The organism is Crocosphaera sp. XPORK-15E (assembly GCF_034931425.1).
In the GTDB taxonomy this organism is placed as follows: domain Bacteria; phylum Cyanobacteriota; class Cyanobacteriia; order Cyanobacteriales; family Microcystaceae; genus UHCC-0190.
Genome location: NZ_JAYGHQ010000014.1, coordinates 57,672 through 115,342 on the forward strand (window position 1 = coordinate 57,672; position 57,671 = coordinate 115,342).

Consider the following 57,671-nt stretch of genomic DNA (forward strand, 5'->3'; position numbering starts at 1 on the left):
CAAAGTTTGGCGAGAATATCGGCATCTCACCCAAGAACAACTAGCTGAAGCCATCGGCAGTATATCCAAAGACTATATCTCAGAACTTGAAAGTGGAAAAAAAGCAGGTTCAATCAAAGTCCTTAAAGCTATTGCTGCTGTTCTTGATGTTGATGTCGATATGATTACTACTTAAAAAGTGTTAAGAAAGTAGGGGCTTAATAATATTAAGATCCTTGATCAAACCAAACAATAAGTGATAGAGAAGTAGAAATTTGACGACCACTATGAACATTTCCTAATCCCATCGCTTGCTGTTCCATACACTCAATTAATAATGACTTATCAAAGATTTCTAATTCATCAATTGAGGATTGTTTAACCATCTCGATTAACTGAGTTAAATTCTGTCTTAAACCTCTCCCATATACTTCATTAAAACTCGCTTTAATCCGTCTTGTCCGAATAGCTTCAGGTAAAATTCCTTTCATCGCTTCTTGTAACAAAGGTTTAGCAATTCCAGGGACTTCTCGTATTTCCCTGGGGAGACTAAAACTATAACTAATTAAACGCGGATCAAGAAAAGGGTAACTAATTTGTATTCCTTGGGGACTCGCTAAATACCAATTAGCCCAATTTCCCACTGCTGCTTGTCTTCCCAGACGATTAAAAGCCCCCTCAATGGGATATTGACTCAATTGATCGATCTGGGCTAATATCTGCGGCCAGAGTCCATATTCTTTGGCAAATTCTTGTTTGATCCAAGGGGCGATCGCAAATTCTGTTAAATTAGGCCAAACTCCGTAACCTCCTCGCAATAGGGTAGGAATGCCTTGTCGCAACCAAGGGGGGGTTAAAGGTGCGATCGCCCATTCCCAAATCACCGACCCCAGATTTTGATGCTTTGCGATCGCCCATTGACGGGCCTGTTTGCAAACCAGATCCCAGTTTCCTTGACGCATTAAATCAGCTAAATAATAGTGATTACCTTCTACTAACATTTCTGCCCCATTACCACTCAAAATAGTTTGTATATTAAGGGGAGAAGCAACATTAATCAGGGCTTTTTCTAGGGCGAAATGAAATAAACCGGAATAGGGTTCATCATGGTCAGGAATTTGGTCTTGAAACCACTGAAAATCTAAGGCTTGATCTCCCTGAATATAATTAGGTACAACCCCCTTATTTTGTTGCAGAATTAAGTTAATATAATCTGTTTCTTTAACAAGACTTGCCATCTGATAAACGAGAGATAAGGTAAGTAATGGGGAATTTTTGTCTAAATTTCTAGCCAAGCAAACGATAGAAGAACTATCCATTCCTCCTGATAAATGGGCTGCAAACGAATAATTTTTAATTCGTTCTTGGATAGCTTTTTCTAAGATCTCTCTAAACCTTAAACCTGCTGCTTGGGGGGAAATTTTCTCAATGGGTGTAATGGTTTTATTCCAGTCCCAAGACCAAAGTTTTTTAATAGTCTGATCGCTGCTAAATTCTAATAAGTTACCTGGTAAAATTCGCTGAATATTTTGAAAAGCTGTTTGTTCTGTGGGTAATTCAACACAGGCAAAAGGAAAGGCTAAAAATGCAGCAATAAACTCTTGATTAATAATACTATTTCGAGATTTTGCTAATAGTTTAAGATTGCTACTAATAATAATTTTTTGTTGATAACAAGTCTCATAAAGAGGATAAGTTCCTAAAGAATCACGATAAGCTAAAATACGGTGTTTTTTGTGATCAATAATGACGTAAGAAAATTCCCCTTCCAATTGTATTAAAGCTTCTATTCCCCCTTGTTTAAATAATTCTAAAATGAGGTCAGCATCTGATAATAAATCTTGTTTTAATTGTTCAGTTAAGGAAGCTTGGAAGGAATTCTTATAATAAATTTTTCCTATTAAAATTACTGTTGCTATCCCAGAATTTAGAGCAACCTTAATCAAAGATTCAACAGGAGAAACTAATTGAAAATCGATAGTTTTATTGGGGTTTAAAGTAACAATAAATCCTGGTCGCATAATTTAAAAATAACTTGATTTTTTGTTACTCATTGTTGTTAAGTGTCACTGTTACTTCTCGCTTTTGTGTTAAACACATAGCAATGCTTTTTTCATAATAAGCTGATTCATTAATAAAGACGGGATAAACTGTAGTATTTCCTTCATAATTAATTGTTTCTCCATCAAAGGTAATAAATAAGGGATCACCAGGATTAAGAGGTTGATAATCTTTAAATTGAAGTGTGGGATGAATCATAGCTGTTATCTCTTGATGATTACGGGGATAATCAATTGTTTTAAATACTTCATAATAAGTTAATTTTCTGGGCAAATCTTCTATTTTTTCTTGATTATAGTTATCTAAATAATCTAATAAACTATAAATAAGTTGTTCTGTTTGACTAAATAATTTAGCATCTAAAATTCCTTGAGCAACTGGCCCAACTTCAATAGTAAGTCCTAACTCGGTACTACTTCTTAATAAAAGGTTTTCTCGTTCTGAACGATAATATAAAACCTTAAGTTCAGGATAAATTGAACTTAAATAACTGACTAAACATAAATGAAAAGAATTAGTATCAGAGAGAATAATACTTAGTCCCATTTGGGAAGTTGTGCTATGTAAATCAATGAGAAATTGAATCTGATTTTTGGTCAGTTTTTGATAAATTGTTTTCGCTAAAAGTTGCTCATACAGGGCATTATCTAAATTGTCAATATCTCGCTGATCAAAACATCTATTTAAGTCGGTATCAACATATCTTACACTTAAATCAATGGCTTTAGGATTGGCTAATGATGGGAAAATGTCAAAAGTTGATCGCTCAATTAAATGAGGATTTTTGAGAAACTTTTTAATTAAATAGATTCCGGTCATTTCGTTGCCATGAGTGCCACCAAAAATGGCTACTTTCTTAATTTTTTTGCTCATTCTTTAGATTGGGTGGGCATTTCCCACCCCGACTAATCACTTATTTTTGTTGCGATTTACCCCTAACCCAATTGCCCCACTAATACCGAAAAGAAGCAAGGATAAGACAGGGGAAGACTCAGGGGTACTAACAGAGATAAACACATTCTCCTGAAGGTTTGTAATGCTAGTATTGCGTTGGATAATTCTGGATAGGGTAGTGTTATTAAAGTCAGGATCGAATAACAAAATATCCGCGAATTCATTGGGATTTTGATAGAAAAAGCGATCACCATCCCGCAGTCTCTCAAATTGATCTTTGATAATCTCAAAGAAAGTTTGCCCGACCAAACCCCCATTAAAATGGGTTTCCCCTAGTCCCCCCATCCAAAGATCAACTTCATCAATTGACCCATAAATTGCCGCAAAGGCATTAGCTAAGTCTACATCTCCTCCTGTTAACGCTAAAAAGCTGTCATAGGGTAATAAACCAAGGGCTAAACGAACGGTATTAATATCAGGAATACCATGATCTCGTCCCCGTTGTATATTCAAAGCAACTAAATCAAACCCTCCCATTCCAGGCTGTCCAAATAGGAAATTTCGCACATCATCGATGATCAGGGTATCCACTTCTTGGGCGTTACCCGAAGCTAACCCCAATAATAAGGAGTCTGCCCCAAATTGTTTTAGTTGATCTGGGTTATTAAAAGCATTCAGTAGGGCGATATTTCCCTCAGCAGCGACAGTTCTATCATTGTTAAGTCGTAATAAAGTAGGAGAGAGTAGAGTGTGGCCAACTCGAAAAGCGGCCGTTGAAAATTCGTTACTAATGCTCGGATCAACCAGAGCGTTATAACCTGTGAAGGATGATAAGGCGTTCGGCCCTAATAAGATGGGCAGATATTCTTCATAGGTGATTTTTTGCATTTCGGCTCCTAGGACTTTCCTCGCTGCTTCATAGAGAAAGTCATCCTCAGTCAACCCCGAATCATTAAACTCATTAACTAAGGCAGTTTCACCGTCATCTAGACGCTGTTTGATGCTTCCCACCAGTCGATTATGTTCTCGATTAAATAGGGAATGAGTGGCGGTTAAGGCGATTTGTTCATTAGCCCTGATATCACCAGAGATGAAATTTTGGTTGGCATCTAGCATTAAGAGGCCTTCCCCATTATCGGCCGTACTCATCATCAGTGTGCCATTGCTATCCCTCAGTTCGTTGGCCCTAGTTGCATCGGAAGCATAAATATTAGAAGCGTCAATAAAAGAGGTAATCTGGTTAATTTGTTGGCGAGGATTACTATTATTATCAAAAATAGAGCGTTCAAAGCCAATTACTTGGTTTCCGGTACTATTAGGATCAAAAAAAGGATCACCTGTGGGGACGGGAATATTAAATATTTCTGGTGAGGTAGTATTAGCCGGGGTCAAATCAAGATCATGATCGATAAATTGTCCCCATTGCCAAATCCAATTACTCACCTTCAAACTATTAGGGATTAAACTTGATTGTGCCGCTATTCCATTACTAATTGCGCGAGGATTTGGTAGGGTACTATTATTGGCATCTCCTCCTCCCCTCGGTTCTGACATTCCATCTTGATACTGCGGCGAGGCTAGACGTAGCAGTTGGGTATTTGCTGCACCTAAGTCTAAGGGATTGTTATTTGTCCCCTCAATGGTGCGGAATTCAGCAGCCACACTGGGAAGAGATGTTAAGAGACTACCCAGAGTCCCTAAAAAGAAACTAATTCGCTTGACGCTTATAGAATTGATCATGGAAGGTAAAACTGTGGAAATTACTTAGTTTTATACTTTAATTCTAAGTTGCCTATTCTAATAGAATAGCTCAGGAAAAATTCTAAGTCAATACTAAATTATAAAAAATATATTTAGATTTATGGTTCTAGGATTGAGGGATAATCTATTGTGGTAATTGTCCTTTTAAAGACTCCAAAGAAGACCAGCGACTATCAATTATCGGTGGTTTTTCATCTGGTTTTGTCCTTGGGGCTTGACAATCTTTTCCACACAATTGTCTGAGGGGAATAGCTAAGGATAATTGTTCATATAGCCAACTATTGGGGTCAAAATGTCCTTCGGGGGAAAGGGTTTCTGATAAATCTTCCCAGGCAATTTCTCTCTCTTGGGGAAAGTTTTGAGGAAGATCAGCATTTTTATCTAGCCAAATAATTTCTGACGTATCAAGGGTTAGACGGTGATTATACTGTTGTAAACAGCGATCGCAACTTAAGGTCATAATGGTTTCTACCCTGAGTCCAATCTCCAGAAACGTGCCACCATGTCTAATTAACATTTTCCCACGAACTGGGGTTAAGGTGTCTAAGCCAGAGACAAAATCATCTAAGAGAAGGGTTTGGGTTCTATTAGGGATTTGCAGTAAATGGGGAATATAGATAGCTTGCATGGTATCACGTCTCCTATCCGTGGCGATAACTGACTAGATCAATTGTAACAAGAGAATTGCCCAAAATTGGGCCATTAGTTACCTCTAGGGGAATCATTACAATTTTTGCCTAAAAATTTATATTTATTCATAAAAAAAAGTAAATTATCTGAAATTTTTTAGGGGATTTTACCAGTAAGTTAATCAATCTCAAATCTAGGTACATTATGAATAGTTATTGATGCAGGTTATATCCTTGTCGCTTAGGAAAAAATCGGGTTTTCAACATCTGAGTAAATAGATTTTTATTCACTTAGTAAAACTTCCCAAAATTTAGGGAAACCTCCGGTAAAATTCTCCGTTGCTGTCAAAATTGCCTGACGATCGAATTTTTCACCATAAAGCAGTTGAATAGTTAAATAAGCGGGTGGTAAATAGGGCAACTTTTCGGGCCATTCAATCACCGTAATTCCTGGAACAACATCTTCCCCTTCCCAATACTGCTCTAAATATAACCCTTCCACCTCTTGCGGTTGCAAACGGTACAAGTCCAGATGATACAAGGGTAAACGCCCTTGAGGGTACTCATTAACTAAAGTAAATGTCGGACTAATGATCGGATCTGAAATATCTAACCCTTGTCCTATTCCTTGGACTAAGGTAGTTTTTCCAGCACCTAAGGCCCCTTTAAGCAATAAAACAGTACCCGAAGACAAACTTTCCCCTAATTGCTTCCCTAGTGCCTGAGTTGCCTCCGCATCTTGCAAAATAATGGTTATAGACTTCATCTTTCACTATACCAGCGTAATAAAATCCTTGCTAGGCGTTGAGGTTGATGACGTACCTTTCCCGTCTTAGAATCTTCTTCCATCACATTCGCTAAGATGATACGACAACCCAATTTAACCACATCTTCTCGATCTAAATAGACAGGATGACAGTTTTCTTGAGCATAACGTTTTAAGGCATAAGGAGAAGGGGGAATTCGCTGCACTAACACCGCATCAATTAAACCTTGACCACAAATGCGCTCAATAGCTTCAATATGATTAGCCACAGTATACCCTTCCGTTTCCCCAGGTTGGGTCATAATATTACAAACATAGATACGAGGCACTTTAACCTTCATCAATGCTTCCTTAATCTCAGGAACCAGCAAATTAGGAATGAGGCTAGTATATAAACTACCTGGGCCAATAACGATATATTCTGCTTCTTTAATAGCTTGTAAAGCTGCGGGTAAAGCAGGAGGGTTAGCAGGAAGACAACCCAGATGACGAATTTTTCCCCCTGCTTCTGTAATATGGGACTCCCCTTCAATTAAGCGGCCATCATCTAATTCCGCCCAAAGACGAACATCACTGAGGGTTGCGGGTAATACCTTACCCCGAATGGCCAAAACTTTAGAACTCGCAGCGATCGCCTTTTCAAAATCTCCTCCCATAACCTCTGTCATCGCGGTTAGGAATAAATTACCAAAACTGTGGCCCGTCAGGCCATCCCCTGCTTGAAAGCGATATTGAAACAATTCCGTTAACAATTTTTCTTCATCGGCCAAAGCGGCCACACAGTTACGAATATCCCCAGGAGGTAAAACCCCAATTTCATCTCTCAGTCGTCCTGATGATCCCCCATCATCGGCCACTGTAACAATGGCGGTAATATTAGCACTATACTGCTTTAAACCCCGTAATAGGGTTGATAGTCCCGTTCCACCACCAATGGCCGCAATTTTGGGGCCACGATTTAAGCGACGATGGGCCAACAGGCGATCGACTAATTCTTCATCCCCTTCTGGGAAAGCTTCGGTAATGGAACCCACTGTGCGACTTTGGCCCCACAATAACAAAAAGAGTCCTAAAATCAGGGCTAAAGGGCCGGAAATATAACTGGGAACATAATTGGAGATAGCTTGTAGGAGTTGAGAAATTAACTCTAAGAGACGGTTGACTGGGGTTAGTTTTACCCAGATAGCGAGTCCGAGGAGGGTTAATAATAGGCCAGTTGCACTAATCAGTAACCAACGTTTGACAAAGAGGCCAGGGGATAACCATTTAAACCAACGGTTAACTTGTTTGGGGGTTCGTTGACCAACGGTTGCCCATTTTCGCTGTTCTGTTTTTAGTTTGCGTATCGCTTGTTTGAAGGGACTGATAGACATAGATCATGATCGCCTGATAAATTTTAGGGGAGAAACTTTAAAATAAGGGGTTTAAGGAAATTAGCATAAAAAGTCAGATTTTAAAACCGAGTTACGTCAAGATACAGATAATCGGATTTGGGTTTATTGTATGTCAGATGTTGGAAAAGATGCCAGGCACTAGGTACTTGACAAGGGTGCTAAAATGGTTTCTTAAATAAAATAAAGTAAGTCAGCCTAGTTTCTCGTTGCCTTAATTGGGGCTTGAGAAAGCGGGGGAACCAACCTTGGGGCGTATTTCTAGGGGATCGCAAACTAGAAAGGGATAACTCTCAATCCTAGCCCGTCAGCTAACCTCGTAGGCAGTGGGAGAAGACTGAAGAATCAGCATTTTTAATAGAATGCCTTGATTTCATTCAGTGACTCTGAGTTTGACGCTACTTTGACTTAGATTGTTGTTTGGAATTTGAGGTAGAAGGTATGAAATTGACATAAAAGTGAGCAAAATTTGAACAATTTGAGGATAAAAGACTCCTTAGCTTTTTTATAAACATTTTTAAAATCGCTAAGCTTCTCCCTATATCTGTTTAGCAACATTACTCAAGTAGAGGCGAACGGCCGTTCGCCCCTACGGAATAAGGCTGTGGTTTTTAGAACTTATGAGTAGGGTTTTTGCCGAGCAATGATTAATTAATAGCTAAAACTGATTGATTATGGATTGATAAATAGATGAACTTACGATTTTCTCAGGATATAGAAACCTTGCTTCATCGTTTGCTGGTTCATCCCCTAACCCTCAGAGAAATTCTCTCAGAAACGGCGGAACGGGGCTTTTGCCTCACCATTAGTTTACTGGTGTTACCCTTTCTGTTTCCCATGCCTCCTGGCTTTTCCAGCATTTTAGGGGCAGGATGTCTGCTTTTAGCCTTACAAATGGCCCTAGGACGAAAAACCCCCTGGTTGCCAAAAAGAGTAGCTAGATTCCAGTTTCCTCGCCAATTTAGTGAAATATTGCTGAAAAATGTACAGAAAGTCACTAAATTACTCGAAAAAATCTGTCGTCCCCGTCTTTTTACCATTGCCAAACATCCCTTAATTTGGCGAGGGAATGGACTGTGTATTGCCTGGTTAACGGTTTTGTTGATGTTACCCATTCCATTCACTAACCCGGTTCCTACCGTCGGTATTTTAGTCTTAGCCGTCGCTACCCTAGAAGCGGATGGACTGCTGATGTGTTTGGGTTATCTCATTACCGTGATTAATACGCTGTTTTTTGGTTTCATGGGCTATTTAGCCTGGCAAACCCCCCAATTCTTACCATAAATATTCAAATAGATCCCTTAATTCTGCTCCTATGACCTTTCCCACCACTTCTAACCAAGTTACCCCTGCTTTTCCTGAAATCGGTTCCCCTTGGCAAACCCTTTCTGCCCAAGCATCCCTAGAAAAATTCCAAAGTGATCCAGAAAAGGGTTTAACCCAAGAACAGATTAACCAAAGGCAGCAATATTTTGGCCCCAATGAACTTAAAGACACTGGAGGCCGTTCCCCTCTGACTATTTTATGGGAACAGTTCACCAATATTATGCTGGTGATGCTAATGGCCGTAGCGGTTATTTCTGCCGTCTTAGATGTGCGAAAAGGAGCATTTCCCAAGGATGCCGTCGCTATCTTTTCCATTGTCGTTTTAAATGGATTATTAGGATATTTACAGGAAAGTAAGGCAGAAAAAGCCCTTGCAGCCCTTAAAAACCTTTCTTCCCCTAAAGTACGAGTAATTCGTCAAGGAATCGTACAAGAGATCTCCGCTAAGGAATTAGTGCCAGGGGATATCATGTTACTAGAAGCAGGGGTACAACTGGCGGCAGATGGTCGCTTACTGGAAGCCCAAAACCTCCAAATCCGAGAATCTGCCTTGACTGGAGAAGCAGAGACGGTTAACAAGCAAGCAGATATCATCTTAGGGGAAGATGCTCCCTTGGGCGATCGCTTAAATTTGGTGTTTCAAGGGACAGAAGTAGTACAGGGACGGGCCAAAGTCCTCGTTACCAGTATTGGTATGGAGACGGAAATTGGCCGCATTGCGACTCTTATTCAAGGGGTAGAAACGGAAGATACTCCCCTACAACAAAGAATGTCCCAATTAGGGAATGTTTTAGTTAGTAGTTCCCTGGGATTAGTGGTATTAGTGGTTATTGTGGGGGTTTTACGGTCAGGATGGCAGAATTTTGAGGAATTATTAGAAGTTTCTTTGAGTATGGCGGTGGCCGTAGTTCCTGAAGGGTTGCCGGCCGTGGTAACGGTAACTTTGGCTATTGGAACTCAGCGCATGGTACGTCGTCACGCCTTAATTCGTAAATTGCCGGCAGTGGAAACTTTGGGGTCAGTAACGACCATTTGTTCTGATAAAACGGGAACTTTGACCCAAAATAAGATGGTTGTTCAGAAGGTACAAACAGGCAGTTATGCTTATGAGGTGACAGGGGAAGGATATGCACCCCAAGGAGATCTCATTGCTCAAGATAGCGATGAATACGAGATTAATGGGGAAATTAAACAACTTTTAACGGCTTGTGTCCTTTGTAATGATGCTTTATTGCAGAAAAAAGGCAAAAATTGGGAAATTATCGGCGATCCCACCGAAGGGGCCTTATTAACCCTGGCTGGGAAAGGGGGACTCTATCGGGAAGACTTATGGTTAGAGATGCCCCGTGTCGCTGAAATTCCTTTTTCTTCTGAACGGAAACGGATGTCAGTTATTATCAAGGTTTTCCCAGAAGCAGATAAGGTGGTGAACCTTCACTCCTATTTGATGTTTACCAAAGGTTCCCCAGAGATTGTTTTAGAGGGATGTACGGCGGTTTATCAAGGTAATCAGGCTGTTCACCTTAGTGATGACCAACGAAAGCAGATTTTAGCCCAAAATGACCGCTGGGCAGCTAAAGGGTTGCGGGTGTTAGGATTTGCTTCTAAACCTTTGTCTGACATTCCCGAACATGATAGGGGAGAAATGGCAGAAACCGAGTTAATTTGGTTAGGATTGGTCGGAATGCTCGATGCTCCAAGAAAAGAGGTCAAAGGCGCGGTTTTACGCTGTCGAGAGGCGGGAATTCGCCCGATTATGATTACAGGAGATCATCAATTAACCGCTAAGGCGATCGCCACTGAGTTAGGCATTGCTCACCCTGATGATCCTATTCTCACCGGACGAGATTTACAACAAATTACCCCCACAGAATTAGGGAAACTTGTCTCGGAAGTGAGCGTTTATGCCCGTGTTTCCCCAGAACATAAGCTACAAATTGTCCAAGCTTTGCAAAAACGAGGGGAATTTGTGGCCATGACGGGAGATGGGGTCAATGATGCCCCGGCACTGAAACAAGCAGATATCGGCATTGCGATGGGAATTACAGGCACTGATGTTAGTAAGGAAGCCAGTGATGCCATTCTCTTAGATGATAATTTTGCCACCATTGTTGCGGCAACGGAGGAGGGACGGGTCGTTTATGACAATATTCGTCGCTTTATCAAGTACATTTTAGGCAGTAATATTGGGGAAGTTTTTGTCATTGCGGCAGCCCCCCTCATTGGCTTAGGAGGTGTTCCCCTATCCCCTTTACAAATTCTCTGGATGAACCTGGTAACAGATGGTTTACCAGCTTTAGCCTTGGCCATGGAACCGGCCGAACCAAATGTGATGCAACGTCCCCCCTATAGTCCCCGTGAAAGTATTTTTTCTAGAGGTTTGGGGTTATATATGGTGAGAATTGGGATAATTTTCGCTATTTTAACCATTATTTTAATGGTTTGGGCCTATAATTACGTCAAAACACCAGGCTTAGCTGGTGATCCCGAACGCTGGAAAACTATGGTGTTTACTACCCTTTGTTTAGCACAGATGGGCCATGCTTTAGCTGTACGATCTGATAGTCAGTTAACCATAGAACTTAATCCTTTTTCTAATCCCTATGTTTTAGGAGCAGTAACATTGACGACATTACTACAAATTTTGTTGATTTATGTTCCCCCTTTACAGAGCTTTTTTGGCACTCATTCTCTTAGTGCCACTGAACTTTTGGTCTGTGTTGGTTTTAGTGCCTTAATGTTTGTTTGGATTGAATTAGAGAAGCTTGTTTCTCGTTGGTTTTTGCTCAAAAAACAGTAATCAAAAGTTAATTTTAGTTCACAGTTAGTTAGTTGAAATTATGCAGATTCTGTTAACCATTGGTGTCATCATTATTGCTTTTATTTGCTTTGTTTTTGAATGGCTTCCCGCCGATTTAACGGCGATTTCAGTGGCTATTACTTTGATGCTTTTAAAATTAGTTAGTCCAGAGGAAGGGATTTCAGGATTTGCTAATAATGCCACCATAACCGTGATGGCGATGTTTATTCTTAGTGCTGGAATTACTCGAACAGGAGTGATCCAAATTGTACGAGATTTATTGATGAAATGGGGTGGCAAAAATGCCAGTCAGCAAATTTTAGTCATGGGCTTAATTATCGGCCCTATCAGTGCTTTTATTAACAATACGGCTGTTGTTGCTATTTGTCTTCCCATTGTTGAGGCTTGGTGTAAACAAAGAAAAATCTCGGTTTCCAAACTTTTTATTCCCCTATCCTATGTCACAATTTTAGGAGGAATGCTTACCCTCATTGGCACATCAACTAATATTTTAGCCAGTGGAATTTCTAAACAATTAGGATATGGAGAATTTAGCTTATTTCAGTTTACAGGATTAGGACTAATTACGTTTTGTTTAGGATTAGCTTATCTCATGATTGCTGCTCCAAGATTATTACCGGAAAGAATACCAGCTAAGAGCAAGTTAATGAGTGATAACTATGAATTAAAAGATTATGTCACAGAATTAATTATTCTGCCTAATTCTAGTTTAGTAAATCAAACATTAAGACAAAGTGCCATTCAAAGAAAATTTGATGTTGATGTCCTAGAATTGATCCATAATGATACCCATTTTTCTCAACCTCTTGCTGACAAAATTTTATCTGTTGGGGATATTCTTTTAGTGAGAGGAAGTCGGGATGGTTTACTGCAAATTAAAGATGAAAGAGGAGTAGAAATTTTAGCTGATTTTAAATTTGGTAATTTAGAACAGGAAATGAATGAAACTGAGGAAAAAGTTGCTGAAGTTCTAGTTTTATCTAACTCCCGTTTAATTGGTTCTACCCTCAAAGATTTACGCTTTCGACAACGTTATAACGCAACAGTTTTAGCCGTTCGTCGGGGGGAAGAATTAGTCAGAGAAAGACTGGGAAAAGTAGCCATACGTTTCGGTGATTTACTATTAATACAAGCCCCAAAAGAGAGTTTTATCGGGTTACAAACTACAAGAGAGTTATTGGTTTTAGAAGAACGAGAATTAGAAACCTTGAGAACTGATAAAGCTTGGGTTGCTTTAGGAATTGTTTTGGGAGTAATTCTCATAGCAGCATTTAATATCTTACCCATTTTAGTTAGTAGTTTATTGGGGGTAATTTTAATGGTCATTACAGGATGTTTAAAACCAGGGGAAATTTATGGGACAGTTCGCTGGGATATTATCTTTCTTTTAGCTGGTTTAATTCCCCTAGGTATTGCTATGGAAAATTCGGGAACTACTGAATGGTTAGCCAAATTTTTAGTCAGTTTAGGAGGCAATTTATCGGGTTATTGGATTTTAACATTTTTCTATATTATTACTTCTTTAATGACTGAAGTTCTCTCAAATAATGCCAGTGTTGTTTTAATGATTCCCGTAGCCGCAGAAGTTGCTAAATCCCTTAGTTTAAACCCCATGGCGTTTATTTTTGCTGTCACTTTTGCCGCTTCTAATAGCTTTTTAACTCCCATTGGATACCAGACAAATACTATGGTTTATGCCCCAGGAGGTTATAAATTTAGCGACTTTGTTAGAATCGGTTTATGGCTCAATTTATTGTTTATGATTGTTACTCCTGCGTTAATTGTTTTAATCTATGGGCTTTGATCCTAAATTTCTAAAAGAGTAACAGAGACTTTGAATACCCATAGGTTCAATTCATGAATTGACCCGACCAAAACACTCAATATTTAGAGACGTTGCGTAAGTCCTATATTATCTATCAACTATCAACTATCAACTACCATGATGAATTTACCTGCAATCATTTCTATTTCTAGCTTTATCGGTGTAATGTTCTTTATTATGACTGAAAGATTACACCTAACAACGGCTGCTTTTTTAGGGGCATTAATTTTAGTATTTACCCATGTAATGACTCTACAAGAAGCAGTTGAGTATATTAGCAAAAGTCATGGAACTTTAGGCCTCTTTTTTGGAGTAATGATCTTAGTTAGAGCCTTTGAACCTACTAAGATTTTTGAATATTTAGCAACCCAAATGGTGTTAATGGCTAAAGGAAGTGGCAAGCTTTTAGTCTTGGGAGTTATTGCAATTACAACCCCAATATGTGCGGTTTTACCGAATGCCACAACGGTCATGCTTTTAGCACCATTAATTCCTCCCATTGCTCAAGAAATTGGGGTAGATTTTGTTCCTTTACTCATTTTAATGGTGTTTGTTGCTAACAGTGCAGGACTGTTAACTTTGGTAGGTGATCCTGCTACATTTATTGTAGGGGATTCTATTAATTTGAGCTTTACTGACTATCTATCTCGATTAAGTTTAGGAGGAGTCCTTGCTGTTGTTACAATTTTAGCTATATCGCCCTTCCTATTTTCTAAAATTTGGAACACAAAATTTACCCATTTAGATGAGTTACCTCACCCCAAAATCAACCATCCTAAAGTGTTAATGGTTGGAGGGATAATCATTGCTTTTGTATTGTTGTTTTTTGTGATTGGTGAGTCTTTGCCTATTCCTATTGCTCCCGCATCAGTTGCTTTATTGGGGGCAGCCTTGGCTTTGATTTTAGCCAACCAAACTAAAATTGATACGGTCAATAATATCTTGAAAGATTTAGATTGGAGTACCTTAGTCTTTTTTATGTCTACTTTTGTTTTAATTGGAGGATTAGAAAAAACAGGTGTCACCAGTTATTTATCAAGTCTTCTTGCCTTACTAATTGGCAAAAATATCATTTTAGGGTCTTTGGTTCTATTATTTTTAGTGGGAATTTTATCTAGTATTGTTCCTAATATTCCTCTAGTTGTGGCAATGGTTCCCTTACTTAAGGAATATATTGTTAATATTGGTATGGCTAGTCCTGATATCCTAAATCCTGATTTTTCTGGTCAGCTTCCTCCCGAAGTTTTGCCCTTATTTTATGCCATGATGTTTGGGGCAACATTAGGGGGGAATGGAACCTTATTAGGTGCATCTTCTAATATCGTCGCTGCGGGGGTTTCTGAACAACATGGTAGACCAATTTCCTTTAAAACCTTTCTAAAATATGGCTTACCAGTCATGGGAATGCAATTAGTTGTCTCTACTTTATATGTGGTGATTTTCTTTCTGAGATAATTGTCACGATATAATTTGATTGAAGGAGGCAGGAGGCAGAGGGCAGAAGGCGGTCTTCGGTTAGAGGGGGATTCAGACCCACCTCTAATCGAAGAACGCCAAATCACAGATCTTGGCAGGGGTCTTAAACCCAGTTGGGCGAGGCAAAAAGGCTTTATTTTCTCTCTAGAAATTTTCCCTCCTGCGCGGATACCTCCTACCTCCTGCCTCGCCCGAAGGGCAGATCAACATTGTTCCGTAATCTAACAGGTAATATGGAAAATTTTCTCTCCCTTTTTCGTAATAATCCATTGGTTTCTTTTACCATTATTCTCTTGGTTATTTTAACCTTACCGCCTATTTTTGAGCGGTTGCGTCTACCTGGTTTAGTCGGACTGTTATTTGCCGGGGTTGTCTTAGGTAAAGATGGTTTAAATCTTTTAGATCATGACTCAGAAAGTATCAAACTTCTAGCAGACATTGGCAAAATTTATCTAATGTTTGTGGCAGGATTAGAAATTGATATGGTAGAGTTTCGCAAAACTAAAAATCGTTCTATTGGTTTTGGAATACTAACTTTTTCCGTTCCCCTAATTGCGGGGCTAATGGTGGGGAGATATTTTGATTTTAGCTGGAACACTTCTATTCTGATTGGTTCACTTTTAGCTTCTCACACACTCTTAGGTTATCCTATTGTGCAACGCTTAGGAGTGGTGAGAAATGAAGCTGTTATGGTGACTATTGGGGCTACAATTTTTACGGATATTTCTGCTTTATTAGTTTTAGCAATTTGTGTTTCCATTCATGGGGGCGATTTTTCTGCTACCAGCTTAGTTATTCAATTAATCTCTTTGGCTATCTATTCATTGATAGTTTTGTTTGGATTTGATTGGTTAGGAAAAGAATATTTCCGTCGGACTGGAGACGAAGAAAGTAATCAATTTTTATTCGTTTTATTGGCTTTATTTCTCGCCGCAGTAGGGGCCCAAGCGATTAATGTTGATAAAATTGTTGGTGCATTTTTAGCGGGGTTAGCAGTTAATGATGTGGTAGGAGAAGGGCCAGTTAAAGAAAAGGTAGAGTTTGTGGGAGGAACCTTGTTTATTCCTTTCTTTTTTGTGGGGATGGGTTTATTATTAGATATTCCTGCCTTTCTGAACACAATTCAATTTGAATTTTATCTAGTAATTGGAATTGTTGGAGCATTAATTGCTTCCAAATTTATAGCTGCATTCATGGCTAAAGGAATCTATCGTTATACTTGGCAAGAAGGACTGACGATGGGATCATTATCATTACCTCAAGTAGCAGCAACTTTAGCAGCAGCTTTAGTAGCTTATGAAGCGAAAAATGCTTTAGGAGATAGGTTAATTAATGAGGCAGTTTTTAATAGTGTCATTGTTTTAATGTTAGTCACTTCAATTTTAGGCCCAGTTTTAACAGCACAATTTGCCCGAAAATTATCCATTCCTAAAGTTCAAAAAGACGGAGAAGCAGAGATTTCAGATACCATCTTAGAGGAATGGTTGCCCCAACTTCAATCAGAAACATCTTCTTTTTCCTCTCCTTTTACTGTTGTTATTCCCATTTATAATCCTAATACCCAACGAGATTTAATTGCGATGGGAGCATTATTAGCGAAACGAGAATCTGGTATTATTATTCCTGTTTCTATTGCGATCGCTCATGTTCACATGGATGATGAGCAATTAAATAGTAAATTAAAAAATAGTCAACTTTTACTAAATCAAGCGTTAAGTATTAGCGAAGAATTTGAAGTAAAAACACAACAGATTATCCGCATTGATGATGATGTAGCCAGAGGAATTAGTCGAGCAGCTAAAGAAAAAGATGCTAACTTAATTATTATGGGATGGGGTCGCAATACGGGGTTACGCGCTCGACTATTTGGTAATGTCATTGATAGTGTTTTTTGGTCTTCCCATTGTCCTGTTGCTGTGATGAGATTATTAGATCATCCTGTTAATTTGAATCGCATTTTAGTCCCTATTAAAAATCTGACACCTGCTACCATTGACACGGTTCGTTTTGCCCAATTATGTGCTGATGCAAATCAGGGATCGATTACATTATTAAATATCTGTGATCGCAAAACTTCACCTCAACAAATTACAGATTTCAAACAAGAGTTATTTCAAATTATCGCCCAAAGTCCCTTTGCAGTGAAAACTAAAATTAAAATTATTACCCATGAAGATGCGCCAAAAGTCATTATTCGTACGTCTCAAAATTTTGATTTAGTAGTATTAAGATCATTTCGTCGTCGTACCGCAGGGGGTTTAGCTGTAAGTGATGTGACAACAGAATTATTGAAAAAGCTAACCTGTTCTTTAGTCTTATTTGGGGAACCTCATTCTTAAGGTAAAACAGAGAAATTAGACGAGATTCTACCGTACAAAGCTGAAAAAGCTGAACGGTCGGTTCGTAAAGTAAATCCAGCAGGAACTTCTCAACATTGTGCAATGTGTTTGAACAGGGTTCCAAAAGAATTGGGAGATAGATGGCATCATTGTTCTTGTGGTGCATCAATGCTCCGCGCCTTAATTCTGGAATCTTGAACAAAAAAATGGGGCTGGGTGTCTCCCTCACTATAAAACGCGAAGGTCGAAAGACTGGAGAAGCCGACGCTCATCTGAGTACAGATAGAGCGCCGGGAGTACATCACGTTCCATAGCAATTTTTGTGAAGACTGTTAAGTTTATGCGATAATTTGTAACATAGTTTTTAATATTTGCTTACTTCAAGCAATGACTGAACGACCTACAGAAAAAACCCTGGCTGAGCTTGCACCAGCCGACTACGAATGCCGTCTCTGCGGCTATGTTTACGAACCTAGCAAGGGAGACGGTAAAGGAAATGTTTCACCTGGAACCCTCTTTGAAGAATTGCCCAGTGACTGGCGATGTCCAGTCTGTGGGGCCCGTACCAATCAATTTTCGAGTATTGGGGCGAGTAAAGCACCCTCTGGGTTTCAAGAAAACCTAAACTACGGGTTTGGGGTTAACAACCTCACTCCCGGCCAAAAAAACCTGCTCATCTTTGGGGGACTGGCCTTAGGGTTTCTCTTTTTCCTGAGTTTATACGGGTTAAATTAAGTTTCAGGCGGTGGCTCATCTAAAGGCGATCGCCCACTGACGGAATAATTAACCCCATCCTCATTCTATCTGACTCGATTAGCTGATTTTCCAATGTTTATGAATGTCTTAATGAGAAAACTGAAACAATTTGTAATATTAATAGCCATTTCCTTATTTTGCATTAGTTGCAGTAACGTCCCTTCCACCCTCAATAACCCTTGGAAGACAATCTCCTTAGAGACAGATGCTACCTTTGCGGATATTGCCTTTACTGATAACCCTCAACATGGCTGGTTAGTGGGAACCAAAGCAACTCTATTTGAAACCACTGACGGGGGAGACTCCTGGCAAACACGCCAACTTGATCTCGGTGACGAAAAAATCAGCTTTACTGCTGTCAGTTTCAACGGGGAAGAAGGATGGGTCACGGGTAAACCCGCCATTTTACTTCATACTGAAGATGGTGGAGAAAATTGGTCACGCATTCCCTTAAGCGAAAAACTCCCTGGTGCGCCTGATGGTATTGTTGCCCTTGGCCCCGAAACTGCTGAAATGGTGACTGATTTAGGGGCTATTTACAAAACTACCAATGGCGGTAAAAATTGGACAGCCCTAGTCGAAGGTGCTGTGGGCGTGGCTCGTAGTATCACGCGATCTCCTGATGGCCGCTATGTGGCAGTATCAGCACGGGGTAACTTCTATTCCACCTGGGAACCTGGGCAAAGCGAATGGACACCCCACAACCGCAACTCTTCTCGCCGACTCCAAAAAATGGGTTACAGTGAAAAGGGAAACCTCTGGTTATTAGCCAGGGGTGGACGACTTCAATTCAGTTCCCCAGAGGATTTGGAAGATTGGCAAGAAGTGGTCTATCCTGAACCATCTACCAGTTGGGGACTACTAGACTTGGCTTATCGCACCCCCGAAGAACTTTGGGTGGCTGGCGGTAGTGGCAACTTACTGGTTAGCTCTGATAACGGGGAAAGTTGGCGGAAGGATAGAAGTGTTGAAAATGTGCCATCCAACCTCTATAAAATCGTTTTTGTTAATCCTGAAAAGGGATTTATTTTGGGACAAGACGGTGTCTTACTCAAATATGAACCTTCCGCAGAAGCGGCTTAAGTATGTGACATAATATGTCGCGTTGTATCAGTTTTATGCAGCAGTAAGTAAGACTGTTTCAGAATCGTAGTAGACTAGATTTTGCCATTTGTAATTGATTCAACAGGAGAAACTTAAATGTCAGGTACTACCGGAGAGCGTCCATTTACAGATATTGTTACCAGTATCCGTTACTGGGTAATTCACAGCATCACCATTCCTATGTTATTTATTGCTGGTTGGCTGTTTGTTAGCACAGGTTTAGCTTATGATGCTTTTGGGACTCCCCGTCCTAATGAGTATTTTACTGCGGATCGTCAAGAATTACCGATTATTACAGACCGCTATGAGGCTGGCCAAGAAATCGAACAGTTTAATAAGTAATTAGTCTAGAAAGAGGTTTAACACCATGACCAGTAACAATCCCAATCAACCCGTATCTTATCCCATTTTTACCGTAAGATGGCTCTCCATTCATGCGTTAGCCGTTCCTACAGTGTTCTTTGTCGGTGCGATCGCCGCTATGCAGTTTATTCAACGATAGGAGTCATTCATGGACAGAAGTAAAAACCCCAACCGTCAACCTGTTGAACTGAACCGTACATCCCTATATTTAGGGTTACTTTTAGTTGCAGTTCTTGGTATTCTATTTTCCAGCTATTTCTTTAACTAATCTGTGTTTTTTAGACATTATTTAGGAGGTAAATCATGTTTGCAGAAGGAAGAATTCCCCTTTGGCTTGTCGGTCTAATTGCTGGTATCGGAGCTATTTCCGTACTTGGACTGTTCTTTTACGGTGCCTATGCTGGTTTAGGTTCTTCAATGTAGAATGCTCAGCATTAAATGCTTATTAATCATCCTGGAGATGTTTAATAAGATAACCGCCTGTTGATGAAAATAGGCGGTCTTTTTTATGTTTACTGAGATCCTGCACCCAGCTTGAAAACCCCGATTTTTTACCAAATAGTAACGAAGTCATGCTTGGTTTGCTGTCTTTAAAAATCGGGGTTTTGTGATCTTATGTTTACTGAATCATAGTTTCTGCCACTAATTGATCTAATTCTTGCTGCATAGTGGCCACAATTAAATCGTAACAAGCATCCACATAAATCCGATCATTAGCTGCTTCTCTCCCATATTTTTCAAAGCAAATAGGGGGACAAACACGGGTGTGTATTGGTATAGGAAGGGGAAAATTAGGCAGAGGGCCAATACCTAGACCCCAAGGCAACCCTAAATAAATAGGAAACACCTCTGGATCAATATCATATAACCAAGGGATTCCCCATTGATGCAATTGTTTAGCCTGTTCGTAAAAATCTCCTAAAATAAATAAGGTTTCATGGGCCCCGATAGAAATTAAGGGAATAATCGTTACTTTTTCCCTTAAAGCAAGTTTAATAAAGCCTTTACGCCCTGCCAATTCAATTTTGTGTCGTTGAGTGTAAGGACGAAACACATCTTGCGCCCCCCCAGGATAAACTAAGACACCAGCATCTTGTTTTAAAGCGGCGATCGCCATTTTGGGATGGGCCCGCACGGCCCCAGTTTTAGCGGCTAAACGAGATAAGAGAGAGTTCATTGCCCACGCAGACTGGTGCATTAACCCATAGGCAGGCCGTTCTGTGCCAAAGTGACAAAACCAATCATACATCATCATCGAGGTATCTGGAGAAGCAAGTCCCCCATTATGGGAACCCACCAGTAAAACTGGCCCTTGGGAGGGAATATGATGCCAACCACTGGTTTTAACACGAAAATAATGACGATAAAACCATTCCCAATAAGGCATCATCGTTTCAATAAATTGGGGATCACGTTCGTTTAGCGACCAACCTTGTTCGGGGTGAAAAGTTTTATGATGCTTCATTTAACCTATGGTGATGATTAGACATATAAACAAAACTTATAACTATCATAATAAAACGTTTTGTTAATTTCCTTTACAAAACGTGATAAATTGTTTATTATGATAGTGTCAATACATCGTACCTTGACAAATCAATAAGGAATTATACCCAAATGACTACCACCTTACAACAACGCGAAAGCGTTTCCGTCTGGGAACAGTTTTGCCAGTGGGTCACAAGCACCAACAACCGCATTTATGTCGGTTGGTTCGGTACTCTGATGATCCCCACCCTCTTAACTGCTACCACTTGTTTCATCATCGCTTTCATCGCTGCTCCTCCTGTGGACATTGATGGAATCCGCGAACCCGTAGCTGGTTCTTTACTTTACGGAAACAACATCATCTCTGGTGCTGTTGTTCCTTCTTCCAACGCAATTGGTCTTCACTTCTATCCCATCTGGGAAGCCGCATCTTTAGATGAATGGCTTTACAATGGCGGCCCTTACCAGTTAGTAATCTTCCACTTCTTAATTGGAATCTTTTGCTACTTAGGTCGTCAGTGGGAACTTTCCTACCGTTTAGGAATGCGCCCTTGGATCTGTGTTGCTTACTCTGCACCTGTATCTGCTGCGACTGCTGTTTTCTTAATCTACCCCATCGGACAAGGTTCTTTCTCTGATGGTATGCCTTTAGGAATCAGTGGAACCTTCAACTTCATGTTCGTGTTCCAAGCAGAACACAACATCTTAATGCACCCCTTCCATATGTTGGGAGTTGCTGGTGTATTTGGTGGTTCTTTGTTCTCCGCAATGCACGGTTCTTTAGTAACATCTTCCTTAGTTCGTGAAACCACTGAAGTAGAATCTCAGAACTACGGTTACAAGTTCGGACAAGAAGAAGAAACCTACAACATCGTAGCTGCACACGGTTACTTTGGTCGTTTAATCTTCCAATATGCTTCCTTCAACAACAGTCGTGCATTGCACTTCTTCTTAGGAGCATGGCCTGTAATTGGTATCTGGTTCACCGCAATGGGTGTATCTACCATGGCTTTCAACTTAAACGGATTTAACTTCAACCAATCCATTCTAGACTCACAAGGTCGTGTAATCGGAACCTGGGCTGATGTATTAAACCGCGCTGGAATCGGTATGGAAGTAATGCACGAGCGCAACGCTCACAACTTCCCCTTAGACTTAGCTTCTGCTGAGCCTATTTCCGCTCCTGCTATCAATGGTTAATTCCTTGATTACAACTAAATAAATAACAAAAAGCACTCTCTAATTTTAGGGGGTGCTTTTTGTATGGATAGTACAACGACTAGCAATTTTTGTTCTGATTCAGGGCATACTGTCAACAAAGATCAAACTTTACAAACTTAGTCAGTATTTAGCAGATCGTAAGATAATGACAATTACAGAAGATTTCGATTTTGAAGCGGTAGTAAAAAATGCTCTTAATCAGGCTTTGAAAGAATGTGGCCATGTGAATATTTTAATTGCTGGACGTACTGGTGTTGGTAAAAGTACCCTAATCAACGCCATTTTTCAAGGAAATTTTGCAACAACGGGTCAAGGTCGTCCTGTTACTCAAAATACAAGAGAAATCAAAAAAGAAGGAATTCCACTGTCTATTTTTGATACTCGTGGACTTGAAATGGCTGATTTCACTGAAACACTGGATGCTGTGAGGTCATTCGTCAATGAACGTGCGCGACAAAGTGACCCTAATCAACATATCCACGTTGCTTGGATAAGTTTAGCTTATCACTCCTAAAGGTAATACTAATGTTAAAGCACTTTACAAACTGTTACAAATTGTCTATGATAGTATCATCATACAAAAGGCAAACTGCTGAAAGGCAAAAAGCCAAAGTTATCGTACCTTGAAAAATCAATAAGGAATTATACCCAAATGACTACTACCTTACAACAACGCGAAAGCGTTTCCGTCTGGGAACAGTTTTGCCAGTGGGTCACAAGCACCAACAACCGCATTTATGTCGGTTGGTTCGGTACTCTGATGATCCCCACCCTCTTAACTGCTACCACTTGTTTCATCATCGCTTTCATCGCTGCTCCTCCTGTGGACATTGATGGAATCCGCGAACCCGTAGCTGGTTCTTTACTTTACGGAAACAACATCATCTCTGGTGCTGTTGTTCCTTCTTCCAACGCAATTGGTCTTCACTTCTATCCCATCTGGGAAGCCGCATCTTTAGATGAATGGCTTTACAATGGCGGCCCTTACCAGTTAGTAATCTTCCACTTCTTAATTGGAATCTTTTGCTACTTAGGTCGTCAGTGGGAACTTTCCTACCGTTTAGGAATGCGCCCTTGGATCTGTGTTGCTTACTCTGCACCTGTATCTGCTGCGACTGCTGTTTTCTTAATCTACCCCATCGGACAAGGTTCTTTCTCTGATGGTATGCCTTTAGGAATCAGTGGAACCTTCAACTTCATGTTCGTGTTCCAAGCAGAACACAACATCTTAATGCACCCCTTCCATATGTTGGGAGTTGCTGGTGTATTTGGTGGTTCTTTGTTCTCCGCAATGCACGGTTCTTTAGTAACATCTTCCTTAGTTCGTGAAACCACTGAAGTAGAATCTCAGAACTACGGTTACAAGTTCGGACAAGAAGAAGAAACCTACAACATCGTAGCTGCACACGGTTACTTTGGTCGTTTAATCTTCCAATATGCTTCCTTCAACAACAGTCGTGCATTGCACTTCTTCTTAGGAGCATGGCCTGTAATTGGTATCTGGTTCACCGCAATGGGTGTATCTACCATGGCTTTCAACTTAAACGGATTTAACTTCAACCAATCCATTCTAGACTCACAAGGTCGTGTAATCGGAACCTGGGCTGATGTATTAAACCGCGCTGGAATCGGTATGGAAGTAATGCACGAGCGCAACGCTCACAACTTCCCCTTAGACTTAGCTTCTGCTGAGCCTATTTCCGCTCCCGCTATCAATGGTTAATTCCTTGATTGAATAAAACTGAATAGTTAACAAAAAGCACTCTCTATAAAGGGGGTGCTTTTTGCTGTGTATGTTTTGTGTTTATCGATAGAATAGAATGATAAACTCTTGACTTTGGGAGAGGTAAAATAATGACTTTACAGGAAATGATTAAATCTTTTCAAAGTTTATCAGATGATGAACAAGATTTGTTATTGGAAATTCTGCATCAACACAGGTTCAAGGCAAGAGAAAAGGAAATTTTGGCTAATTTTCAGGAATTAAAAGAAGCGATCGCTGAGGGGACAGCTAAAAGAGGAACAGTGGAAGATTTAATTGCTGATTTGAATGAGGATTAATAATGGATCTGATATGGAGTGAAGGGTTTAAGCGTTCGTTTAAGAAGCTAATTAAGAAAAATCCTCAGTTAAAAACTAAAATTTTTGATGTACTTAGAAAACTAGCAGAAGACCCATTTACACCGTCTTTAAAAACCCATAAGTTAAGTGGCAATTTAGAAGCATTATGGTCTTGTTCGGTAACTTATGATTGCCGAATTATTTTTAATTTTTCGGAAGATGGGGAATGTTTAGAAATCATCATTTTGCTAATTGATATTGGTAGTCATGATCAAGTGTATAGAAAATAGACTGATTTTCCTGTTTTATGAGTTGCTATAATAATTATAATTAAGTATATCCAAGGGGTGTTTTGTGAAAATCATTAATATTAATCAAGCTAAGGATGAAATCGAGCAGTTGGTCAATCAAACTAATGATAATCATCAACCGATTCTTTTATCGGGTACACAAGGAAATGCCGTTTTAATTGCAGAAGAAGATTGGAATTCGATTCAAGAAACACTTTATTTACATTCTATTCCTGGTATGGTTGAGTCCATCATTGAAGGGGGAAATACACCGATTGAAGATTGTATAAATGAAGCGGCAATTAGAGACATTTTAAATGGATAATTGGCAATTAGTTTTTACTAAACAAGCTGAAAAAGATACGAGAAAGCTTGTGAGTGCTGGCTTAGTAAAACAAGTAACTAAGTTGTTAGATATCTTAAAAGACAATCCTTATCAATCTTATCCAAGCTATGAAAAACTTAGTGGTGACTTAGCTGGTTATTATTCTAGACGGATTAATATTCAACACCGTCTAGTTTATCAGGTTTTTCCAGAGAAAAAAGTTGTGAAAATTATACGGATGTGGAGTCATTATGAATAAAATACATTGAGAGAAACTTTAGAATAAAGATCATGAGGGAACTGGTTTTAACCCCTACAAAATATCAGTTAAGTCCAAAATAAACCCAGGTAAAACATCTTCTCCTGATAGAGTTTGAGGATGATTTAAAATCTCTATTTCTGCTCCAAATCTATATATTTCTATTGTTTTAATTGATGGTTCAATTAACCAACCCAGTTGAACCCCATTATCTAAATATTCTTGCATCTTTGCTTGTAAATCAGAGTATCTTTGATTCTTAATATCACTAGGACTAACTAACTCAATAACAAAATCAGGAGCAAGAGGAGGAAAACCATCTTGTTGTGCTGTAGTCAATTGATTCCACCGATTTAACTTAATCCAACTGACATCAGGACTTCTTCTAGCACCATTAGGTAAGACAAAAACTGTAGAAGAATCAAAGACTTCTCCTGTTCTATCTATATCTGCCCAATTTCTAAGTTGTTGAGTTAAACGGCTGTTTTTTCTTCCGGCTGTGCCACCAGTAGGACTCATAATAATTAATTCTCCATCTTTAGTTAACTCCATTCTTGTTAATTGTTCCGCTTGTGCAAGCTGCTCGAATTGTTCTGGAGTTATTCTAAATCCTTTGGGAATGGTAATGGTTTTCATTTCTTTTGTTTTAACCGGTCTATTTAATTACTATAATACCCAATAAATTAAAAATTGAGGTAGCGATCGCAGATATTTATAATAAGATGTAAATAATAGCACACCCATCTTGCGTGTCTAAAGGCTAGAAGCCTATGTTACTATGGTTTATGTATTGTTTAAATATAGGATGGATTTTAAAGTGCGATCGCTTGTCTATTGGCACTTTGTCCACTAAACCTCGTCGCATTAATGATTTAATTGCTTGTAAAAATTCTGATTTAGATAATTCGCTGTTAGTAGGTTTTTGGGCAATGTTTACTCTTTCATTTTGACTAGCTAACCAGTTAATAAGCTTTTTTTCTGATGCTGATAAACGTTGTAAATGAGATTCTATTATAGGTTCTAAATCACCTAAATAAATATTATTTTCCTGATCTTCTAAAAATAGTTCAACATCCCCATCAAATAGTTCTAAAATAGTTGATGTTATGATATTTAACCAGCTAGGATGACCTTGATAAAGGTTAATTAATTGATTCCACATTTCTTGATTTTTTAAGTCTTTATGTCTTAATATCTCTTTTGCATCTTCCCCTAAACCTTGTAAACTTAATATCTGTGTATATTGATGATCCTGTTCTAATATTTCTAGATCTGGAGGAAGTTCCCAACTAATCAAAATCAAACAACTTTGATGAGATAGGGTAGCAATTTGTTTAAAGAATTTACCATAATTTTTATATTCTGTTAAATATTGACCTGATAATTCACCTATTTTAAAAATGTTTTCTAAATCATCTAGAATAATTAAACAACGATAGGATCTTAAATAATCGATAATATCAGATAATAGGTTTGATTGAGATGTAAAAAAAAACTGTTTGAAGTCATCTTTGATATCAATTAATTGGGGAATATTATCAAGACTGCGATAAATAATATAATCAAATTCTGTTTTTATTTCTTCGATTAATTTAAGAGTTAAAGCTGTTTTACCGATTCCACTTAAACCATAAATTGTTATTAATTGTGTTTGGTTTTCTATCCATTTTTTTAAGGTAGATATTTCTAAAGTGCGTCCATAATTACACCTTAATTGAGGTGCTTTTTTTAAGTCAATTATGGGGAATTTACTATCATTATTTTGACCATTGGAAAACTTGTTAAATTCATTCTCTAAAGATTGAGAATTTTCTCGACGTAAATGCGTCTAAGCTTACTAATGTAGCTGGTGTAGCTGGTGTAGCTGGTGTATTTGGTGTTCTTTGTTCTCCGCAATGGGTGTATCTACCATGGCTTTCAAACTAAATATTAGCAAAAAGCACTCTCTAAGTTTTAGAGGGTGCTTTTTGCTGCTTATATCTAGAATTTCCAAGGGGCATAATATTATTATGCAATTATTCAGCCAACGTTTCTATTTTTCTGACTTAATTGATAAAACTAAATCTAATTGACTGGTGGTTTTATTGGGAAACGTCACCGTCATTCCTAACCCTTGGATAGACTCAATAATAGCTTGACTTTCTGGATCAACTGGACTACCAGAAAAAGCCTTGAATTGAGTATAAACTTGGTTAATATCGACATAAAAATACCCTAAATTATTATTAGGTAAAAGGGCTGTAGTGCTTTGAAAATTAGGGTTATTTTGTAAAGTTTGCTGTTCTTTTTGGGTTTTAATTGTTTCCAAAGATGTTCCTAATGACATCATTAAATTTTGATTATTTAACCAACTATAGGAAAATATTACACCTTGTTGGGGAACTGTCCATTCTGTCACTTCAATATTATTAATATTACGTTGATTTAAGCTAATAGAAGGATTCTGTTGAGCGAGTTTATTTAATTTCTCTAAGGTTTGTTGTCCTGTGCTGCGATCGCTAGTTTCTAACAACATCATTCCTCCCAGTCCAAAATTAGCAATACCCCCTCGCCCTAAGTTGATTATTCCTAAGCCAAATTCCCCATCCAACCAACCAAAAACTTCACGATCAGCATCCAAATTCATCTGACTAAAACCTTGCCTAATTTCGTTGATAAAAGCTTCTCCATCGGGATCTTTAGACCCTTCTGTTAACAGTTTTGACCAACCTTTATCAATTCCTTTGCCATTCATAAATATCAAAGTTGATCCTGGAAATTCAGCCAAGACTTTACCCGCACTTGATGAGGGAATATCATCAAGAGTTTCTGGGGTAATATTAGCGATAACTTGTAAATGTAACCCCTCTTTTTCTGCTCCAATTCCTAGAAAAATAGACTCAATTTTTTCTAATTGTTTTAAGGTAGTTTCTGGCAGATCTTGAGGAGTATTAGCGAGAACTTGTGTCATCATTTCTCCATAATTGGGAATGGAGATCTGGAGGAAAGAATTTTTGAGGGTAAGGGAATCAGAAAAACTCTCTTTGACCCCTGGTTTTTCAGCATAAGAGGGGTTTCCTTTAAAGGTATCAATGGCATATTTAATCGTATCAGTTTCCTCAGCTAAAATGAGTCTATCTCCCAAAACCGCCCAACTAAAGTTATCCCCATTTGATTGTGTCGTTTCAATAATCTTAATATCTTGATATTTTTGTTCTTTGGACATCATTCCTGGTTGTTGTTCCAGTTTTTTGCCAAATTGAGCCGCTTTAATTTTATTATTAATACCTACCACCACTAAAATTTTAATATTATCATCAATTTTTGCTGTTTTCGGGGCAGCTAAAAAAGCAAATGTCACCCCATCTATCCAAGGTTGAATATCCTGTTCAAAGTTAATATTTTTATCAGAAAAACTATCAGTTTTCCACTGCTCAATATTTTTTTGCATCTTTTGTTGTGCGTCAGGAGTGCCATATTGAGAGACATTTTTCCAACTTTGGGCATTGGTAGAAAGATAACCACTTGCAAAAGCCGATTCAGGAACCACTTCTACTGCTTCTAAAGGACTCATCCCCTGATTTGGTAGAAAGGGTAATTCGCCTTGCAAATAATAGTAAGCTCCGGCACTTCCCGCTAAGATAGCAGTGATACCGATTACAGGAATAAAACCGCAACCGGACTTATTTTTAATTGACATAAAATTGCCCCTAAAGATTTCTTCTATTATAATCTTGTTTTCTAATGGCTTCTAACACCTGTTGATGAATTGTCCCATTGGTGGCGAGAATTCCCCGATTATTACTGAGTTTGGCCCCCAGGGAAAAATCCAAACATTTCCCATCTAAATCGGTGACAATGCCTCCAGCTTCTTCAACAATAATTACCCCTGGGCCATGATCCCAAATATTTTCTTTTTTGTCTTTAAATTGAGGTAAAGGAATTCTTGTATAAAGATGAGCATCACCCCTAGCGATCGCCCCATATTTAGCCAAAGAATCCATCTGTTTTGCGGGAGATTTTAACCCTAAACACCGATCTAACGTCGTTTGGAAAGCGCGATCGCTATGCACAGATTCCACACTTTCAATCCGACATAATTCGCTCAAATTTGCGGAATTATCAACTTTGATGGCTTTGGGGGTTCCTCCCTTAAGGGGAATTTCGACAGATCCTTGACCCCGAATTGCCAAAAATATCAGCCCTGTTGTGCCATTTTCGAGGGGAAAGGCCGGACAGGCTAAAATCCCTAATTTAAGCTCTCCTTCCTCAACTAAAGCTAAGGCGATCGCATATTGATCTCCCCGAATAAAGCCTTTTGTGCCATCAATGGGATCTAATGTCCAATAACGGGGGGCCACCGTGCCATTCCCGTGATTAATCCAGTCAATCACATTTTGGGGGGAGGCAGTGGGCAAAATCTTTTGAACTTGCTGAATAATTTGAGTCCTGACCCCAACTAATTCCGGTTGTCCTAACATTGCCGCATCTTCTTCCCCAATCACAGGATCATCAGGAAAAGCCTCAGCTAAAGCTTGACAGATAACCGCTTGGGCCCCAAAATCAGCCACCGTCACCGGACTGGTATCCGCTTTATTTAAGGTTTGGGCCCCTTTCTCCCCTTGTACCCGTTGACAAAGCTGGGCCGCAGCAGTAACAGCAGCTAGAGCGACTTTTTTTTCTTCTGTATAGTTCATGTGTGTTTATTAAGTAATTAGGTAGCACAGCCTTCTAGGCTGTTGCTCAACCCGATATTAACTCAGTTGTTGACGTAATTTTTCCACCACCCGGTTTAAACCGACGGAATTTGAGGCCTTAAATAAAAGGCGATCGCCTGGTTTAATCACTTCCATTAACCGTTGTACCAAATCTTCCTGAGTAGGGATACATTCTACGATTTTATCTGTGACTCCCTCCGCTATGGCTTGAGCTTCTGGATCATCGACCAAAATATAAAGACGATCAATCCCTAAATTTTGAGCCGTTTCCCCCACTTGGCGGTGTAATTGAGGGGACTTGTCTCCTAATTCCTTCATAGTTCCCAAAACTGCAAGATGTCGCTGCCCTGGGGTATCTTTTAAGAGGTGTAGGGCCGCTTTCATGGACTCAAACCCCGCATTATAAGTTTCATCCAAGAGCAAGATATCATCCGGTAATTGATATTGTTGCGATCGCCCTTTCGGTAGTTCGACAGAAACCCCTTGAGTCAGGGGAGTCAAATCTAAGTTTAACTGCCTCACCACCGCCAAAGCAGCTAGATAATTTAAGGCATTGTGACGGCCTGGCAAGGGTAAAGGAAAATCTTGACCTTCCAGCCGTAATCTTTGATTATCAAGCAATTCTCCAGTAATATCACCCCCTTCCAACCCATAGGTTATGGTTTTACCTTGCCACCTTGTAGCTGCTGTTTCGATTAAACGCTTATTATCATAGTTAAGGATAGCGACCTGATCTTGAGCCATTTCAGCCAATAACTCACATTTTGCCTCAGCGATCGCCTGTTCTGATCCCAGTCTCCCAATATGGGCCGTTCCCACATTAGTAATGACTCCTAGGGTGGGACGGGCAATTTGAGTCAGTAAGGCAATTTCTCCAGGGGCCCGCATAGCCATTTCAATGACAGCATAATCATGGTTAGCTGTCAATTCTAATAGAGTTTTAGGAACCCCAATTTCATTATTGTAATTTGCCTGAGTTTTATGAACTTTTCCATAAACGCCCAAAACAGCCGAAATCAATTCTTTAGTAGTCGTTTTCCCCACTGATCCCGTGATGCCAATGATGGGAATTGTAAATTTATTTCGCCAAGCATTAGCAATTTTTTGATAAGTAATTAATGTATCTTTAACAATGATTTGTGGAATTTTCTTAACAGAATTTACGGAAATAACCCCGTCAACAATAACAGCGATTGCGCCTTTCTCAATGGCTGTTTCTACAAACAAATGCCCATCAAATTTCTCCCCTCTCAAAGCCAAAAACACTTCTCCTGGTTTGATTTCACGACTATCTGTATTAATTCCCTTGATGTCTTGATTTGGGAACTCCAGGGATAATTCTTGTGAGTTTTGACCAATAATATTGCAGATGTCACAGAGATTCATAAGATTTAACATAAGAGGAACACGGATGAAAAGGTAACAAATTTACTGAGAAAAAAAGATAGAAAACAGTGATCACGATCACATACAATTGGTGTTCTTTTCCGTTACTTTAAGGAATGTCATTATTGAGCAATGAGTGTTAATATGATTATGTCTGATTTTGAATTAGCATTCAGAGAGGTTAGCTGAGAGGTGATCAAGAATTTTTCCTGGAGAACTATCCCGAATAAAGACTCTTCAGATTATGATAATCTTGAGTGAGAGAAAACCAACTGTTAATCTGAACCAAACGGCTAAAAATGTGTGAGAAACTTCTACCATCATCAAAAAACTGGGCAATAAATTCACTCCTAATATAAACGGAATTTTACAGCCCCAGGTTGAATTTAATCAATTGAGAAGGGCTGACGGCAATGAACAATCTATCCCAAAATTACACTCGACAACAAGTCTCATTAGAAGAACAAGTTATCTACGACTACTTATTACAGCACGTAAGAACTGATTCTCCTGGTCAGTTGATAGAAGACTTCCGCTGCTTATTTGTGGAAGCCAGAGGTTTTCGGGAAGCACAATTGTATGCTGCTTTAGAAACCATTGCCAAGCGCAAGAACATTGAACATCAATTCAACTACTTTTTTAACCGTTGTTGCCACATTTTGATTAACTCTTGGCAGATGCAGCCCCAGTCTCAAGCTGCAATTCCTGAGTTAATTGCTCTATTTGAGCATTTAGCACCGCCTCGTAGTGGCTATAATAATACGGTCAATCGGGTTCGCTATCTGGTCACAAACTTTACTCAGTCCGATCAATATGTCAAATTACAACGACTAGCACGGGTAATTGATAACAAGCAAAACCCCCACAATGCTAACTCCATTGGCAATCTCATTGATCGCTATCCCTACCTGTACAATCATTGTTTACTGGGAGACGATAGTAGTCAAGAACACCAACAAACAGTTAGACAAATCAAATCTCAAACAGAACGGCGTTTTGAGGTCAATTTATCCCGTTATGTCACCTACAAAGTGCGACTAGCACAAATGGCCCACACTCCCCAAGCATCTCAAGAGGAAGGACGGATTATTCGTCCTGTCAAAAATCCTACCCTCTTAAAAGATAAAGAGTTAAACCATGCCTTAAAACACTTTGTCGGCACAGTGGATGGCGGTTATACCTATAAAAGTATGTCACAAAACTTTTTAAGTAATACTGTTCATACTCAAAGTTTTGGACGCTATAAAGATGACTTATATGAATATATTCTCAGTTCTTTGGACTCGAACTATACTAAAGGTCAATTTAACAAAAAACTCTATCAAATTTTACAAAATACTCTACCGGAATGTAATCAGCAGAAACCAAGCGAGTTTCTCATGTTACGCACTTCAAGTCAGTTGTTGAATTTCTTTGTTGTAGAAAGTTCTAAACAACCGGAACACTATGTTTTTGTGGATATGATTGCTAATTTAGGCGTTACTCAAACTATGGGAGTATTGCTCAAAGTTATTCTAATCTGTAATAAAGTAAAACCCTATTTAGAAAAACGCTTTTCTATCTTATTTAATCACTATGAATCTTTTGCGAGAGAAGGGGTTCCTTGGTTGGTTAAATCTTTAGAAAATCTTCAGTTAGCTTTTAGTGTCCATTTTGGCAAAGTAGATTTATCTTGCTTAAAACAAGTTAAGATGAGATAACCTCTTTGATAGTTTCTTATGTTTCAAGCCACGCGCCGCCGTTTAGCCTTATGGTACACTGCGGTAACGGCTATTTTGCTCCTTCTGTTTGCTACAGGGGTGTTTTTTTATGTTCGCAGTACCTTGGTGGAACGGGTTGATGATACCCTTAAGCACGTGGTAGAAGTGGTCAACCGATCTTTAGTCATTCAATCGGTTTCCTTGGCTGAGGGACGCTATAAAGTGAATGTAGAAGCGAGTTTTCGGGACAATACTGAGGGGGTGGAAGATGATCACATTGATCTTGAATGGTTTAACCCCCAAGGCCAATTAGTTTGGTCTACTTTTGCTGAGCCACCTTTGATCCCTATTCATCTTAACCGACGAGCAGAAACAGTGCATCTGGGGGGCGATCGCATTCTCAGACAAGTCACTCAAAGAATTAATTTTGATCGCTATATTTTGGGTTATTTAAGGGTTAGTCATCCTTGGTTTGAAGTTACAAAACCGATTCATCAATTGAGTATTGATCTGGCTTTTGGTACAATTATTACAATTATTATTGTAGGATTTATTGGTTGGTTATTATCAGGAATAGCTATTAAACCGATTCGAGAATCTTATCAAAGTTTAAAACAATTTACAGCAGATGCTTCCCATGAATTAAGAAATCCCATTGCGATAATTCAAACTAATGTACAAATGGCTTTAGCTTATCCAGAAGCCGATCCACAACTGCAACAAAGACAGTTAAAAGTAGTTGAAAGATTGACTCAAAGATTAGGGAATTTAGTCAACGATTTATTATTTTTAGCTCGCTCTGATAGTGGGATGTTAGAAATCCGTGAACAAGAAGTTCCCTTAGATGCTTTGTTAATTGAAGTGATAGAAGAACAAAGAACTTTTGCAGAACAAAAAGGAATTTTTTTGTCTTTACATATTGTGGAAGCTGAGAATAATTCTGAAGATAATTTTACCTTACAAGGAGATTGGGATCAATTAGCAAGATTGTTTACAAATTTAATTAGTAATGCTTTAGAACATAGTTTTTCCGAGGAAAATGAGGGAGAAACAGCATTAAAAGAAGCAGCAGTTGAGATAGAATTACAAAGAATTAAACGCGATCGCTTATCGCAGTTACAAGTTAGGGTTAAAGATACAGGACAAGGAGTTCCCGAAGCTGCCTTATCTCATTTATTTGATCGCTTTTATCGAGTTGATCCTTCCCGTAAAAGTTCTGGGGGGTCAGGGTTAGGCTTAGCGATCGCTAAGGCAATTATTGAAAATCATCAGGGACAAATTAAAGTAGAAAGTGTGTTAAAAGAAGGGACAATATTTACAGTAACTTTACCCTTATAAATGCTCAATGGATCAAAACATAGATCAATTTGACCCCCGCTACCTCGTTACCCTAGATGAAATTTACCATAGCCATTGGACGACCGAAAAAAAGCAACGGATCGCCTTTTTTCGGGAGGTAATTAAGTATTTTTGGCCCAAAGGACATCCTACCCAACTAATTCAAATTACGGGAACAAATGGCAAAGGATCAGTTGCCTATTATTTAGAACAAGGTTTCAAGTCTGTTAGTCGTAGCGGGTCTTGGACTGGCCCCCATGTTTTTGACTATGCAGAACGATTTCACATCAATGGTCAACAGGTTGCCCATGATGATATTGTGACAGCTTACAGGAAGATTCAAGAGCTTTATGGACAATTTTTAAAGGAAGGGTATGAACAGACTTCCCTAAGCTTTGCTGAAACAGGTATTTTGATGACTCTGCACCTATTTGAACAGTATGACGTTAAATGGGGCATCATGGAAGTTGGCTGCGGGGGACGCTATACACCTTTGATGGCCTTGGATATGGTTGCTTGTGTGTTGACGAATGTGGGTAACGATCATCCTCAGTCCTTGGGAACGGAACTATGGCAGCGAGCCATGGATAAAGCGGGTATTGCTCGTCCTGGGGTTCCTTTTTTTACGGCGGAAATGGATGCTGCTTTACCCTATGTGGTGAAAACGGCAGAAGCAGAAGGCGCAAATGTGATACAAATAGACCAAAAGGCAGTGGAAAAAATGCGAGAACTTCAACCAAATGCCCCTGAATTTAAGTTACGGAATTTAGCCCTTGCGAGTCAAGTAATTCGTTATTTTCATCCAGATCTTACGCTTGCTCATTTACTGGAATTTATGGTGTCTAAATTACCGGGCCGATTTGCTAATGTGGCTCCAAATGTGATTGTTGATGTGGCACATAATCCCGATAAAATTACTCGTTTAGCAGAGGAATTAAGTTATACTTATCCTAATCAAAAGTTTTGTTTTTTGCTTGGTTTAACACGGAGTAGAGATGTGCGTCAAGTCTTTGCATCTATTCTTAAACTAGCTAAAAGAATTGTGATTACTGGGGCTTCTTATGCTGGTCAAAATCCTGAAGATTTGGCAGAGCAATTAAGGCTAGATTTTCCTGATGTTTTGGTAGAAAATAATCCGGAAAAAGCCTATCAACAAGAATTTAAAAGGTTAGAAAAAGATGATATTTTGGTATTAACAGGCTCAGCTTATATGATTGATCAAGCGATTAATTCTAATCCTTATATTCGTCATCTTAATGCTACTTATGGCTGGCGTGTTAAGAATAATAGTAATGATTATTAATATTGTTAACTAAGTCCTCATGGTAGGGGTCAACGGCCGTTGACCCCTACTTAATTTAATGTTTTCCTATTGCTTTTCCTGCTAACCAAGAAGTTGTCCAGGCACTTTGAAAATTAAAGCCTCCGGTGACTCCATCAATGTCTAAAATTTCGCCAGCAAAGTATAAATTAGGACAGGGTTTGCTTTCCATTGTTTTAAAATCAATTTCTTTTAAATTAATACCGCCACAGGTAACAAATTCTTCTTTAAATACTCCTTTTCCTTTGATTTTATATTGTCCTTGGGCTAATTCTTGGGTTAATTGATTAATTTCTTTTTGAGATAATTCAGCCCATTTTTTAGATTCATTTATGTTTAAATAGTTGATGATTTTTTGCCAGAGTCTTTTCGGGATCTCAAAGGGACATAAATTAGTTATTAATTTACGAGTAAATTGAGATTTACTTTCTAATAAAATTTGTTTTATTTCTTCAGTATTTTGAGGATAAACCCAATTAATAGATAGGGACATTTGATAGGAATTATCGTGTAAAATTCTCGCTCCAAATGCCGATAATTTCAAAATAGCTGGGCCACTTAAACCCCAATGGGTTATTAAAACTGGCCCAATTTGTTGTAAAGGTTTTTTACCTGAATTTAAGAGACGAACCGCAGCATTTTCTACACTAACTCCGGCTAAACCTTGTAAGCGTGGATCGTTAATATTAAAGGTAAATAGAGAAGGGATAGGACGTTCAATGGTATGGCCTAAATCTTTGGCCCAACGATAGCCTAATGGGTTACTTCCGGTGGCAATTAAAAGGCGATCGCCTGATAAAATCTCTCCAGTTTTTAATTCTATTTCAAACCCATTATCAACTTTTTTAACAGATTTAACAGGGGTTTGAGTGCGTAATTTAACCCCTGCATTTAAGGCAGTATTAATTAAACAATTAACAATAGTTTCTGAATTATCAGTTATGGGAAACATTCGCCCATCAGATTCAGTTTTTAACTTAACCCCTTGAGACTCAAACCAAGCAACTGTATCCCTTGGTTGAAAGCGGGTAAATGCCCCTCTTAATGCCTTACTTCCTCTCGGATAATAATTAATTAATTGTACCGGATCAAAACAGTGGTGAGTAACATTACATCTACCTCCTCCAGAAATACGAACTTTGGCTAAAGGTTGACGACCTGCTTCTAATAAAATAACCTGTGTATTAGGATAGGTATTAGCGCAAGTTATGGCCGCAAAAAAACCAGCAGCACCCCCACCAATGACGATAACTGTTAATAATTGATTCATATTCATCTTTTAGGATCTACTACCTCTTTGTAACCATCTTCTAGTTTACTCGGAAGAAAGATAAATAATCGGCCTGAAGGAATACCTGTTAGATCAAGTGTTAAAATAGTCAAAACACATTGATAAACAAACATTTATGTTGTGGCAACCCCTAGAAGATTTACCCTCAAACTGGCAAGATTTGGCGAGTTCTGAGTTGCCACCTTTAGTAACTGTTTGGAACGAGCAAGCAGATCGTTTGCGTCAATCTGGTGAGTTCCAAACTTTCAACGAGAAGCTACGCAGAGAAATAGCCATTGAAACGGGAATAATTGAGCGTTTGTACACAATAGATCGGGGCATCACTCGTTTGCTAATTGAACAAGGAATTAATGAGGCGTTAATTCCTCATGGAGCGACTGATCGTCCAGTCAAACAGGTAGTTTCTCTCATTAAAGATCAAGAGGCTGCAATTGAAGGATTGTTTGATTTTGTCGGTGGGCAAAGAACACTATCAAATTCCTATATCAAACAGTTACATCAACTTTTAACTCAAAGTCAAGACAGTACAGAAGCTCTAGATCCACTTACAGGAAAAATATTTCGTGTTTCTTTAATAAAAGGTGACTGGAAACGTCAACCGAACAATCCTCTGCGAGCAGACGGTTCTGTTCATGAGTATTGTCCTCCTGAACAGGTTGCGTCTGAGATGGATAGATTGATTGTGTTACACCATCAACATCGTGATCAAAAAGTTCCTCCTGAGATTGAATCCGCATGGTTACATCACCGATTTACACAAATTCACCCATTCCAGGACGGAAATGGTCGTGTTGCCCGTTGTTTAGCCAGTTTAGTGTTTATTCAAGCTAGTTGGTTTCCTTTGGTTCTCACTCGTGATGATCGAGCAGTCTACATCGCGGCTTTGGAAGGGGCAGATCAGGGCAATTTATCTAGTCTAATTAATCTCTTTGCTAAGAGTCAAAAGCAAGCTTTCTTAAGAAGTCTCGGTTTGTCAGAGCAAGTATTATCAGAAAGAAGAAGAACTGACTTTATGATTTCTTCTATCGCTGAAAAACTAAAACAAAATCAATCAGCTTCTATTCAGGAAAAATGCAGAAAAGTTGAGAACTTTTCCTCAAGTTTATTTGATATCGCATCTGGTCGCTTACAAGATATTGCTGATGAAATTAAACTATCTGTTCAGAATTTTATCAGTGATGCAGAAGTTTTTACGATTGCTGCTTCTGTTGGCGACCGTTCATACTACCATCGCTATCAAGTAGTAGAAACGGCAAAACAATTGGGATACTTTGCCAATACTCGTAACTATCACAGTTGGATTCAATTAGTTATTAATGTACAAACATCTACAACCCTTCTTCTTTCATTCCATGTTTTTGGACATGAATATAGGGGATTACTGGTATGTACTGCTTGCGCCTACCATAGAGATGATTCTGAGGAGGGTGAGCGCAATATTAGTGATATTCAGTCTTTGACAGATTCTCCATTCCAGTTTTCTTATGCAGATGAAGAAGATAACTTAATAGAACGTTTCAAGCAATGGTTAGAAAATGTCATTTTGACTGGTTTAGATTACTGGAATAAAAGCATTTAACTATCACTGCATTCGATCAATAGTTCTATATTGAATCGCCTCAGCAACATGATAATTTTTTACTGTTTCATCATTAGCTAAATCAGCAATAGTACGAGATACTTTTAAAATTCGATCCATGGCCCTTGCTGATAATCCTAACTTACGAATTGCCCCTTCTAATAAGTTACGACTCGCCTCATCTAATTGACAGAAATTGCGTAAATGGATGGTTTGCATTTGAGCATTACAAGACACAGATTTATCTTTTTTAAAGCGATTTTGAGCGAGATCGCGTGCCAGTTTTACTCGTTCCCTGATGGTTTTAGAATCTTCTCCCGTTCCTTGACGGGTCATTTCTTCGGGTTTGAGGCGATTTACAGCCACTTGTAGGTCAATTCTATCCATTAAGGGCCCTGATAATTTAGCCCAATATTGTTCTCGTTGACGGGGGGAACAGGTACAAGCTTGAATCGGATCGCCGAAATAACCGCAGGGACAGGGATTTGTGCTTGCGATCAGGGTAAATTGAGCGGGAAAGGTAACAGACTGACGGGTACGAGAAATGGAGACATAGCCATCTTCTAAGGGTTGGCGTAAGAATTCTAAAACATTGCGCTTAAATTCAGTTAATTCGTCTAAAAATAAGATGCCATGATGAGATAAAGAGATTTCACCAGGCCGAGGAAAACTCCCACCCCCAACCAAACTAGGCCCAGATGCGGAATGGTGGGGACTGCGAAAGGGGCGATCTTGGATCAGAGAACCCCTATTTTTGAGTAATCCGGCGACAGAGTGAATTTGAGAGACTTCTAAGGCTTCTGAGAAGGATAAGGGCGGTAAAATGCCTGGTAAACGCTTGGCTAACATGGTTTTACCGCTACCTGGGGGGCCAACAAAGATTAAATTGTGTCCTCCTGCGGCCGCTATTTCTAAGGCGCGACGGGCATGGGTTTGGCCTTTGACATCTTTTAAGTCTAGACAGGAAACAGGCGATCGCTCAACATTTTGGGTAGGTTGAAAGGTTACAGGTTGATGGTTTTGGGGTTGACAGAGGAAGTCAGCGACATCTGAGAGGTGTTTGAAGCCGTAAACCGCTAAATTTTTGACCACAGAGGCTTCTTGGGCATTATCGGCGGGAACCACTAACCCTGTGATTCCCAGGCTTTGGGCGGCAGCAGCGATGGGTAAAACGCCAGCAACGGGGCGCAAACTGCCATCAAGGGATAATTCCCCTAAAAATAGATAATCCCCCAATAAATGGGCATCAATTTGTTCTGAGGCGGCTAATATTCCCACACTAATTGGTAAATCAAAATAGGGGCCTTCTTTACGCAGATCTGCGGGGGCTAAATTAATAATTATTTTACGCACGGGAAAGGCAAAACCTGAATTTTTTAAGGCTGCTTTCACTCTTTCCCTAGATTCTTGTACAGCCGTATCAGGAAGTCCTACAATTGTAATGGCAGGAAGTCCCCCGGAAACATCAACTTCTACCCCCACTTTTACCGCATCAATGCCTACTAATGAAGCACTCCAAACCCTCGCTAACATGGTTTTTTCCTATTGGTCTATTGTTTGCGTTAGGTTTAGTATTCCCGTGAACTGCAAAAAAATCACTGTATCATTAAATTATTTAATAAATAGTTAGGTTAAAAATTTTCAAATTGCCCAGGTAAATCTAAAGCAATTAATAAGGCCCGATTTAACTCTTGTATTTGTGGCTCAGAAAGTTGACCTCGTAAACGTAACAAGCGAGTTTTTGATAATACTCTTATTTGATCAGTCATAGCGATAGAATCTTTAGTCAGTCCTCCGCTTGGGCTTTGAATTAATACTTGAGTTGAATAAATTCGCTTTTGGGATTGATAAGTTGTGCAAGGAACAACTAAAACGACTGGACTATAAGCATTAATTGCATCTCGACTAACAATAATAACTGGACGGGTTCCGCCTTGCTCAGAACCTTCAACGGGATCAAGACGAGCATCATAAACTTCTCCCCGTTTCATTCTTGAGATTCCCCTAACTCAAAAGCCTCCCAACTGGCAGACGAAAATTCAGCATCCATTCTTAACACTTCTGTCTGATAGTCGGGATCTTGTGCCATTTCTGCTAATTCTGCGTCAATTTCTGCCCTTTGTAGGGCTTCAAGTTCATGCTGTATTGCTTGTGTAATTAGTTCATTGCGACTTTTCGCTTTTCCTTGCTTTACTGCTCGATCAGTGGCTGCTAAAAGAATGGTAGGTAAGCTTAAAGTAGTACGAGTTATCGGTTGTGTCATCATTTGATGTCTAATTGATGCTGGTTATGACATCAAATATAGCATCAATTTGTTCTGAGGCGGCTAATATTCCCACACTGATAGGTAAATCAAAATAGGGGCCTTCTTTACGCAGATCGGCGGGGGCTAAATTAATAATTATTTTACGCACGGGAAAGGCAAAACCTGAATTTTTCAAGGCTGCTTTCACTCTTTCCCTAGATTCTTGTACAGCAGTATCAGGAAGACCAACAATTGTGATGGCAGGAAGTCCCCCTGAAACATCAACTTCTACCCCAACCTTTACCGCATCAATGCCTACTAATGAAGCACTCCAAACCCTCGCTAACATAGTTATTTCCTATTACTTGATTTCTTGCGCTAGGTTTAGTATTCCCATTTATGGGGGAAGGTTTAGCGATCGCCTATCAACTTCATGAAAATTTTATCAATCTTAGTCACGGAATGCAGGTTGTTAGTTTTTGCAGAGTTTTGGGAATACTCATTATTAGATAGCTGTGCCGTTAACAAGGTTATTGAGGAGTGTCAGACTATCGCCTTTTTTTTCATCCCTTAACTTATCCATAAAAATGACTCAAGAGGAACCCAAAAATGTTGAATAAAATTTTCAATTTGTTTTCAGAAGATAGCCAAGATGATCAGGCAGCGATTGATGCTAATAAACTTAGAAAAAACATTAAAGATATTCAGCCAGGTTATCGCTTAGCGAATAAGTATGAAGTCACCAAGATCTTAGGAGAAGGAGGATTTGGTGCAACATTTTTAGTCAGGAGTTTAATGACAGCAGTGCCTGTTATTTATGTTGCTAAACTTCAAAAATTGGGAGAAGATGAATCCAGAAATTTAGACTTGTTAGAAAGATTTAAAAAAGAAGCACAGGTCCTACAACTATTAGGGGTTTCTCATGGACAAATACCCTCTTTAATTGATTTCTTTGATTTTGAAGGCAATTTTTATTTAATTCAAGAATTTATCCAAGGTAATACTTTAATGGATGAACTTCTTAAATATCTTAAACAAGGGTATGTTATGGCAGATAAACGGGCTATTGAGCTTATGCTATCTTTACTAGAAGTTTTAGAAACAGTTCATCGGCAAAAAATTATCCATCGGGATATTAAACCTGACAATATTATTTTACGTCAAGGAGACGGTAAACCTGTTTTGATTGACTTTGGTATTATTAAAGATGTAGCGACCTCTGATTTAGGAAAAACAGGTACAATTATCGGGACTCCTGGCTATTGTCCTATTGAACAACAAGTTGGTAAAACCTTCTTTCAAAGTGATTTATATGCCGTAGGAATGACGATGTTATTTTTAATAACAGGTGTTCCTCCCCATAAATTTGAAATAACTGAAAATTATGAATTAGATTTAACGCAAGTAGAGGATATGATTTCTACTCCTCTGTTATCTTGGTTAAAAGAAGCAACATCTGTTTTACCTCAAAATCGTTTTGCTTCAGCAGAAGAAATGAGAGAAGCACTTTTACATATTTATAATCTCGATTATGTAGTTCAAGGAATGGCTTTAGCGCGGGAAGAAAATCAAGAAGAACTGAGGGCATTACATGATGAAATTGATAGCTTAAAACAGGAACTAAGTCAATCAAAACAACAGGAAATGAAATCAATTAAGCACAAAACTATTCAGATAGAAGAGTTTAATCAGACACCTTCTGAAATGCCACAAATTCCTTCTAATCTTGAAGAAATTATCACCACTCAGATAGAAATTAATGGATTTAATGCCATTAAACGACTATTTAAGCGTCATGACTTAGCTAGTGATCGCCTACAAATGAAAGATACCCCTGATTATTGTGGGATTAATATTGATGGAGATGAAGCTAAAACCCTAATCAAATTGTATTTTAATGATGAAAATAATTTGATTTTTTCTCTCGTGTCATCCAATGGAGAAGAATCACAGTTTCCCATTAATAGTATTCGGGGAATTTCGAGCAAAAAAGAGCTAATTATTTCTCGTGCTAAAGAATTAATGGAAGAACCAGATAATCCTAATTCTCACCCTTCACATAATCCGATTTCATCTGCTGATTATGATTACTCAATTAACAACCCTTTTCCTTCAGATAAAACCATTGAGGAACTTGTCAAACAAGGATATATCGGGGTTGATTATGAATTAGTTATTGATAATGCTTTTGTGGTAGCTGCTAACCATAAATTTAAAGAACAAATCAAATGGGTAAGAACTCAAGCTGATCAAGATGGGGATGTTGCTTTGATGACAAATGATACAGAAGCTTTTGATCAACTTTTGGACTTTATGTTAGACAAATTTGGTTGGTGTCCCCAAGTTTATTCTAATCAAAATCCGCAAGAAATTTACATTTTTACCCCTAAAAATGAACAAGAAGAACAGGCAATTTATTTGGCAACAGCAGGAGAATATGGATGGAAAGGATCACTGTATAGTTTACATTATTATGAAGCTTATCGTCATGAATTTTGTCTGATTTTTGCAACTCAACCGAAAGATTCCCAAAAACAAGAATGGTTGTTAGTTAAAGTGAATACCAAAAAACAACAAATTTCTTGGAGTGTTCATTATGAATCTTTGGAAAAAGTTTATTATCTTTGGGCAGAAAAAATCAAAATTCCTCAACCCAACTTTAAACCCAGTGCTGATGAACTTATTGATGCTATAAAAAGTAAATTCCATGCAGTTTAATTAGTTAGTTTCTAACCTTGGATTTTAGAAACTCGACAAAAAAGCGATCGCCTCTTACAAAACCAGCGATCGCTTCAAACTTTAAAGTTCTATTTCCGATGAAAAAGAAGGGTTATTTACTCTGATAATATTGTTTGAAACTCTGATATTTTGTTTCAGGATGATAAAGATGACATTGGGTCGTAATCTCATCCATTAACTGCCAAGAAAAGCGCAGTTCACACAAATATTGTCCCCAATTTTCTTTTAAACTTTGATGAGCCATCCGTAAATTATAGCTCGGAATTCCTGTCGAAATATGATGAGGAATATGTACATTAATATCGTGACAGAGAATTTCTACCCAACGGGGATAATCACAATGGACTGTACCACATAACTGTGCTTGCGCCTCATTCCATTCCGCCTCTTTTATAAAGGGAATACTAGGAACAGTATGGTGAACTAAAGTAAAGGTACTCATCCAAAAATGAAACACTAACCAAGGTAACAACCAAAACTTAACAACTCCCCAGACTCCTAGAGTAGCAAAAGCAATGGGAAAAGCAATGGCAGCAGGGATAAGAACCACTAAAGCAGAAAAGCGAATTTGTTCCCGTTCTTTGCCTTCAAACTTTGTCCAGTCAAAGTGAATTTTTCCCCAATGGACTACAGAAGCAAACCACCAAAACCGTCCTCGTAAACGCTGATATCCCCACTTTTCAAAAGAAGAAAAGCTTTCATAAAATTCTGGAGTAAACGGGTCCCAGGCGTTATCAACATCAAGTTTATTGGTATGTTTATGATGATAATTGTGGAGAATGCGCCAACCATGAAAAGGATAAATTAGGGGCAAAAAAACCGCATGACCAACTAAATCATTCACCCAGGTTTTATTAGAAAAGGAACGATGACCACAGTCATGACCAATCACAAAAAAACCCGTCATGGCAGTTCCTGTAAACCCCCAGGCAATGGGTAATAAATACCAAGGAGAAACGGCGATGGCAGCCCATCCTAATGCTACCATTGACACAGTAAGAACAACTTTAAACCAAGCTTTACGAGGATTTTTGACAAAAACCTCAGCAGGTAACGTATTAAGAATATCTCGCAACCGAATATTTTCATCCAGTTGGGGAGAGACTGACGGTTGAGACTGAGTAAGCAATGTTGTCATGAAAAACTGATGATAGTAAACGAATGAATTTGGAGTAACTAAGGGAAAATTGGCCCGTACAAACTTTTGAAGCCATCTAGGAGCAACAATCATGGCCCCATCAAGGCTAAAATTCCTCATTACTGCGTCTTAATAGTTATATCACAATCTCAGGACAACCTTTCCCACTTCACGAAGCTTGTGGTCTAATGGAAAGAATAATTTCTCAATCAATAAATCCCATAAATAAGCTAGAAGCACGATGATTATCTCAATTACTGCCTTAAAAGGGGGAGTGGGTAAAACCACCACCTCAATTCATCTGGCGGCCTATTTACAACAAAAGGCCCCCACCTTGCTGATCGATGCCGATCGCAATCGTTCTGCGTTAATTTGGTCAAGAGAAGATAAACTACCCTTTTATGTTGCGTCTCAGGCCGGGTCAACTAATTTAATTCGTCAATATCCCCATATTATTGTGGATACCAGGGCCAGACCAGAACCCGAAGAATTTAAGGATCTCGCTGATGGTAGTGACTTATTAATTATTCCTACAACCCCTAATCATTTAGATTTAGATGCAACGTTTAAAGCTGTTGAACAATTACAAAACCTCAATGCTAATTATAAAATTCTCTTGACTAAAGTAGATGCCCGTACCAAAAATGGTAAAGAAGCAAAACAAAGGTTAAAAGAAGCAAAAATCCCTCTGTTTAAAACAGAAATTCCTTTATTAGTTGCCTTTGAAAGAGCATCCCAACGGGGGGTAATTATTAAAGATTATCCTGATCCTCGTTCTAAATTCGCTTGGTCAGCTTATGAAGCCGTTGGGCGAGAAATTTTACCCTAATCATTTATTAATATAAATCAGTCTTATGAAAGGTTAGAAATTGTGTGGCTTCTTTTACTGGAAGGGGATGACTAAAACGATAGCCTTGCATAGCTTCACAATGCAAATTATGTAAAGCATCCAGTTGTTGTCGGGTTTCTACTCCCTCAGCAACTACCCTCATTTTAAAACTTTCTCCTAAAGCAATTAAGGCAGAAACCAGAGCCGTATTTTCTGAAGTTTCGGCAATATTTTTGATGACAGAAACATCAAGCTTTATCTTATCAAAAGGCATTTGATGTAAATGACTAACTGCTGTATATCCGATTCCGAAATCATCCAAACAGAGAGAGACTCCTAATTTTTTTATATCCATTAAAGTCTGATAAGCTAATTTTGAATTTTTTAAAATGCTGGATTCCGTGATGTCTAATTCTAAGCAGTTTGGGGTTAGTCCCGTCGTAGTTAAAATTTCATCGATTAGATCAACCAATTGGGGATGATACAATTGGTATAAGGAAAGATTAACTGAAACTAAAACTGAGGGTAATTTTTGATTTTGCCAAGCTTTATTTTGTTGACAAGCAGTCTCTAAAATCCAACGGGTTAAAGGAATAATTAGTTCTGTTTTATCTGCCCAAGGCAAAAATTGCTGAGGAGAAATCAAGCCATATTTGGGATGATTCCAGCGAATCAAAGCTTCCATCCCTTCGACTTTTTCTGTGATAATATTTAATTGGGGTTGATAGTATAAGATAAGCTCTTTTGCCCTTAAAGCTTGACAAAGTCTGTCTTCAATTTGAGATAATTCAGGAGAAGATAGGGACGAATTTTGACTGGGAAGATTTTGCACTTCCAATTGTTTATTATAACTGAGTTGGGTTTCGGCATAATTTAAAATTTCTTTAGGATTTTTCCCATCTTTAGGATAAAGAGCAACCCCTAAATGGGTTGTCAAAGATTGAGATTGTTTCTGCACATCAAAAGGGTATTTTAATTCTTTGATAATTCTTTGTGTAATTTTATATAAATTCTCTAGCTCTTTAATATGGGGTACAAGAATGGCAAATTCATCTCCTCCCCAACGTGCCACAATATCTCCTGTTCGCAAACAATTTTTTAACCTTTGAGCGATTGCTATCAGAATCTGATCCCCCATAGTGTAACCAAAGGCATCATTAACTTGACTAAAATGTTCGATATCAATTAGTAAAATAGCGACACAGTTTTGATGACGTTGGGCATTAGTTATGGCAATAGATAGATATTCATTAAATAGGATACGATTCGGTAATTCTGTGACGGGATCGAGGTAAGATTCCTCTTGAAATGTATCATCATTTCCCCCATTTTTAAGACTAGAACTCTCCAAAATAAAGGTAGATTGTTGTTGGGGATCATTTAAAGATAACTGAGGTAAGTTAGGCTTTAGTTTTACCACAGCCTTCTGATCGGGTAATTTAGAATCTGGAGCTATAAAACTTTCAGAAATGGTTGCCGTTGAAACAAGGTGATAACTAGCATTTACTTCACAACCAAAATTAATTAAATCCCCGTCTTTGAGTTCATGAAGTAAACATTTTTGTCCATTAATAAAAATTCCATTTTGACTTTTATTGCCGTCTAAATCCCCATCTAGAATCCAAAAAGAGTCCTGATTAGTTTTTCGATTAAATTTTCGGATTAAGGTGGCGTGTCTCCGAGAAACTTGACGAGAATGAATCACAATAGAATTACCAGAATGACGACCTAAATAGTATTTAGATTCTTCTAAAGGGATAGTTCGGCGAGAATGACTATCTTCTAAGACAAGGATATAATTACTATTCGGGGTTTTCTTGGAGTAATTCATGGCTAAAGTATCCTTTAATTGATTGAATTATAACCTTTTTTGTTATCTCTTTCAATTAAATTAATCTTTCTTTAAATTTGGCTCAAAAATTCCGTTGCATCCTCTGGTTTGAGGGGACGACTAAACCAGAAGCCTTGAATTTCTTCACAATTTAGTCTTTGTAAAAATTCTAGTTGTTGTAAGGTTTCTACCCCTTCAGCAACTACCCTTAAATCAAAGCTTTTTCCTAAAGCAATAATTGCCGAAACAATCGCTGTATTCTGAGGCTTATCTTGTAAGGTTTGGATAAAAGATTGATCGATTTTTAATGTTGTCACAGGAAATTTTTGTAAATAACTCAAAGAAGAATAACCTGTTCCAAAATCGTCTAAAGAAATTTGTACACCCAAGGCCCGTAACTTCTGCAAAGCTTCCTGAGAAAAGTCAAGATTTTGCATAATTGCTGTCTCGGTAATTTCTAAGTCTAAGAGATGAGGATCTAACCCGGTTTCTTCTAATACCTGACTAACCATTTCTACTAAATTTGGTTGTTGAAATTGTTTCGCGGAAAGATTCACGGCAATGGGAACCGCAGGTAAACCTGCTTTTTGCCAAGTTTTATTCTGTTGACAAGCAGTTTTTAAGACCCATAAACTAAGGGGAACAATGAGATCAGTTTTTTCTGCTAGGGGAATTAATTTCACGGGAGAAACATGACCTAATTCGGGATGATACCACCGTAAAAGAGCTTCCATTCCGCTAATTTTATTGCCCTTTAATTTTAATTGAGGTTGATAATTTAAGCAAAATGCTTCTTCTTCTAACGCTTGATATAAAAGGTTTTCTAATTTTAATAAAAGAGAAGCTTTTGAGGTCATGGTTGAACTGTAGAAACGATAATGATTTCGTCCCCGTTCTTTTGCCCGATAAAGGGCAGCATCCGCATTTTTTAATAAAGTTTCTGCATCGGTTCCATCTTGAGGATAAATAGCAATACCAATACTGGTTTTAACATAGAGTTGATGACCAGAAATTTCAAAAGGTTGTTTCAGTTCATCAAGAATACGCTGGGCCAAATTTACCGTATCTTCTGGACTATGAATTTGAGGAAGTAATAACGTAAATTCATCTCCTCCCCAACGAGAGACTAGATCATTGTTTCGGACGCAAGAATTAAGTCGTTTAGCAAAGTTTTTTAACAATTGATCGCCAAATCCATGACCCAAAGTATCATTAATATTTTTAAAACAATCTAAGTCTAAAAAAAGCACTCCCATTAGATGATTTTCTTGTTTGGCTTTAATTAAAGCGATCTCTAATTTTTCATCGAAATAAGTTCGATTTGGCAAATCAGTCAAAGTATCATAAAATGCCCGATATTTTAACTTTTTTTCCGCTTGTTTTCTAGCAGTAACATCAAATAAATAACTTCTAATTACTTGATGATCTGAAAGATAATGAACATATTGTTCAAAAATCTCTGAATCGACCGGAACTTCTCGCAATAATAAATTTCCTTGAATATTCTGAACTTCTGACAGTAATCCTGCCAAAACTGGATGTTTTAATTTTTCTTCTTCAATGGTGGAAAACTTAATACTAGCGGCTGGATTTAGATAAGTTAAATTACCGGCAAAATCAATTTCTACAATGGGATTTGGACTTAACTCAGGAAAGGATGCTAATCTCACCAAATCATCCCGATTGCGTTCTTGAAGATCCTCCTCACTAATCAATGTTGACTTACTATTATCCTCATTAATCATGGTTTCAACAATTTTATCTTCCGTCAATTGTTGAGGATCAAGAGGATTAAATAAATCAATTTCTAAGGCAGTAGAAATAATATAATAACTTGCCTTGGCCTTTGGCCCAAAGATAACCACATCACCATGTTTAAGATTATGGGACTCATTCAGTTTCCCATTAATTAGTAACCCATTGGTGCTACGATTACCTTCTAAATCTCCATCAATAATACGATAGGAATAGTGATCGAGTCGAGGAGTCGGTTTAATGCGTACCAATGTAGCATGATGACGGGAAACAACCCGTTCATAAATCACAATGTCATTATTAGACTCTCGGCCGACGGTATAAGTCGATTCTTCAAGGGCAATAATACGTCTCGCTTTTTGATCCTCAATGACCAAAATATGGCGAAAGGATGATAAAGTGTCCATCACAGATCCACAAACAAAGGCTATTATTAGTGTTCCCAGAAGTTCGGCAAAACTAACAATCAATAATTGATGAGGGCATCAAATTTTTAAGGTGGCCGTTGCTTTCCCTAGTAACTTTACCTAATAATTCCGTTGCGTCTTTTGTCGGTAAGGGACGACTAAACCAATAACCCTGAATTTCCTCACAATTAAGATTTTGCAAGATTTCCAGTTGTTCTTGGGTTTCCACACCTTCAGCAACAACACGCAGATTAAACCCCTTTCCAATGGCTAAAATAGCAGAAATGATTCCCAATTCTTCCGAGGTTCCCCGTAGATCTCGAATAAAGGCTTGATGAAGTTTAACAGTGCGGAAAGAAAATTCTTTGAGATAACCCAAAGAAGAGAAACCCTTACCAAAATCATCAAGAGCAATACGAACCCCTAAATTTTGTAAATCTTGTAAAGTTTTGCGGGCTAAAGTCAAATTTTGTCGCAAGGTTAATTCCGTTAATTCTAACTCTAACCATTGGGGATCTAGTCCCGTTTCATTCAATATACTAGCCACCACCGTCGCTAAATGAGGTTGTTGAAATTCCCGCGCTGAGAGATTAACTGTCACAGGAATAGGTGGTAAACCGTCTTTTTGCCAAGAAAGATTTTGTTGACAAGCAGTTTTGAGAACCCACTTACTCAGATGTAAAATAAGGTCTGTTTTTTCGGTAAGGGGTAGGAATTTTTGGGGCATAATTAGACCAAAAGCAGGAGTATCCCACCGCAGTAAGGCTTCCATTGCCACAATTTGCCCCGTATTTAAGCGCAATTGAGGCTGATAATGGAGCAGAAACTGTTTTTTCTCTAAAGCTTGATGTAACAACCCTTCAAGACGCAATAAAAGCTCGGCTTCTGCTGTTAAATGGGGACTATAAAATTGATAATGGTTTCGTCCTTGTTCTTTGGTGCGATAGAGTGCAGCATCAGCATTTTTTAGCAATGTTTCTGCATTGTCCCCATCTTGAGGATAAATAGCAATACCTACACTACATTTAATTTGGAGTTTATGATCATCCATAACAAAAGGACGTTGTAGGGATTCAAAAATTCGTTGAGCTAATTTAACTGTATCCTCTGTATTTTTAATTTGTGGTAATAATAAAACAAATTCATCACTCCCCCAACGGGTGACAGTATCTCCACCTCGAACACAAGAACTGAGTCTTTCTCCGAAGCTTTGGAGGACGCGATCGCCGATAGAATGGCCCAAGGTATTATTAATATGAGTAAACGAATCAATATCAATAAAAATTACCGCTAACAGATGTTGATGACGTTGGCCATGAGCTAAGGCCACAGCCAATTGTTGATTGAATAATTCCCTGTTAGGTAAATTAGTTAGGGGATCGTGTAAGATTTGATATTGTAGTTGTTCTTCTGCTTGTTTTCGTTCACTAATATCATGGACAACAAAACATAAAATTTCCTGTCCTTGATAGGTGGTCAAACTGATTTTTCCAGCAAGAGTAATTAAGGAACCATCTTGATGACGATGGAGAGATTCTTGAACAATATAAGACATTTCTGCCGTGACAGTCCGCAATTGTTCAGCGAGAATTTCTCGTTCTATTTCAATTAGTTGATAAAGACTAATTCCAATAATTTCTGCACTGGTATACCCTAAGAGATGACAATAAGCTTGATTCGCTTCAATAATATGTTTTGTTTCGAGATCGATGGCTAAGATGCCTTCTGTTGCTTGTTCCACAAAAAGACGATAGCGATCTTTCCCTGCATTTAATTTTGCTTCCCGTTTTCGATATTTAGTAATTTCAAAAAGATAGGTTCTAATCGATTGATTTTCTGTTAAATAATGAATATGCTGTTCAAAAAATGCTTGTTCGACTTGGACTTCTCGGACAAAAGAAGTTCCCTCTTGGGAAGATTTACCCCCCCCAAGTCCCTGAAGAATGGGATGGTTTAATTTCAGTTGGGACAGATCGGAAAACTTCATTTTAGCCGCAGCATTAAGATAAGTAATCTGTCCTTGGAAATCTATTTCAATGATAGGATTAGGATTAGAATCTGCCAGAGAAGATACATTTTTGAGGTAATTTATTCCCTTGGGATCGACCGTTTTTTTAAAGGCCATAGTTTGCGGTTCATCGGGATCATCCTCTAGAAAAAGCTCATCGAGGGCGAGCATTCCAGGATCAGAAGGAAAATCATCTAATTCTAGGGAATCTTCCAAAATTTGACTATCTTGATCGGAATCTTTTAATAAATCAAGTTCATCTGAATTGGCAATAATATGATAGTTGGCCTGGGATTTATTGCCAAAACGAATAAGATCCCCTGGTTTTAATTCATGGGAAAGGCAATATTTCCCATTAACGGCGATACCATTCGTACTTCTTTTCCCTTGTAAGTTACCATCAATAATGCGATAACAAGGTTGTTCGCTTTGGTGATCAGTAACTCGCAATAAGGTGGCATGATGGCGAGAAACTTGGCGATCATATAACAAAATATTACTATTAGGATCTCGACCGATAGAATAGGTATTCTCCGTTAAGGAAACAATACGTCTTGATTTCTGATCGGCAACAACTAGCAGGTGACGGACTTCTGAGGCATTACTCATCACGATTCATCGAGAGTAAGGAGCTATAGTTATAAGGTTCCCCAAAACCTCAATCAAACTAACATCACTCCCAGAAAAGAAATTTTACTGGTGTGTGAGTTGAGAAAAGTTGTTAGACTAGAGATGGTCAGAAGAATTGCTAGAAAAACCAACTTCTGAGTTAATATTGCCATGCAGATGAACTATGATCCCAATTTCATCTTTCGGTTAGTAGGCATCTCTAATTTATTGGAACAACCGAGTAATCTTGAAGATAGTTTGCAAGAAGTAGCAAATCTTGCCGCACAAATCCTCAAAACTCAGCGATGTTCTATTATGTTATTGGCGGATGAGGAAGATATTTCTCATCAACAATCTTATTTAAGAGTGTTTATTCATTATGGTAATTTACCTCCATCAGCTTATGAGGAAATTACCCCACTGAATGAGGGAATAGCGGGTTATGTGGCAGCGACAGGAAAGGCTTTATTAATTGAAGATATTCAGCACTCTCAATTTGCCTCTGTGGCCCGTTTTTTGCATGATGATGATAATAAAAGTTTAATTTCTGCCCCAATTATTTTATCAAAGCGGGTGGTTGGGGTAATTAATGTGAATAGTCCCCTCACTCGAAACAGTTTTAATCAGGAAGATTTAAAATTACTGGAAACCTTTGCTTTGTTTGTGGGAAAATCTCTCCAAATTTCCCAACTACAAACGATCCTTCGCTCTAAATTTGTGGAATTAGCGGTGGTGAGGGACTTAGTAGAACAAGAGATTCCAGAAACTATGACCATTCATCCTAATCCTTCTAAGTTAGCAAAAATTGTGGGAAAATCTTTCTTTAAAGAGTTAACACAAGCTGGTTTTACTGTCAATCAAATTATTGCTATTGCCACAGAAGTTCTTAATTTGTTACAAGAACATCTCGCTCGTCTGACTCGTCATAAAAAGCGATTGGAAAGGGATGAAATGGTAAGTGAAGATACAGTTGAGCGGGCTTAATGGTATTAAGCCCCTAGAGAGTTTCACCGTTTTAAAATTGGATTTTTTTCGCTTTTCGGTGTTGGTGTAAGATCTGGGTAGGGGCGCAAAGCTTGCGCCCAAAAGAGCGTAAATCCTGTTAATGTTGAGGTAGCCTTATTGATTAAATGCTTAGCAATTTAGAGATGTTTCAAATCATCTATTCAGACGAGTTTCTTAAACATGATACGGGAAGCTTTCACCCTGAATGTCCCGAAAGACTCACCGCCATTGTCAACGCCTTAAAAACCGTATCTTGGTGCGATCGCCTACAATGGCAACTCCCCACTGCGATCGCTCAACGAGATCCGATCCCTTTCATTCAAAAAATTCATACCACAGCTTATCTCGAACGAGTCAAAAATTTAGCCCAAAAAGGGGGGGGTAGTTTAGATCCCGATACCCCTGTTTCTCCCCAAAGTTATGACGTGGCCTTACTTGCGGTTAATGCTTGGTTAGATGGGGTAGATACTGTCTTAAATACTGATCGTCCGGCCTTTGTCTTGGCCCGTCCCCCTGGCCATCATGCCATCAAAGAGACAGGAATGGGATTTTGTCTGTTTTCTAATGGGGCGATCGCTGCTCATTATGCCCTAGAAAACCCTTCAGTTAATCGGGTTGCCATTTTAGATTGGGACGTGCATCATGGGAATGGAACAGAAGCCCTAGTCGAGAATAATCCTAACATTGTCTATTGTTCCTTACATCAATTTCCCTGTTATCCAGGCACCGGAAAGGAAAGCGATCGCGGAAAATATAATAATGTGTTAAATATTCCCCTGCCAGCAGGAAGTACCATCAAAGAATATCAACAAGCCTTTGAAAGCCAAGTTATGCCGATCTTAGAAGCCTTTCAAGCGGATTTATTAATTGTTAGTGCGGGTTATGATGCAAATCAAGCTGATCCCTTAGCAGGTATTGACTTACAACCCTCTGATTATGGCATTTTTACTCAATATTTATTAACCTTTACCCCTCGGATTCTATTTGGGTTAGAAGGGGGTTATAATTTGGATGCTTTGGCCCAATCGGTAATAGCTACCATTGAACCTTGTCTTGCTTAGTTGTTTGGTGGGCATTGCCCACCAAACGCAAGAAATTAATATGTTCTTTAAATAATTTTGGCGGTGCGTAGACCAAAATATAAACCGAGGGCGATCCCTGTAAAAGCGATTAAATATCCAGCAAAGGCAGCTACAACAAATCCAGACATTTTGGTTGATACTCCTAATCAGGTTGATTCTTTGCTATTGTACTTCTGATCAGACCCAATTTTAAAACCTATGTCCGCTGTTATTCCAGTTATTTTACCCCACACCCGTTACGAGATTGCGATCGCGGCTGGCTCTCTCCCCAGTTTAGGCCATAGTCTCGCTTCTTTGAATTTGGGCCAAAAAATTCTCGTTGTTTCTAATCCCGATATTTTTACTTATTATGGGGAAGTGGTGGTAAATTCTCTGAAAAAAGCAGGATTTGAGGTGTTTACCCATTTCATCCCGGCAGGAGAAACCCATAAAACCTTAGACAGTATTGCCCAAATTTATGATACTGCCCTCAAACATCGTTTAGAAAGGTCTTCAACCCTCTTGGCCCTTGGTGGGGGAGTGATTGGGGATATGACGGGGTTTGCCGCAGCTACCTGGTTACGAGGGGTTAATTTTGTACAGGTTCCCACCTCTTTATTAGCAATGGTAGATGCTTCTATTGGGGGAAAAACTGGAGTTAATCATCCTCAAGGCAAAAACTTAATCGGGGCCTTTTATCAACCCCGTTTAGTGTTCATTGATCCCCTTGTTTTAAAGACCTTACCTGTGCGAGAATTTCGGGCAGGAATGGCAGAAGTAATTAAATATGGGGTAATTTGGGATCAAGATTTATTCTGCAAATTAGAACAAGCTGAAACCTTAGATAATTTAGATAATTTTAGTCAAGAATTGCTGCAAATTATTATTACCCGTTCTTGTCAGGCCAAGGTTGATGTAGTCAGTCAAGACGAAAAAGAAGGGGGATTAAGAGCCATTTTAAATTATGGTCATACCATTGGTCATGCCATTGAAAGTTTAACCGGATATGGCACGATTAATCATGGGGAAGGGGTCGCTATGGGCATGATTGCTGCGGGAAAAATTGCCGTAAACTTGGGAATGTGGACAGAAAAAGAAGCACAACGTCAAGCAAAATTAATCCACAAAACAGCTTTACCTGTTACTATTCCCAAGACGTTAAATACTGGAGAAGTCTTAGAAAGTTTACAGTTAGATAAAAAAGTTAAATCCGGCAAAGTTCGCTTTATTTTACCGATAGAAATTGGCAAAGTTGTGATTAGCGATCGGGTGTCTTCAGAGATAATTGAGACGATATTAGAAAAAATAAAATATTAATTATCAATTGTCAATTGTCAATTATCCATTGATCATAGTGCAAGATCTCAGTAATTTGTCTCAAACCCAAATACAGAAAAAGTTTGACTACTGACCACTGACTTTTGCTATATTTGGGCAGAAAGGCGGTTAGAATCATAAAGGAACATTTTACCTATGATTTAGGACTGACCTAAAAAGGAGAACCACAATAAAATGCTAACACTCAAAATTGTCGTTTATATCGTTGTCGCCTTCTTCATCTCCCTGTTTGTCTTTGGCTTTCTTTCGAGTGATCCCACCCGTAACCCTGGCCGGAAGGACTTCGAGTAAGCCCGAATTAAGGTTGTGTTAACTTAGGTGAGTAAGACGATAGGGGCGAGATATGGCTCGTCCCCATCCTTCATCTGCTAAGTCACGCTGCAGGTAGCCACTAAACCCTTGAGCTTGATGTTTATCTAAAAGATGCCCCCATTCGTTCCACCACCTAATCCACCGGCCCAGATTCAATCTGTTGTTGCGAACCCCCAAGGGCAACCCCTGGAAGCACTGATTCAAGGGCATTCACCAACCATGGCCCAGATCTCATCTGGGACAGATCGCTCATTGTTGCCAACCCAAGCCCCTGATCCCCTTCAGCAAACGCCACCCCAGGTGGTGGAATTTTACCTATCTAATCCTCAAGACATTGCCACACCTCCGGGATCATCCCTTCTGCCTTCAGCAGAGGGGACAGCGAATTTATTAGGCAATCCGATTTCAGTGGGAGATTCCACCTCACAACCCACTTCTAACCCTAGCCCGATCTTAATTCCCTGGACAGCAGAATCCTCACAACCACTCCCCCAAATCAGGCAAATACAGCCCGTCCAATTCTCTCAAGCCCGTCGTTTAGTCGTTCAACAACGAGGAAAAGCCCCTAAAGAATTTCAGTTATCAACCCCCTCCCCAGAAGATAAAAAACCCCCTGATTCCCTGAGTCAGCGGCAATTTGAGATCTTCCCAGAATTAACGCCAAAAGCCGATCCAGAAGCAGCCTCAGAGACAACAGTTGGGGTCGTAGAATTGATTAGCGATCGCCAAGAATATGACTCAGAAAGAGAAGTCGTTTATGCAGAAGGCAACGTCGTGATGCGCTTTGCCAATGGGGTGTTATTAGCTGATCGGCTGTGGATAAATCTTCCTGATCAATTTGCCGTGGCCGAGGGTAATGTGGTCTTAGATCGGGGGGATCAAACCCTGCGGGGAGAACGGTTTGAATATTATTTTGTGCAAGACAGCGGCGTAATTTTTAATGCCAGTGGGGAAATCTATCAACCCACCACAGGGCGAGACTTTGCCCCCAGCTTACCTACCGCAGCTGACAACGCTCTGATTCCCAACCAAACCTTAAATGAAAGACTCGCCGTCAATCAACCCCTACAACGCATTACCACCACTGAAGGGATTAAGTATTCTTTTGGGCTAGGCTTTGGGTCCCAAAACCCTCAAGGCATTGGTAGCAGTGGAGGGCAAGGCAGTGGGGGACAAATTAACCGTATTCGCTTTCAAGCAGAAAGGATGGAATTTGATGCCGAGGGTTGGCGTGCCACCAATGCCCGTTTAAGTAATGATCCTTTTTCTCCTCCTGAAGTGGAAATTCGGGCCGAAACCGCCACTTATCGCAATATTGCTCCCTTGGTTGATGAGGTAAAACTCACGAACTCACGGGTTGTTCTCGATCAGGCGAACTCTTTTCCTACTCAAGATCGACTGATTATTGATCAACGCGATCGCCAACCGGGTGTCATTGGCTTTGGTTACGATGATCGAGATCGGGGGGGACTATTTGTGGAACGGGGCTTTAATATTATTGACAATTATTTAGTCCGGTGGGAAGTTACGCCCCAATATTATGTGCAAAAAGGGGTCTTCCCTGACAGTTTAACCACCGATGACCCCAATACCGACTTATATCTTGAAAATGAAGATGATATTGATGCCATTAGTCCGCCTACCTTTGGCTTTACCACTGAGTTTAACGCGAACTTTGATGCTCGAACCAGTTTATTTGCTCGCACTTCTTTAACGAGTCTAGAATTCAGCGATATTGAAGATCGTCTGCGAACGAAAACCTTTGTGCAGCATCGTATTGGGGACTTGGCTACACCCCATGATCTGCGATTTGAATACAATTATCGTGAGCGTTTGTTTAATGGCTCTTTAGGCTTTCAAACCGTCCGCAGTAGTGCGGGTTTAATTGTGGTTTCTCCCCAAATACCCTTAGATACATCAGGACTACAATTAAGTTATCAAGGCTCG

Annotated in this window: 52 protein-coding genes, 1 pseudogene and 1 riboswitch (2 of these 54 cut by a window edge); of the genes and pseudogenes, 31 read left to right on the plus strand and 22 right to left on the minus strand. The window is 39.0% G+C overall.

Translation table 11 applies throughout. The features are described from left to right. Positions 1-175 carry the 3' portion of a helix-turn-helix transcriptional regulator gene (locus VB691_RS16270; RefSeq protein WP_323292567.1) on the plus strand. The gene continues 191 nt to the left of window position 1, outside the view, so 175 of the gene's 366 nt are visible here — the last part of the coding sequence; the start codon falls outside the window, past its left edge; its stop codon occupies positions 173-175. 31 nt (positions 176-206) lie between these two features. Here VB691_RS16270 and VB691_RS16275 read toward each other — a convergent pair whose 3' ends face one another. From VB691_RS16275 to VB691_RS16300, 6 genes are all read right to left on the minus strand, one after another. Further along, a complete protein-coding gene (locus VB691_RS16275) occupies positions 207-2,000 on the minus strand; it encodes an asparagine synthase-related protein (RefSeq protein ID WP_323292568.1) in 1,794 nt (597 codons plus the stop codon). A gap of 25 nt (positions 2,001-2,025) precedes the next feature. Further along, positions 2,026-2,913 carry an aspartoacylase gene (locus tag VB691_RS16280; RefSeq protein WP_323292569.1) on the minus strand — a complete coding sequence of 296 codons (888 nt, stop codon included), beginning with the start codon at positions 2,911-2,913 and terminating at the stop codon, positions 2,026-2,028. A 36-nt stretch (positions 2,914-2,949) separates the two neighbouring features. After that, positions 2,950-4,674, minus strand: coding sequence for a peroxidase family protein (locus tag VB691_RS16285; RefSeq protein WP_323292570.1), 1,725 nt, complete (start codon positions 4,672-4,674; stop codon positions 2,950-2,952). Positions 4,675-4,819: 145 nt separating this feature from the next. Further along, positions 4,820-5,323: a YceD family protein gene (locus VB691_RS16290; RefSeq protein ID WP_323292571.1), complete on the minus strand. Its 504-nt coding sequence runs from the start codon at positions 5,321-5,323 to the stop codon at positions 4,820-4,822. Between the two features lie 284 nt (positions 5,324-5,607). After that, positions 5,608-6,081: a tRNA (adenosine(37)-N6)-threonylcarbamoyltransferase complex ATPase subunit type 1 TsaE gene (tsaE, locus tag VB691_RS16295; protein ID WP_323292650.1), complete on the minus strand. Its 474-nt coding sequence runs from the start codon at positions 6,079-6,081 to the stop codon at positions 5,608-5,610. A gap of 5 nt (positions 6,082-6,086) precedes the next feature. Beyond that, the gene (locus tag VB691_RS16300; protein ID WP_323292572.1) at positions 6,087-7,463 is read right to left on the minus strand and encodes a gluconeogenesis factor YvcK family protein; all 1,377 of its coding nucleotides are present in this window, start codon (positions 7,461-7,463) and stop codon (positions 6,087-6,089) included. A 203-nt stretch (positions 7,464-7,666) separates the two neighbouring features. Then, positions 7,667-7,821: riboswitch (cyclic di-AMP (ydaO/yuaA leader) on the plus strand. A gap of 350 nt (positions 7,822-8,171) precedes the next feature. Here VB691_RS16300 and VB691_RS16305 point away from each other — a divergent pair. From VB691_RS16305 to VB691_RS16360, 12 genes are all read left to right on the plus strand, one after another. Beyond that, entirely contained in the window at positions 8,172-8,765 is a 594-nt protein-coding gene (locus VB691_RS16305) for an exopolysaccharide biosynthesis protein (RefSeq protein ID WP_323292573.1), read from the plus strand. A gap of 31 nt (positions 8,766-8,796) precedes the next feature. Next, on the plus strand, positions 8,797-11,607 hold the full coding sequence (locus VB691_RS16310; RefSeq protein ID WP_323292574.1) for a cation-translocating P-type ATPase: 2,811 nt from the start codon (positions 8,797-8,799) through the stop codon (positions 11,605-11,607). 40 nt (positions 11,608-11,647) lie between these two features. Then, positions 11,648-13,432 carry an SLC13 family permease gene (locus tag VB691_RS16315; protein ID WP_323292575.1) on the plus strand — a complete coding sequence of 595 codons (1,785 nt, stop codon included), beginning with the start codon at positions 11,648-11,650 and terminating at the stop codon, positions 13,430-13,432. Between the two features lie 141 nt (positions 13,433-13,573). Beyond that, positions 13,574-14,908: an ArsB/NhaD family transporter gene (locus VB691_RS16320; protein WP_323292651.1), complete on the plus strand. Its 1,335-nt coding sequence runs from the start codon at positions 13,574-13,576 to the stop codon at positions 14,906-14,908. Positions 14,909-15,162: 254 nt separating this feature from the next. After that, entirely contained in the window at positions 15,163-17,268 is a 2,106-nt protein-coding gene (locus VB691_RS16325) for a cation:proton antiporter (RefSeq protein ID WP_323292576.1), read from the plus strand. A 24-nt stretch (positions 17,269-17,292) separates the two neighbouring features. Beyond that, the gene (locus VB691_RS16330) at positions 17,293-17,466 is read left to right on the plus strand and encodes a zinc ribbon domain-containing protein (protein WP_323292652.1); all 174 of its coding nucleotides are present in this window, start codon (positions 17,293-17,295) and stop codon (positions 17,464-17,466) included. A 189-nt stretch (positions 17,467-17,655) separates the two neighbouring features. Continuing rightward, a complete protein-coding gene (locus VB691_RS16335; RefSeq protein ID WP_323292577.1) occupies positions 17,656-18,003 on the plus strand; it encodes a rubredoxin in 348 nt (115 codons plus the stop codon). Between the two features lie 111 nt (positions 18,004-18,114). Then, positions 18,115-19,107 carry a photosynthesis system II assembly factor Ycf48 gene (locus tag VB691_RS16340; RefSeq protein WP_323292653.1) on the plus strand — a complete coding sequence of 331 codons (993 nt, stop codon included), beginning with the start codon at positions 18,115-18,117 and terminating at the stop codon, positions 19,105-19,107. A gap of 117 nt (positions 19,108-19,224) precedes the next feature. Further along, positions 19,225-19,470 (plus strand): cytochrome b559 subunit alpha, encoded by a 246-nt coding sequence (gene psbE / locus VB691_RS16345; protein ID WP_323292578.1) that lies wholly within the window; start codon positions 19,225-19,227, stop codon positions 19,468-19,470. 25 nt (positions 19,471-19,495) lie between these two features. Next, positions 19,496-19,630: a cytochrome b559 subunit beta gene (gene psbF, locus VB691_RS16350; protein ID WP_323292579.1), complete on the plus strand. Its 135-nt coding sequence runs from the start codon at positions 19,496-19,498 to the stop codon at positions 19,628-19,630. A gap of 9 nt (positions 19,631-19,639) precedes the next feature. Continuing rightward, complete coding sequence (locus VB691_RS16355) at positions 19,640-19,759, plus strand: photosystem II reaction center protein L (protein WP_323292580.1); 120 nt, start codon at positions 19,640-19,642, stop codon at positions 19,757-19,759. 35 nt (positions 19,760-19,794) lie between these two features. Continuing rightward, positions 19,795-19,914, plus strand: coding sequence for a photosystem II reaction center protein J (locus VB691_RS16360; protein WP_293154114.1), 120 nt, complete (start codon positions 19,795-19,797; stop codon positions 19,912-19,914). A gap of 196 nt (positions 19,915-20,110) precedes the next feature. Here the strand turns inward: VB691_RS16360 and VB691_RS16365 are convergent, their stop codons facing one another. After that, positions 20,111-20,956 (minus strand): lysophospholipid acyltransferase family protein, encoded by an 846-nt coding sequence (locus VB691_RS16365; protein WP_323292581.1) that lies wholly within the window; start codon positions 20,954-20,956, stop codon positions 20,111-20,113. A 152-nt stretch (positions 20,957-21,108) separates the two neighbouring features. Here VB691_RS16365 and psbA (VB691_RS16370) point away from each other — a divergent pair, with 152 nt between their 5' ends. The 7 genes from psbA (VB691_RS16370) to VB691_RS16400 all read left to right on the plus strand — a co-directional run bounded on the left by psbA (VB691_RS16370) (position 21,109) and on the right by VB691_RS16400 (position 25,135). Next, on the plus strand, positions 21,109-22,179 hold the full coding sequence (psbA, locus tag VB691_RS16370) for a photosystem II q(b) protein (RefSeq protein ID WP_323292582.1): 1,071 nt from the start codon (positions 21,109-21,111) through the stop codon (positions 22,177-22,179). A gap of 166 nt (positions 22,180-22,345) precedes the next feature. Next, positions 22,346-22,714 (plus strand): GTPase domain-containing protein, encoded by a 369-nt coding sequence (locus VB691_RS16375; protein WP_323292583.1) that lies wholly within the window; start codon positions 22,346-22,348, stop codon positions 22,712-22,714. A 138-nt stretch (positions 22,715-22,852) separates the two neighbouring features. Next, entirely contained in the window at positions 22,853-23,923 is a 1,071-nt protein-coding gene (psbA, locus tag VB691_RS16380) for a photosystem II q(b) protein (RefSeq protein WP_323292582.1), read from the plus strand. A 131-nt stretch (positions 23,924-24,054) separates the two neighbouring features. Further along, entirely contained in the window at positions 24,055-24,261 is a 207-nt protein-coding gene (locus VB691_RS16385) for a hypothetical protein (protein ID WP_323292584.1), read from the plus strand. Between the two features lie 2 nt (positions 24,262-24,263). Then, complete coding sequence (locus VB691_RS16390; protein WP_323292585.1) at positions 24,264-24,551, plus strand: type II toxin-antitoxin system mRNA interferase toxin, RelE/StbE family; 288 nt, start codon at positions 24,264-24,266, stop codon at positions 24,549-24,551. 64 nt (positions 24,552-24,615) lie between these two features. Next, positions 24,616-24,876, plus strand: coding sequence for a type II toxin-antitoxin system Phd/YefM family antitoxin (locus VB691_RS16395; RefSeq protein ID WP_323292586.1), 261 nt, complete (start codon positions 24,616-24,618; stop codon positions 24,874-24,876). After that, entirely contained in the window at positions 24,869-25,135 is a 267-nt protein-coding gene (locus tag VB691_RS16400; RefSeq protein ID WP_323292587.1) for a Txe/YoeB family addiction module toxin, read from the plus strand. The genes VB691_RS16395 and VB691_RS16400 overlap by 8 nt, the downstream gene beginning before the upstream one ends. 54 nt (positions 25,136-25,189) lie before the next feature. On the opposite strand, the gene VB691_RS16405 is transcribed toward VB691_RS16400, so the two are convergent. The 5 genes from VB691_RS16405 to VB691_RS16425 all read right to left on the minus strand — a co-directional run bounded on the left by VB691_RS16405 (position 25,190) and on the right by VB691_RS16425 (position 31,218). Beyond that, complete coding sequence (locus tag VB691_RS16405) at positions 25,190-25,771, minus strand: Uma2 family endonuclease (RefSeq protein WP_323292588.1); 582 nt, start codon at positions 25,769-25,771, stop codon at positions 25,190-25,192. A 124-nt stretch (positions 25,772-25,895) separates the two neighbouring features. Continuing rightward, positions 25,896-26,876, minus strand: a complete 981-nt coding sequence (locus tag VB691_RS16410) for an NB-ARC domain-containing protein (protein WP_323292654.1) — start codon at positions 26,874-26,876, stop codon at positions 25,896-25,898. Positions 26,877-27,167: 291 nt separating this feature from the next. Continuing rightward, positions 27,168-28,814, minus strand: coding sequence for a DUF3352 domain-containing protein (locus VB691_RS16415; RefSeq protein WP_323292589.1), 1,647 nt, complete (start codon positions 28,812-28,814; stop codon positions 27,168-27,170). A 10-nt stretch (positions 28,815-28,824) separates the two neighbouring features. Further along, positions 28,825-29,811, minus strand: coding sequence for a 3'(2'),5'-bisphosphate nucleotidase (locus tag VB691_RS16420; RefSeq protein ID WP_323292590.1), 987 nt, complete (start codon positions 29,809-29,811; stop codon positions 28,825-28,827). 57 nt (positions 29,812-29,868) lie between these two features. Further along, the gene (locus tag VB691_RS16425) at positions 29,869-31,218 is read right to left on the minus strand and encodes a UDP-N-acetylmuramoyl-tripeptide--D-alanyl-D-alanine ligase (RefSeq protein ID WP_323292591.1); all 1,350 of its coding nucleotides are present in this window, start codon (positions 31,216-31,218) and stop codon (positions 29,869-29,871) included. Between the two features lie 413 nt (positions 31,219-31,631). Between VB691_RS16425 and VB691_RS16430 the strand changes: the two genes are divergently transcribed. Genes VB691_RS16430 through VB691_RS16440 form a run of 3 tightly spaced genes read left to right on the plus strand, consistent with a single transcriptional unit; the run spans position 31,632 to position 35,559 of the window. After that, the gene (locus VB691_RS16430; RefSeq protein ID WP_323292592.1) at positions 31,632-32,918 is read left to right on the plus strand and encodes a hypothetical protein; all 1,287 of its coding nucleotides are present in this window, start codon (positions 31,632-31,634) and stop codon (positions 32,916-32,918) included. 18 nt (positions 32,919-32,936) lie between these two features. Beyond that, positions 32,937-34,256: a HAMP domain-containing sensor histidine kinase gene (locus VB691_RS16435; RefSeq protein WP_323292593.1), complete on the plus strand. Its 1,320-nt coding sequence runs from the start codon at positions 32,937-32,939 to the stop codon at positions 34,254-34,256. A 7-nt stretch (positions 34,257-34,263) separates the two neighbouring features. Next, positions 34,264-35,559, plus strand: coding sequence for a bifunctional folylpolyglutamate synthase/dihydrofolate synthase (locus tag VB691_RS16440; protein ID WP_323292594.1), 1,296 nt, complete (start codon positions 34,264-34,266; stop codon positions 35,557-35,559). Between the two features lie 55 nt (positions 35,560-35,614). Here VB691_RS16440 and VB691_RS16445 read toward each other — a convergent pair whose 3' ends face one another. Beyond that, complete coding sequence (locus VB691_RS16445; protein ID WP_416245223.1) at positions 35,615-36,847, minus strand: NAD(P)/FAD-dependent oxidoreductase; 1,233 nt, start codon at positions 36,845-36,847, stop codon at positions 35,615-35,617. A gap of 136 nt (positions 36,848-36,983) precedes the next feature. Between VB691_RS16445 and VB691_RS16450 the strand changes: the two genes are divergently transcribed. After that, positions 36,984-38,447 (plus strand): Fic family protein, encoded by a 1,464-nt coding sequence (locus VB691_RS16450; protein ID WP_323292596.1) that lies wholly within the window; start codon positions 36,984-36,986, stop codon positions 38,445-38,447. Positions 38,448-38,450: 3 nt separating this feature from the next. Here VB691_RS16450 and VB691_RS16455 read toward each other — a convergent pair whose 3' ends face one another. The 4 genes and pseudogenes from VB691_RS16455 to VB691_RS16470 form a co-directional block, all read right to left on the minus strand. After that, complete coding sequence (locus VB691_RS16455) at positions 38,451-39,980, minus strand: YifB family Mg chelatase-like AAA ATPase (RefSeq protein WP_323292597.1); 1,530 nt, start codon at positions 39,978-39,980, stop codon at positions 38,451-38,453. 98 nt (positions 39,981-40,078) lie between these two features. Next, positions 40,079-40,438 carry a type II toxin-antitoxin system PemK/MazF family toxin gene (locus VB691_RS16460; protein WP_323292598.1) on the minus strand — a complete coding sequence of 120 codons (360 nt, stop codon included), beginning with the start codon at positions 40,436-40,438 and terminating at the stop codon, positions 40,079-40,081. Continuing rightward, positions 40,435-40,713 carry a ribbon-helix-helix domain-containing protein gene (locus tag VB691_RS16465; protein WP_323292599.1) on the minus strand — a complete coding sequence of 93 codons (279 nt, stop codon included), beginning with the start codon at positions 40,711-40,713 and terminating at the stop codon, positions 40,435-40,437. Before VB691_RS16465 ends, VB691_RS16460 begins: the two co-directional genes overlap by 4 nt. A 37-nt stretch (positions 40,714-40,750) precedes the next feature. Then, positions 40,751-41,041 (minus strand): annotated as a pseudogene (locus VB691_RS16470) (magnesium chelatase domain-containing protein); the annotation flags it as partial. A 260-nt stretch (positions 41,042-41,301) separates the two neighbouring features. Between VB691_RS16470 and VB691_RS16475 the strand changes: the two are divergent. Continuing rightward, positions 41,302-43,410, plus strand: coding sequence for a protein kinase domain-containing protein (locus VB691_RS16475; RefSeq protein WP_323292600.1), 2,109 nt, complete (start codon positions 41,302-41,304; stop codon positions 43,408-43,410). A gap of 112 nt (positions 43,411-43,522) precedes the next feature. Here VB691_RS16475 and VB691_RS16480 read toward each other — a convergent pair whose 3' ends face one another. Beyond that, entirely contained in the window at positions 43,523-44,569 is a 1,047-nt protein-coding gene (locus tag VB691_RS16480; RefSeq protein WP_323292601.1) for a fatty acid desaturase, read from the minus strand. Positions 44,570-44,810: 241 nt separating this feature from the next. Between VB691_RS16480 and VB691_RS16485 the strand changes: the two genes are divergently transcribed. Beyond that, positions 44,811-45,398 (plus strand): ParA family protein, encoded by a 588-nt coding sequence (locus tag VB691_RS16485; protein WP_323292602.1) that lies wholly within the window; start codon positions 44,811-44,813, stop codon positions 45,396-45,398. 7 nt (positions 45,399-45,405) lie between these two features. Here VB691_RS16485 and VB691_RS16490 read toward each other — a convergent pair whose 3' ends face one another. The 3 genes from VB691_RS16490 to VB691_RS16500 form a co-directional block, all read right to left on the minus strand. Next, on the minus strand, positions 45,406-47,229 hold the full coding sequence (locus VB691_RS16490) for an EAL domain-containing protein (RefSeq protein ID WP_323292603.1): 1,824 nt from the start codon (positions 47,227-47,229) through the stop codon (positions 45,406-45,408). A 71-nt stretch (positions 47,230-47,300) separates the two neighbouring features. Continuing rightward, positions 47,301-49,391 carry an EAL domain-containing protein gene (locus VB691_RS16495; protein ID WP_323292604.1) on the minus strand — a complete coding sequence of 697 codons (2,091 nt, stop codon included), beginning with the start codon at positions 49,389-49,391 and terminating at the stop codon, positions 47,301-47,303. Positions 49,392-49,443: 52 nt separating this feature from the next. After that, a complete protein-coding gene (locus VB691_RS16500) occupies positions 49,444-52,008 on the minus strand; it encodes an EAL domain-containing protein (protein WP_323292605.1) in 2,565 nt (854 codons plus the stop codon). A 171-nt stretch (positions 52,009-52,179) separates the two neighbouring features. Between VB691_RS16500 and VB691_RS16505 the strand changes: the two genes are divergently transcribed. Together VB691_RS16505 and VB691_RS16510 are read left to right on the plus strand one after the other, a co-directional pair. Continuing rightward, entirely contained in the window at positions 52,180-52,992 is an 813-nt protein-coding gene (locus VB691_RS16505; RefSeq protein ID WP_323292606.1) for a GAF domain-containing protein, read from the plus strand. 164 nt (positions 52,993-53,156) lie between these two features. Further along, a complete protein-coding gene (locus VB691_RS16510) occupies positions 53,157-54,074 on the plus strand; it encodes a histone deacetylase (protein ID WP_323292607.1) in 918 nt (305 codons plus the stop codon). 47 nt (positions 54,075-54,121) lie between these two features. Here the strand turns inward: VB691_RS16510 and petL are convergent, their stop codons facing one another. Beyond that, on the minus strand, positions 54,122-54,223 hold the full coding sequence (gene petL, locus VB691_RS16515; RefSeq protein ID WP_323292608.1) for a cytochrome b6-f complex subunit PetL: 102 nt from the start codon (positions 54,221-54,223) through the stop codon (positions 54,122-54,124). Between the two features lie 70 nt (positions 54,224-54,293). On the opposite strand from petL, the gene aroB reads away from it, so the two are divergent. The 3 genes from aroB to VB691_RS16530 form a co-directional block, all read left to right on the plus strand. Continuing rightward, the gene (gene aroB, locus VB691_RS16520; protein ID WP_323292609.1) at positions 54,294-55,391 is read left to right on the plus strand and encodes a 3-dehydroquinate synthase; all 1,098 of its coding nucleotides are present in this window, start codon (positions 54,294-54,296) and stop codon (positions 55,389-55,391) included. A gap of 195 nt (positions 55,392-55,586) precedes the next feature. Beyond that, positions 55,587-55,703 carry a photosystem II reaction center protein I gene (locus tag VB691_RS16525; protein WP_323292610.1) on the plus strand — a complete coding sequence of 39 codons (117 nt, stop codon included), beginning with the start codon at positions 55,587-55,589 and terminating at the stop codon, positions 55,701-55,703. 132 nt (positions 55,704-55,835) lie between these two features. After that, positions 55,836-57,671, plus strand: partial view of a DUF3769 domain-containing protein gene (locus tag VB691_RS16530; protein WP_323292611.1) — the 5' portion only. Its footprint extends 669 nt past the window's final position; 1,836 of the gene's 2,505 nt are visible here — the first part of the coding sequence; its start codon is at positions 55,836-55,838; its stop codon lies beyond the right edge, outside the window.

What these genes read in the sequence shown, in the direction of transcription:
- VB691_RS16275 (WP_323292568.1), bottom strand. Translation starts at nt 2,000, where the DNA reads ATGCGACCAGGATTTATTGTTACTTTAAACCCCAATAAAACTATCGAT.
- VB691_RS16280 (WP_323292569.1), bottom strand. Translation starts at nt 2,913, where the DNA reads ATGAGCAAAAAAATTAAGAAAGTAGCCATTTTTGGTGGCACTCATGGC.
- VB691_RS16285 (WP_323292570.1), bottom strand. Translation starts at nt 4,674, where the DNA reads ATGATCAATTCTATAAGCGTCAAGCGAATTAGTTTCTTTTTAGGGACT.
- VB691_RS16290 (WP_323292571.1), bottom strand. Translation starts at nt 5,323, where the DNA reads ATGCAAGCTATCTATATTCCCCATTTACTGCAAATCCCTAATAGAACC.
- VB691_RS16300 (WP_323292572.1), bottom strand. Translation starts at nt 7,463, where the DNA reads ATGTCTATCAGTCCCTTCAAACAAGCGATACGCAAACTAAAAACAGAA.
- VB691_RS16305 (WP_323292573.1), top strand. Translation starts at nt 8,172, where the DNA reads ATGAACTTACGATTTTCTCAGGATATAGAAACCTTGCTTCATCGTTTG.
- VB691_RS16310 (WP_323292574.1), top strand. Translation starts at nt 8,797, where the DNA reads ATGACCTTTCCCACCACTTCTAACCAAGTTACCCCTGCTTTTCCTGAA.
- VB691_RS16315 (WP_323292575.1), top strand. Translation starts at nt 11,648, where the DNA reads ATGCAGATTCTGTTAACCATTGGTGTCATCATTATTGCTTTTATTTGC.
- VB691_RS16320 (WP_323292651.1), top strand. Translation starts at nt 13,574, where the DNA reads ATGAATTTACCTGCAATCATTTCTATTTCTAGCTTTATCGGTGTAATG.
- VB691_RS16325 (WP_323292576.1), top strand. Translation starts at nt 15,163, where the DNA reads ATGGAAAATTTTCTCTCCCTTTTTCGTAATAATCCATTGGTTTCTTTT.
- VB691_RS16335 (WP_323292577.1), top strand. Translation starts at nt 17,656, where the DNA reads ATGACTGAACGACCTACAGAAAAAACCCTGGCTGAGCTTGCACCAGCC.
- VB691_RS16340 (WP_323292653.1), top strand. Translation starts at nt 18,115, where the DNA reads ATGAGAAAACTGAAACAATTTGTAATATTAATAGCCATTTCCTTATTT.
- psbE (WP_323292578.1), top strand. Translation starts at nt 19,225, where the DNA reads ATGTCAGGTACTACCGGAGAGCGTCCATTTACAGATATTGTTACCAGT.
- psbF (WP_323292579.1), top strand. Translation starts at nt 19,496, where the DNA reads ATGACCAGTAACAATCCCAATCAACCCGTATCTTATCCCATTTTTACC.
- VB691_RS16355 (WP_323292580.1), top strand. Translation starts at nt 19,640, where the DNA reads ATGGACAGAAGTAAAAACCCCAACCGTCAACCTGTTGAACTGAACCGT.
- VB691_RS16360 (WP_293154114.1), top strand. Translation starts at nt 19,795, where the DNA reads ATGTTTGCAGAAGGAAGAATTCCCCTTTGGCTTGTCGGTCTAATTGCT.
- VB691_RS16365 (WP_323292581.1), bottom strand. Translation starts at nt 20,956, where the DNA reads ATGAAGCATCATAAAACTTTTCACCCCGAACAAGGTTGGTCGCTAAAC.
- psbA (WP_323292582.1), top strand. Translation starts at nt 21,109, where the DNA reads ATGACTACCACCTTACAACAACGCGAAAGCGTTTCCGTCTGGGAACAG.
- VB691_RS16375 (WP_323292583.1), top strand. Translation starts at nt 22,346, where the DNA reads ATGACAATTACAGAAGATTTCGATTTTGAAGCGGTAGTAAAAAATGCT.
- psbA (WP_323292582.1), top strand. Translation starts at nt 22,853, where the DNA reads ATGACTACTACCTTACAACAACGCGAAAGCGTTTCCGTCTGGGAACAG.
- VB691_RS16385 (WP_323292584.1), top strand. Translation starts at nt 24,055, where the DNA reads ATGACTTTACAGGAAATGATTAAATCTTTTCAAAGTTTATCAGATGAT.
- VB691_RS16390 (WP_323292585.1), top strand. Translation starts at nt 24,264, where the DNA reads ATGGATCTGATATGGAGTGAAGGGTTTAAGCGTTCGTTTAAGAAGCTA.
- VB691_RS16400 (WP_323292587.1), top strand. Translation starts at nt 24,869, where the DNA reads ATGGATAATTGGCAATTAGTTTTTACTAAACAAGCTGAAAAAGATACG.
- VB691_RS16405 (WP_323292588.1), bottom strand. Translation starts at nt 25,771, where the DNA reads ATGAAAACCATTACCATTCCCAAAGGATTTAGAATAACTCCAGAACAA.
- VB691_RS16415 (WP_323292589.1), bottom strand. Translation starts at nt 28,814, where the DNA reads ATGTCAATTAAAAATAAGTCCGGTTGCGGTTTTATTCCTGTAATCGGT.
- VB691_RS16420 (WP_323292590.1), bottom strand. Translation starts at nt 29,811, where the DNA reads ATGAACTATACAGAAGAAAAAAAAGTCGCTCTAGCTGCTGTTACTGCT.
- VB691_RS16425 (WP_323292591.1), bottom strand. Translation starts at nt 31,218, where the DNA reads ATGAATCTCTGTGACATCTGCAATATTATTGGTCAAAACTCACAAGAA.
- VB691_RS16430 (WP_323292592.1), top strand. Translation starts at nt 31,632, where the DNA reads ATGAACAATCTATCCCAAAATTACACTCGACAACAAGTCTCATTAGAA.
- VB691_RS16435 (WP_323292593.1), top strand. Translation starts at nt 32,937, where the DNA reads ATGTTTCAAGCCACGCGCCGCCGTTTAGCCTTATGGTACACTGCGGTA.
- VB691_RS16440 (WP_323292594.1), top strand. Translation starts at nt 34,264, where the DNA reads ATGGATCAAAACATAGATCAATTTGACCCCCGCTACCTCGTTACCCTA.
- VB691_RS16445 (WP_416245223.1), bottom strand. Translation starts at nt 36,847, where the DNA reads ATGAATCAATTATTAACAGTTATCGTCATTGGTGGGGGTGCTGCTGGT.
- VB691_RS16450 (WP_323292596.1), top strand. Translation starts at nt 36,984, where the DNA reads ATGTTGTGGCAACCCCTAGAAGATTTACCCTCAAACTGGCAAGATTTG.
- VB691_RS16455 (WP_323292597.1), bottom strand. Translation starts at nt 39,980, where the DNA reads ATGTTAGCGAGGGTTTGGAGTGCTTCATTAGTAGGCATTGATGCGGTA.
- VB691_RS16460 (WP_323292598.1), bottom strand. Translation starts at nt 40,438, where the DNA reads ATGAAACGGGGAGAAGTTTATGATGCTCGTCTTGATCCCGTTGAAGGT.
- VB691_RS16465 (WP_323292599.1), bottom strand. Translation starts at nt 40,713, where the DNA reads ATGATGACACAACCGATAACTCGTACTACTTTAAGCTTACCTACCATT.
- VB691_RS16475 (WP_323292600.1), top strand. Translation starts at nt 41,302, where the DNA reads ATGTTGAATAAAATTTTCAATTTGTTTTCAGAAGATAGCCAAGATGAT.
- VB691_RS16480 (WP_323292601.1), bottom strand. Translation starts at nt 44,569, where the DNA reads ATGACAACATTGCTTACTCAGTCTCAACCGTCAGTCTCTCCCCAACTG.
- VB691_RS16485 (WP_323292602.1), top strand. Translation starts at nt 44,811, where the DNA reads ATGATTATCTCAATTACTGCCTTAAAAGGGGGAGTGGGTAAAACCACC.
- VB691_RS16490 (WP_323292603.1), bottom strand. Translation starts at nt 47,229, where the DNA reads ATGAATTACTCCAAGAAAACCCCGAATAGTAATTATATCCTTGTCTTA.
- VB691_RS16495 (WP_323292604.1), bottom strand. Translation starts at nt 49,391, where the DNA reads ATGGACACTTTATCATCCTTTCGCCATATTTTGGTCATTGAGGATCAA.
- VB691_RS16500 (WP_323292605.1), bottom strand. Translation starts at nt 52,008, where the DNA reads ATGAGTAATGCCTCAGAAGTCCGTCACCTGCTAGTTGTTGCCGATCAG.
- VB691_RS16505 (WP_323292606.1), top strand. Translation starts at nt 52,180, where the DNA reads ATGCAGATGAACTATGATCCCAATTTCATCTTTCGGTTAGTAGGCATC.
- VB691_RS16510 (WP_323292607.1), top strand. Translation starts at nt 53,157, where the DNA reads ATGTTTCAAATCATCTATTCAGACGAGTTTCTTAAACATGATACGGGA.
- petL (WP_323292608.1), bottom strand. Translation starts at nt 54,223, where the DNA reads ATGTCTGGATTTGTTGTAGCTGCCTTTGCTGGATATTTAATCGCTTTT.
- aroB (WP_323292609.1), top strand. Translation starts at nt 54,294, where the DNA reads ATGTCCGCTGTTATTCCAGTTATTTTACCCCACACCCGTTACGAGATT.
- VB691_RS16525 (WP_323292610.1), top strand. Translation starts at nt 55,587, where the DNA reads ATGCTAACACTCAAAATTGTCGTTTATATCGTTGTCGCCTTCTTCATC.